The organism is Belliella alkalica (assembly GCF_022549785.1).
Classification (GTDB): Bacteria; Bacteroidota; Bacteroidia; order Cytophagales; family Cyclobacteriaceae; genus Belliella; species Belliella alkalica.
This window is the reverse complement of the sequence record NZ_JAKZGO010000013.1, coordinates 57,672-115,342: the sequence shown is the minus strand read 5'-3', so window position 1 is coordinate 115,342 and position 57,671 is coordinate 57,672. Positions and strand designations below refer to the sequence as shown.

General features: G+C 37.1%; 52 protein-coding genes (2 of these 52 cut by a window edge). 19 read left to right on the top strand and 33 right to left on the bottom strand.

The window, feature by feature from the left end:
- From MM213_RS15040 to MM213_RS15000, 9 genes are all read right to left on the bottom strand, one after another.
- Nucleotides 1–463, bottom strand: partial view of a hypothetical protein gene (locus MM213_RS15040; RefSeq protein WP_241413585.1) — the 5' portion only. The gene continues 257 nt to the left of window position 1, outside the view; the window shows 463 of its 720 coding nt (coding positions 1–463); the start codon lies at nucleotides 461–463; its stop codon lies off the left edge, out of view.
- 299 nt (nucleotides 464–762) lie between these two features.
- Nucleotides 763–1,227 (bottom strand): DUF4843 domain-containing protein, encoded by a 465-nt coding sequence (locus tag MM213_RS15035; protein ID WP_241413583.1) that lies wholly within the window; start codon nucleotides 1,225–1,227, stop codon nucleotides 763–765.
- An 11-nt stretch (nucleotides 1,228–1,238) separates the two neighbouring features.
- Nucleotides 1,239–2,663, bottom strand: coding sequence for a RagB/SusD family nutrient uptake outer membrane protein (locus MM213_RS15030; RefSeq protein ID WP_241413581.1), 1,425 nt, complete (start codon nucleotides 2,661–2,663; stop codon nucleotides 1,239–1,241).
- 12 nt (nucleotides 2,664–2,675) lie between these two features.
- On the bottom strand, nucleotides 2,676–5,801 hold the full coding sequence (locus MM213_RS15025; protein ID WP_241413579.1) for a SusC/RagA family TonB-linked outer membrane protein: 3,126 nt from the start codon (nucleotides 5,799–5,801) through the stop codon (nucleotides 2,676–2,678).
- A gap of 698 nt (nucleotides 5,802–6,499) precedes the next feature.
- Nucleotides 6,500–8,419, bottom strand: coding sequence for an OmpA family protein (locus MM213_RS15020; protein WP_241413577.1), 1,920 nt, complete (start codon nucleotides 8,417–8,419; stop codon nucleotides 6,500–6,502).
- A gap of 4 nt (nucleotides 8,420–8,423) precedes the next feature.
- Nucleotides 8,424–9,050, bottom strand: coding sequence for a 7-carboxy-7-deazaguanine synthase QueE (locus MM213_RS15015; RefSeq protein ID WP_241413575.1), 627 nt, complete (start codon nucleotides 9,048–9,050; stop codon nucleotides 8,424–8,426).
- Nucleotides 9,051–9,511: 461 nt separating this feature from the next.
- Nucleotides 9,512–9,958 carry a GNAT family N-acetyltransferase gene (locus tag MM213_RS15010; RefSeq protein WP_241413574.1) on the bottom strand — a complete coding sequence of 149 codons (447 nt, stop codon included), beginning with the start codon at nucleotides 9,956–9,958 and terminating at the stop codon, nucleotides 9,512–9,514.
- Nucleotides 9,955–10,416 carry a GNAT family N-acetyltransferase gene (locus tag MM213_RS15005; protein WP_241413573.1) on the bottom strand — a complete coding sequence of 154 codons (462 nt, stop codon included), beginning with the start codon at nucleotides 10,414–10,416 and terminating at the stop codon, nucleotides 9,955–9,957. The genes MM213_RS15010 and MM213_RS15005 overlap by 4 nt, the downstream gene beginning before the upstream one ends.
- A 94-nt stretch (nucleotides 10,417–10,510) precedes the next feature.
- Entirely contained in the window at nucleotides 10,511–11,002 is a 492-nt protein-coding gene (locus MM213_RS15000; protein WP_241413571.1) for a methylated-DNA--[protein]-cysteine S-methyltransferase, read from the bottom strand.
- 424 nt (nucleotides 11,003–11,426) lie between these two features.
- On the opposite strand from MM213_RS15000, the gene MM213_RS14995 reads away from it, so the two are divergent.
- On the top strand, nucleotides 11,427–12,332 hold the full coding sequence (locus tag MM213_RS14995; protein ID WP_241413567.1) for a mechanosensitive ion channel family protein: 906 nt from the start codon (nucleotides 11,427–11,429) through the stop codon (nucleotides 12,330–12,332).
- 147 nt (nucleotides 12,333–12,479) lie between these two features.
- Here MM213_RS14995 and dnaK read toward each other — a convergent pair whose 3' ends face one another.
- The 7 genes from dnaK to moaA form a co-directional block, all read right to left on the bottom strand.
- A complete protein-coding gene (gene dnaK, locus MM213_RS14990) occupies nucleotides 12,480–14,399 on the bottom strand; it encodes a molecular chaperone DnaK (RefSeq protein WP_241413558.1) in 1,920 nt (639 codons plus the stop codon).
- A gap of 224 nt (nucleotides 14,400–14,623) precedes the next feature.
- Nucleotides 14,624–15,070, bottom strand: a complete 447-nt coding sequence (locus tag MM213_RS14985; protein ID WP_241413553.1) for a molybdenum cofactor biosynthesis protein MoaE — start codon at nucleotides 15,068–15,070, stop codon at nucleotides 14,624–14,626.
- 10 nt (nucleotides 15,071–15,080) lie between these two features.
- Nucleotides 15,081–16,163 (bottom strand): HesA/MoeB/ThiF family protein, encoded by a 1,083-nt coding sequence (locus tag MM213_RS14980; RefSeq protein WP_241413552.1) that lies wholly within the window; start codon nucleotides 16,161–16,163, stop codon nucleotides 15,081–15,083.
- Between the two features lie 3 nt (nucleotides 16,164–16,166).
- Nucleotides 16,167–16,400, bottom strand: a complete 234-nt coding sequence (locus MM213_RS14975; protein WP_241413550.1) for a MoaD/ThiS family protein — start codon at nucleotides 16,398–16,400, stop codon at nucleotides 16,167–16,169.
- 12 nt (nucleotides 16,401–16,412) lie between these two features.
- Nucleotides 16,413–17,147, bottom strand: coding sequence for a sulfite exporter TauE/SafE family protein (locus MM213_RS14970; RefSeq protein WP_241413548.1), 735 nt, complete (start codon nucleotides 17,145–17,147; stop codon nucleotides 16,413–16,415).
- A gap of 3 nt (nucleotides 17,148–17,150) precedes the next feature.
- A complete protein-coding gene (locus MM213_RS14965) occupies nucleotides 17,151–18,335 on the bottom strand; it encodes a molybdopterin molybdotransferase MoeA (protein WP_241413546.1) in 1,185 nt (394 codons plus the stop codon).
- 131 nt (nucleotides 18,336–18,466) lie between these two features.
- A complete protein-coding gene (moaA, locus tag MM213_RS14960; protein WP_241413545.1) occupies nucleotides 18,467–19,450 on the bottom strand; it encodes a GTP 3',8-cyclase MoaA in 984 nt (327 codons plus the stop codon).
- A 429-nt stretch (nucleotides 19,451–19,879) separates the two neighbouring features.
- On the opposite strand from moaA, the gene MM213_RS14955 reads away from it, so the two are divergent.
- A complete protein-coding gene (locus MM213_RS14955) occupies nucleotides 19,880–20,689 on the top strand; it encodes an MOSC domain-containing protein (RefSeq protein WP_241413544.1) in 810 nt (269 codons plus the stop codon).
- A gap of 225 nt (nucleotides 20,690–20,914) precedes the next feature.
- On the opposite strand, the gene MM213_RS14950 is transcribed toward MM213_RS14955, so the two are convergent.
- The 7 genes from MM213_RS14950 to truA all read right to left on the bottom strand — a co-directional run bounded on the left by MM213_RS14950 (nucleotide 20,915) and on the right by truA (nucleotide 28,416).
- Nucleotides 20,915–21,691, bottom strand: coding sequence for a DUF6733 family protein (locus MM213_RS14950; protein WP_241413543.1), 777 nt, complete (start codon nucleotides 21,689–21,691; stop codon nucleotides 20,915–20,917).
- A gap of 816 nt (nucleotides 21,692–22,507) precedes the next feature.
- The gene (gene hemE, locus MM213_RS14945) at nucleotides 22,508–23,533 is read right to left on the bottom strand and encodes a uroporphyrinogen decarboxylase (RefSeq protein WP_241413542.1); all 1,026 of its coding nucleotides are present in this window, start codon (nucleotides 23,531–23,533) and stop codon (nucleotides 22,508–22,510) included.
- Nucleotides 23,534–23,910: 377 nt separating this feature from the next.
- Nucleotides 23,911–24,462 carry a hypothetical protein gene (locus tag MM213_RS14940; protein ID WP_241413541.1) on the bottom strand — a complete coding sequence of 184 codons (552 nt, stop codon included), beginning with the start codon at nucleotides 24,460–24,462 and terminating at the stop codon, nucleotides 23,911–23,913.
- Nucleotides 24,463–24,564: 102 nt separating this feature from the next.
- A complete protein-coding gene (locus MM213_RS14935) occupies nucleotides 24,565–25,077 on the bottom strand; it encodes a hypothetical protein (RefSeq protein WP_241413539.1) in 513 nt (170 codons plus the stop codon).
- A gap of 1 nt (nucleotide 25,078) precedes the next feature.
- A complete protein-coding gene (locus tag MM213_RS14930) occupies nucleotides 25,079–25,666 on the bottom strand; it encodes a hypothetical protein (RefSeq protein ID WP_241413538.1) in 588 nt (195 codons plus the stop codon).
- A gap of 180 nt (nucleotides 25,667–25,846) precedes the next feature.
- Nucleotides 25,847–27,619, bottom strand: coding sequence for an ABC transporter ATP-binding protein (locus MM213_RS14925; protein WP_241413537.1), 1,773 nt, complete (start codon nucleotides 27,617–27,619; stop codon nucleotides 25,847–25,849).
- Between the two features lie 11 nt (nucleotides 27,620–27,630).
- Nucleotides 27,631–28,416 carry a tRNA pseudouridine(38-40) synthase TruA gene (gene truA, locus MM213_RS14920; protein WP_241413536.1) on the bottom strand — a complete coding sequence of 262 codons (786 nt, stop codon included), beginning with the start codon at nucleotides 28,414–28,416 and terminating at the stop codon, nucleotides 27,631–27,633.
- 74 nt (nucleotides 28,417–28,490) lie between these two features.
- On the opposite strand from truA, the gene MM213_RS14915 reads away from it, so the two are divergent.
- Nucleotides 28,491–28,970 carry a DUF4293 domain-containing protein gene (locus tag MM213_RS14915; RefSeq protein ID WP_241413535.1) on the top strand — a complete coding sequence of 160 codons (480 nt, stop codon included), beginning with the start codon at nucleotides 28,491–28,493 and terminating at the stop codon, nucleotides 28,968–28,970.
- A gap of 338 nt (nucleotides 28,971–29,308) precedes the next feature.
- Complete coding sequence (locus tag MM213_RS14910) at nucleotides 29,309–30,409, top strand: trans-sulfuration enzyme family protein (protein ID WP_241413534.1); 1,101 nt, start codon at nucleotides 29,309–29,311, stop codon at nucleotides 30,407–30,409.
- Nucleotides 30,410–30,608: 199 nt separating this feature from the next.
- On the opposite strand, the gene MM213_RS14905 is transcribed toward MM213_RS14910, so the two are convergent.
- From MM213_RS14905 to MM213_RS14895, 3 genes are all read right to left on the bottom strand, one after another.
- Entirely contained in the window at nucleotides 30,609–32,147 is a 1,539-nt protein-coding gene (locus MM213_RS14905; RefSeq protein WP_241413532.1) for a YifB family Mg chelatase-like AAA ATPase, read from the bottom strand.
- An 82-nt stretch (nucleotides 32,148–32,229) separates the two neighbouring features.
- Nucleotides 32,230–32,595 carry a hypothetical protein gene (locus MM213_RS14900; RefSeq protein WP_241413530.1) on the bottom strand — a complete coding sequence of 122 codons (366 nt, stop codon included), beginning with the start codon at nucleotides 32,593–32,595 and terminating at the stop codon, nucleotides 32,230–32,232.
- A gap of 37 nt (nucleotides 32,596–32,632) precedes the next feature.
- Nucleotides 32,633–34,465 (bottom strand): ABC transporter ATP-binding protein, encoded by a 1,833-nt coding sequence (locus MM213_RS14895; RefSeq protein ID WP_241413528.1) that lies wholly within the window; start codon nucleotides 34,463–34,465, stop codon nucleotides 32,633–32,635.
- A 347-nt stretch (nucleotides 34,466–34,812) separates the two neighbouring features.
- Here MM213_RS14895 and MM213_RS14890 point away from each other — a divergent pair, with 347 nt between their 5' ends.
- Nucleotides 34,813–35,823 carry a hypothetical protein gene (locus MM213_RS14890; protein WP_241413526.1) on the top strand — a complete coding sequence of 337 codons (1,011 nt, stop codon included), beginning with the start codon at nucleotides 34,813–34,815 and terminating at the stop codon, nucleotides 35,821–35,823.
- 27 nt (nucleotides 35,824–35,850) lie between these two features.
- Nucleotides 35,851–38,421, top strand: coding sequence for a hypothetical protein (locus MM213_RS14885; protein WP_241413524.1), 2,571 nt, complete (start codon nucleotides 35,851–35,853; stop codon nucleotides 38,419–38,421).
- Here the strand turns inward: MM213_RS14885 and MM213_RS14880 are convergent.
- Nucleotides 38,411–40,093 (bottom strand): hypothetical protein, encoded by a 1,683-nt coding sequence (locus MM213_RS14880; RefSeq protein ID WP_241413522.1) that lies wholly within the window; start codon nucleotides 40,091–40,093, stop codon nucleotides 38,411–38,413. The genes MM213_RS14885 and MM213_RS14880 overlap by 11 nt on opposite strands.
- Nucleotides 40,094–40,304: 211 nt before the next feature.
- Between MM213_RS14880 and MM213_RS14875 the strand changes: the two genes are divergently transcribed.
- From MM213_RS14875 to MM213_RS14825, 11 genes are all read left to right on the top strand, one after another.
- Nucleotides 40,305–40,550, top strand: a complete 246-nt coding sequence (locus tag MM213_RS14875; protein ID WP_241275844.1) for a type B 50S ribosomal protein L31 — start codon at nucleotides 40,305–40,307, stop codon at nucleotides 40,548–40,550.
- A 74-nt stretch (nucleotides 40,551–40,624) separates the two neighbouring features.
- Complete coding sequence (locus MM213_RS14870) at nucleotides 40,625–41,824, top strand: GlmU family protein (protein ID WP_241413520.1); 1,200 nt, start codon at nucleotides 40,625–40,627, stop codon at nucleotides 41,822–41,824.
- Nucleotides 41,825–41,834: 10 nt separating this feature from the next.
- Nucleotides 41,835–42,980, top strand: a complete 1,146-nt coding sequence (locus MM213_RS14865; protein WP_241413518.1) for a DNA polymerase III subunit — start codon at nucleotides 41,835–41,837, stop codon at nucleotides 42,978–42,980.
- Nucleotides 42,977–43,408, top strand: a complete 432-nt coding sequence (locus MM213_RS14860; RefSeq protein ID WP_241413516.1) for an ATP-dependent zinc protease family protein — start codon at nucleotides 42,977–42,979, stop codon at nucleotides 43,406–43,408. Before MM213_RS14865 ends, MM213_RS14860 begins: the two co-directional genes overlap by 4 nt.
- Nucleotides 43,409–43,536: 128 nt before the next feature.
- A complete protein-coding gene (gene rimK, locus MM213_RS14855) occupies nucleotides 43,537–44,445 on the top strand; it encodes a 30S ribosomal protein S6--L-glutamate ligase (protein WP_241413514.1) in 909 nt (302 codons plus the stop codon).
- Nucleotides 44,445–45,380, top strand: a complete 936-nt coding sequence (gene hemC / locus MM213_RS14850; protein WP_241413512.1) for a hydroxymethylbilane synthase — start codon at nucleotides 44,445–44,447, stop codon at nucleotides 45,378–45,380. Before rimK ends, hemC begins: the two co-directional genes overlap by 1 nt.
- Nucleotides 45,377–46,213: a peptidylprolyl isomerase gene (locus MM213_RS14845; RefSeq protein WP_241413511.1), complete on the top strand. Its 837-nt coding sequence runs from the start codon at nucleotides 45,377–45,379 to the stop codon at nucleotides 46,211–46,213. The genes hemC and MM213_RS14845 overlap by 4 nt, the downstream gene beginning before the upstream one ends.
- The gene (locus MM213_RS14840) at nucleotides 46,194–47,135 is read left to right on the top strand and encodes an SDR family oxidoreductase (RefSeq protein WP_241413509.1); all 942 of its coding nucleotides are present in this window, start codon (nucleotides 46,194–46,196) and stop codon (nucleotides 47,133–47,135) included. The genes MM213_RS14845 and MM213_RS14840 overlap by 20 nt, the downstream gene beginning before the upstream one ends.
- A gap of 39 nt (nucleotides 47,136–47,174) precedes the next feature.
- The gene (locus tag MM213_RS14835; RefSeq protein WP_241413508.1) at nucleotides 47,175–48,563 is read left to right on the top strand and encodes a sodium-dependent transporter; all 1,389 of its coding nucleotides are present in this window, start codon (nucleotides 47,175–47,177) and stop codon (nucleotides 48,561–48,563) included.
- Nucleotides 48,564–48,691: 128 nt separating this feature from the next.
- Nucleotides 48,692–49,081 (top strand): response regulator, encoded by a 390-nt coding sequence (locus MM213_RS14830; RefSeq protein WP_241413507.1) that lies wholly within the window; start codon nucleotides 48,692–48,694, stop codon nucleotides 49,079–49,081.
- A gap of 75 nt (nucleotides 49,082–49,156) precedes the next feature.
- Nucleotides 49,157–49,741 carry a porin family protein gene (locus MM213_RS14825; protein ID WP_241413506.1) on the top strand — a complete coding sequence of 195 codons (585 nt, stop codon included), beginning with the start codon at nucleotides 49,157–49,159 and terminating at the stop codon, nucleotides 49,739–49,741.
- Nucleotides 49,742–50,041: 300 nt separating this feature from the next.
- Here MM213_RS14825 and MM213_RS14820 read toward each other — a convergent pair whose 3' ends face one another.
- The 5 genes from MM213_RS14820 to cysS form a co-directional block, all read right to left on the bottom strand.
- Nucleotides 50,042–51,181, bottom strand: a complete 1,140-nt coding sequence (locus MM213_RS14820) for a galactokinase (protein ID WP_241413505.1) — start codon at nucleotides 51,179–51,181, stop codon at nucleotides 50,042–50,044.
- An 11-nt stretch (nucleotides 51,182–51,192) separates the two neighbouring features.
- A complete protein-coding gene (locus tag MM213_RS14815; protein WP_241413504.1) occupies nucleotides 51,193–52,266 on the bottom strand; it encodes an aldose epimerase family protein in 1,074 nt (357 codons plus the stop codon).
- Between the two features lie 121 nt (nucleotides 52,267–52,387).
- Nucleotides 52,388–53,410 carry a LacI family DNA-binding transcriptional regulator gene (locus tag MM213_RS14810; RefSeq protein ID WP_241413502.1) on the bottom strand — a complete coding sequence of 341 codons (1,023 nt, stop codon included), beginning with the start codon at nucleotides 53,408–53,410 and terminating at the stop codon, nucleotides 52,388–52,390.
- 19 nt (nucleotides 53,411–53,429) lie between these two features.
- On the bottom strand, nucleotides 53,430–54,410 hold the full coding sequence (locus tag MM213_RS14805; protein WP_241413501.1) for a M28 family peptidase: 981 nt from the start codon (nucleotides 54,408–54,410) through the stop codon (nucleotides 53,430–53,432).
- Nucleotides 54,400–55,896 carry a cysteine--tRNA ligase gene (gene cysS / locus MM213_RS14800; protein ID WP_241413499.1) on the bottom strand — a complete coding sequence of 499 codons (1,497 nt, stop codon included), beginning with the start codon at nucleotides 55,894–55,896 and terminating at the stop codon, nucleotides 54,400–54,402. Before cysS ends, MM213_RS14805 begins: the two co-directional genes overlap by 11 nt.
- A 240-nt stretch (nucleotides 55,897–56,136) precedes the next feature.
- Here cysS and MM213_RS14795 point away from each other — a divergent pair, with 240 nt between their 5' ends.
- Together MM213_RS14795 and MM213_RS14790 are read left to right on the top strand one after the other, a co-directional pair.
- Nucleotides 56,137–56,349: a hypothetical protein gene (locus MM213_RS14795; protein ID WP_241413497.1), complete on the top strand. Its 213-nt coding sequence runs from the start codon at nucleotides 56,137–56,139 to the stop codon at nucleotides 56,347–56,349.
- Entirely contained in the window at nucleotides 56,339–56,677 is a 339-nt protein-coding gene (locus tag MM213_RS14790; RefSeq protein ID WP_241413495.1) for a type II toxin-antitoxin system RelE/ParE family toxin, read from the top strand. Before MM213_RS14795 ends, MM213_RS14790 begins: the two co-directional genes overlap by 11 nt.
- Nucleotides 56,678–56,730: 53 nt before the next feature.
- On the opposite strand, the gene purH is transcribed toward MM213_RS14790, so the two are convergent.
- Nucleotides 56,731–57,671, bottom strand: partial view of a bifunctional phosphoribosylaminoimidazolecarboxamide formyltransferase/IMP cyclohydrolase gene (purH, locus tag MM213_RS14785; protein WP_241413493.1) — the 3' portion only. The gene runs 586 nt beyond the window's last position; 941 of the gene's 1,527 nt are visible here — the last part of the coding sequence; its start codon lies beyond the right edge, outside the window; the stop codon is at nucleotides 56,731–56,733.

Sequence of the window (57,671 nt, the reverse complement as noted above, 5' to 3'; positions counted from 1 at the left end):
CCTCTTCTTTAATCAAAGTAAGACCATCATTATCAAATAAAACTTCATACAAAAATGTTTCTGATTTCCCTTTTTCAAAATTATCAGCAGATAATTTGCGGAAAAATTTATCACCATCAGTGCCGTTTATTATAACCTCTTGAATAAAGTCAAGATCTAAAGCAAGTGGACTTCCATCAATAGTTTTTTTTATATTGAGCTCTTTCTTGTAAGCGTTTACATTAAGAAGAACAGGGCCAGATAAATCACCTTTAGTAAACTTAATTTTACCTTCTTGAAAATCATCAAATATATACATAGATCCTGTTACTGTATTGAGATAATCATCAACAGATCTACCAAGAAAAAGTGTTTCTGGTATACTAGCATCCCACTGATCTTGACTATATGAGAAAAAGGGAATTGAAAATAATGCGAGTAAAATGATCGTTTTTTTCATGTGTTTATTAATATTTATTTTCAAATGTCATGCCAATTGATCGAAATAGACTATGGGACGCAATGAATTACCTTACCCCTTCTTAAGAACCTCCCTCGTGAGCATTTAACATGTTTAAAGTTCCTATATGAAAGGACATTAATTCTATCATTTTCACTATACTATATCAAGATATCATATGAATAAGTCCACTGTAATCAAAAGAGTCTAACTTAAACCTCCTAGAAATGGCATGATATCGCTGTAAAATTAAATCTATTTTGGACTATACGAAAAAATGGACTCCCCAGTTGGGAAGTCCATTCATTTATAAACAATGTGACTTAAGGTCTAATGCTGATTCTTACCCTTTTGTGATTTTCAGAAGGTTTGATAACATCATTACCAACCAATTCCAAAACAAGTAACCTTGTAGTTCCAGCAGGTATCGCTGTACCTAAGATTTCTACTTGGGCTGAGCCAAAACTCGAGTTCGCCGGAATTACAAAAGAACCATTAGAACCTAAGTTGTAATGAACCCCAGCCTCAGCTGTAGTAAGCTCACTATCAACTCTAAAGGTGATAGTTTGATCAGAAGAAAATTGCGGAGCGATCAAATTAACCTGCTCAGAAATCACCCCTGCACCAGCATTCGTCAGCCTTGTAAAGTTTGCATTACTCACAGGAGAATTAAATTCTACTAAAGGATCACCTTTAAATATTCTCGTTTGATCTATATCCTCAATACAGCTTACTGACAAAGCAAGTAAAGCTACGAAGAAGGAAAATTGAATTAATATTCTTTTCATAATTTTCAAGATTAGTAACCAAAGTTGTTGATAAGGTTTGGATTAATATTCAAATCACCAGAAGGAAGTGGCGCAAGGATTCTACGATCATTGAACTCTATCACTTCACCAATTAGGTCAGAAGCCGTTTTGTCAATATCTCTACCATATCTCTTCAAGTCAAAGAATCTATGACCTTCACCCAACAATTCAAGCCTTCTTTCTGTAAGAATTTCTTCAAGCAAATCTGCACCTGTCGTAGTAATTACCAAAGCTGCATCATTTAGATTTCTTCTTTTCAAAGTCTGTAAAGCTGCTTGAGCTGCAGGTATTTGATTCAAGTGATATCTAGCTTCAGCCAAGTTTAAGTACATTTCAGACATTCTGAAAATTGGGATATTATCAGTATTAGGTTGACCTGTATTACCTTGGAATTTATGCATCTCGATAGTACCTACAGCGTTTGCCCGACCTACGATAGTTTGTGGTTTTAAGATGCCATTTCTTACATCGCTTGGATTTGCAGTAATAAGATTTCTTACAGCTAAACTAGGTGTAAAATCTCCATTACCTACATAATCTGGATGAAGAGTAGTTGGTCCACTTATATAAATAGATTGAAGAGACTCATTAGGACCCTGATTTTCATTATTTTGAAACTCCAAATACCAAAGTGCCTCAGGATGGATTGCAGTAGCCCAATCACTTGCATAAGCTGCAGGTGTAGATAATCTTGCAATACCTGAACTAATTGCATCTTCAGCATACTGAGCAGCCAAAGACCAATTACCTCTATATAAAGCTATTCTTGACCCTAAAGCAGCTGCACTTGCCTTTGTAAACCTAGCTTTAGTACCAGTCGTAGCTAATAAACCAATAGCCCTTTCGATATCCGCTAGCATAAAATCATAAACTTCATCTATTGATGCTCTTGCTGGAAATGTCACATCTGCAATATCAAGAACAGCAGAGGTAATCAAAGGAACACCACCTCTATTTTGATCTGCTATTACATTAGTAGGCATGTAAGCATAAATATTCATCAAATAAAAGTAGGATAAAGCTCTCAACGCATAAGCTTCGCCAACAACTGCTGGAGGCAATACATCTGCACCTTCAATAACAACATTCAATCTCAACATGGTGGAATAATTACCCCATGCACCCATGTGAGCATTCAAAGTGTTGTTAAATTGAGCACCAAAAGTACCTCTATTAATGTTTCTAGTGAAATTGTCTGCCATTATTTCTGGCATTACAAACCAAGCACTTCCAAGTCTTGCATTACTCTGATAATCATCGTAACAATTAATCAAAAGACCAGTAAGTACGTCAGCTGAAGCTAGCGCTCCTTCAACCGAAATTGATTGCTTAGGCTCTGTATCAAGCAGGTCACTACATGCACTTGCAGCAAATAAAGATCCTGCAAGCAATGCTATATATTTAATTTTTTTCATTTTCATCTTAAATTAGAATGTTAATTGAACACCTACAGTATAGTTTTTACTTGGAGGGAAAATACCTGTAGTAGATCCACCTGTAAATTCCACATCTAAACCAGTAAACTTATCTAACGTCCAAAGATTAATACCTTGCGCATAAATTCTAGCTCTAGAAACAGCATATCTAGACAAGAACCTTGCTGGTACTTCATAAGCTAGTGTAGCCTGCTTCAACCTGATATATGAAAGGTCTTGGAGTGTTCTATGTGTACCTATACCAACTCCTCCAACTTCAGCTGCAGAATTTGGTCTTGGCATACTTACAATATCTCCTGGTTCTCTCCATACAATATCCAACAATCTTGAATACAAGTTAAGTCTAGTTTCGTATGGGTTATAAGCAAAACCACCCGTACCATCCTGACCAATTTTACCGTAATCATATTGGAAAAGTACTTCTAAAGAGAATCCTTTATAAGAGAAGTTATGTGTCCAACCACCAAAGAAGTCAGAGTTAGTATTTCCTAAAATAACACGATCATCATTTTCGTCACCAATAGTTGATCCGTTGGTTGGCTGATAAGTAATATTACCATTTCTATCATAGAACATTGGTCTACCAGTAGCTGGGTTTACCCCTGCATATCTTGGCGCATAATAAAGGTTTAGAGGATGACCTACTTGAAGCGCAGTACCTATATTTTCTTGACCTTCAAAAAGAGAAAGTAGTTTTTGATCTTGGAATGCAATGTTGAATGCTGTATTCCACTTAAATCCACCTGAATTAATTATAACAGCATTTAATGCCACTTCAATACCACGGTTTTCTAATTCACCTACGTTTTCAGAAATTGAACCATAGCCCGATGTATTTGGAAGAGATCTGTCTAAAAGTAAATCTGTAGAAAGTCTTTTATAAGCATCAACGGAACCAGAGATTCTACCTTCCAAAAAGGCGAAATCAACACCAAAGTTTGTTGTGATTTGAGTTTCCCAAGAAAGCATATTGTTTGCTAGACCTGAGATTGTAAGACCTGGAGTGTTCAGGTAATTACCTGCACCTGCAGAACTAACAAGTCCTCTAGAAGCAAAATTACTAATCCTGTTGTTACCAGCTGTACCATAACTAGCTCTGATTTTCAAATCATCCAAGAAAGAAGACCCTTTCAAGAATTCTTCTTCAGAAAGTACATATGATGCTCCGATAGAAGGAAATAAACCCCATCTTTTATCAAAACCAAATCTTGATGAGCCATCATATCTTAGAGTACCATTAACGAAGAACTTGTTATCAAAAGCGTACTTCACATTTGTGAAAACACCTGCATTTTTCCACTCAGTAAAGAATCCGCCTGCACCAGTTGGCTCAGCAGCAGACTGAATCGTACGGAATTGTGGAGTTGGGAATCCCTGAGCACTAACAGAGAACGCTTCATTTGCTTCTGATCTATATTCAGCACCAAGCATTACGTCAATTCTATTTTTAGGATTGATTTGGTGGGAATAGTTCAACTGCTGCGTAGTAATGAAGTTTGTATTTGTCTGGTATTGCGCAAATGCTGAACCTGCATTATTTCTACCTCCAAAGGTTCTTGGATCAGTATATCTGTTTTCTTGAATAGCTCTGTAATCTAAACCATAGAAAGTTCTGAACCTCAATTTATCTGTGATTTTATAGTTAAGTGCTATATTACCATTCAATTGATTCGTTCTGTTATTTCTTTCATTGAAAGCCAATGATTTTAATGGATTTTCCTGAAGAATACCTGCTAAAGGCTCTCTAAAGTCATCTCTTTCATTTGAATTGTAGAATGGATTGAAAGGAAGAATCAAGAGACCTGCAAAAGTGGGGTTCTCAAATTGAGATCCACCAGTAACAGTTGCATTTTGAAGAATTGTACTAGCATTAAGCTGAGTTTCAATCGTTACTTTCTTGTTAAGATCATGATCAATGTTGAATCTGATATTTGCTCTTTCAAAATCAAACTGTCTAATTTGACCTTCTTGCTTATTGTAACCACCTGAAATATAAAATCTAGTGTTATCGGATCCACCTCTAGCACTTAATTCATAATTTCTGATTCTACCAGTTTGTTGGAAGATCTCATTCTGCCAATCGTAAGTCTCTAGACCATCTATAAAAGCCATCAATTCAGACTCAGGAATGTTAGCCAAGGCTTGTACACCAGCCACTGTATTTAAGTTACCCACTTGACCTAAAACCGGCCAATCACTAGCCGTAAGGCCATTCAATGCATCTCTTCTTGCAACACCTTCATTAGTAAGAGCTGCTGTAGTCGGGAATCTCTGTCTGTTATTTCTAAATGCTAAAAGTCTGTAGTTAATAAACTCTTGAGAATTCATCATTTCTACTTGACGAATTGGAGTAACCCAACCTGTATAGGTATTGAAATTAACCTGTGTTTTACCTTTTTTACCTCTTTTGGTAGTGATGATAACAACACCATTTGCAGCTTGAGAACCATAAATAGATGCCGCTGCATCTTTTAGGATTTCCATTGTCTCGATATCATTTGGGTTGATAGAGGCAAGTGGGTTGGTAGATACGTTGGAAGCATTATCAGCATTATTGAACTGAACACCATCTACAATGTAAAGAGGATCATTACCAGCATTGATAGAACCCTGGCCACGGATCCTCACTCTCAATGCACCACCTGGGATACCACTAGCGTTTTGAACTAAAACTCCAGCAGCTCTTCCTTGAAGTGCTCTATCGAATGATTGTAAAGGAAGGTTTTGGATTGATTCACCACCAACAGAAGAAACGGCTCCTGTTATTTCTCTTTTTGTCTGGGTTCCATAACCAGTCACTATAACCTCATTTAAGGAGGTCATATCTGAAGACATAGTCAAATCAATGATTGACCTAGTGCCTATATTGATTTCTTGAGGTGAATAACCAAGAAAACTAAAAGATAAAACACTACTACTTTCAGGAACATTCAAAGAATATTTCCCATCTAAATCAGTGGCGGTACCAACTGTTGTACCCTTCACTATCACGGTAACACCTGGAATCGGCTGATTATCATCTGATGAAATCACCGTCCCAGTGACTACGCGACCTTGTGCAAATGCAGCAGCACTTACAAAAAGGAACGCAAGCCCTAGAAGTAAAACTTTCTTCATACTATTATTTTTTGGTTTAACGATACTCCAATTTTATCTATAAACTTGATATAATCCTAAGATTTTAAAAAAATTTACATGAACTGCATACGAATCACACAATCGGTTCATTTAGAATTAAACCATTCAGCAAACTTTTATTCTGTAATTTATATATAAATTAAATTATTAGTAAAAATAAAGTTTGTGTTTATTAAATAATCAAAAGATAATTTTTTTTTAACTTATCTTAACAAATCAATCAAAAAGTATTTTTGGGGCTATAATTCATTGATTATCTAACAACATGATATATATAATTATATATATAATTATAATGTTATTTTTATATTTAATGTATTTATAAAGATATTAAATTGAATTATTTACATAATAAATCACTAAATAAAATGTTCTCTAAAACAATACTAAAGTGCATTATTATAATATTTTACAGTATATTTAAGTTGTATTCAATAAAATATCGATATTAAAAATACTATTTTTTCAATAGCGTGAAATAATTTCAAATCAATCTAATCTAAAATTGATAGAAGGTTGTTTTGATAACTTAAAAAACCAAGAAAGTTTTTTAAATATCATTTAAAAACGACCTATTTTTTCTAAAAAACTGATAATTGAAAAATAATAATTTCAAAAACTACTCAAACTGAACAAAATCTCATAAGAATATCAAGAACAGGCTCAAAACATGTCTGTCACAGAATAGAGATTGTAATCCTTCGGTTGAGAGCTCTATTTAAACTGCTGTCATTGGGAGCAACTGGTTTGTCAGATCCTAAACCTTCTGTGTAAAGCCTACTTTCGTTAACACCTTTTTTAATCAAAAACTGCTTGACACTATTCGCTCTTCGTGAGCTTAACCCTTTGTTATATGACTCCGAACCTACATTATCGGTATGGCCTATTATATTAATGTTGACATTTGGGTTTTCGTCCATGAATAAAATCAACCTATTCAAAGAGGTGCTGGATTCAGGCTTCAATTCATCCTTATCAAAATCGAAGAAAATATTCTCGAAGGTAAACTCCTCTCCTGCTGCTACAGGTGTAAGTTCTACATTTAAGTTTTCCTGATTCTGCAAACTGTCCCTGTCAACATTGTATATTTTGGGAATAAAACCTTTTTTCTCTACGTAAAGCCCTGATGCACTTTTTTTGGGATAAAGCATTGTAAAATCCCCTGTTCTTCCATCTGACTGGAATTGGTACATTGTGCTATCAGTGGCCAAATCTACCAATGACAATTTGGCTTCAACAGGCTCTCCTGTGTTTTTGTTCAAAACCTTACCTGCTGTTACCATTAGCTTTTCCCCCAAATCTATCTGCTCTGGAAACCTGAATTTATAAAGAAACGATCGCTCCTGATTTCCATCATTCAAAATAGTCTCCGTGTAATATGCGAAATCTCTTTGGGCAGTAATAAAAAGTGCAAGTTGATCTTGATGGTCATTGATTGGATATCCAAGATTGACTGGTTTCCCAAATTCGCCCCCTTCTACCCTGGATATAAACAAGTCAATCCCTCCAAAACCCAAATGCCCATCTGAGGCAAAAAACAAGATTTCATTATTAAAGTATATAAATGGAGACACCTCGTCTTTTGGTGTATTCACTTTAGACCCAAGATTTTTTGCCTCAGACCAAGACCCATCCCCCATTCTTAAGGAGTACCAAATATCCTTACCTCCAAAACCTCCTCTTCTATTGGAAGAGAAAAAGAGAATTCTTCCATCTGCGGATAGTGAAGGCTGCGAGTCCCAAACCCTTGAATTTACACTTTTACCCATATTGGAAGGCTTCTGCCATTCATCGTTTACTTTGTATGAAATATATAAATCACAATCCCCAAAGGAATCTGGAGTCTGGCAAGAAGTAAAAATCAAGATTTTCCCGTCTGCTGAGATGGTGCAAGTACCTTCATTATATGCTGAGTTGATGCTCGAAGCAATGCCTCTTGGCTCACCCCATCTGGCAGAATCTTCATCGAAATAAGACACAAAAATATCTTCATGCTCACTATTTGTGACTCCATCTCTTTTGGTGAAAAGCATTTTTTTACTATCCGCAGTGAGTACTGGGAAATATTGAAGTGTAAATTGATTGAGTGGTTCTGCAAGTTTTTCTTTTTTGATATCATAAACCTCCTGAATGCCGATTCTGATAAAATCAATCTGTTGCTCCATCTCTTTGAACGGACGGGTCGATTTGAATTCGGTAGGCATCAAGGCTTTGGTATTATCAAACTCCTGAATAGCGGAATTGTATCCGCCAATCTTGAGAAAGCAATGGGTTTTGAGCCAGGCAATTTCACCAAGAAGACCTGCGGGTGCTTTGACATTTCTCGCCAAACCCCGATCGACAATCTCCAAGGCTTCCTCCGGCAATCCTTTTGTCAATAGAATTCTACCCCATTTCAGATACGACTCCAAAAAATTAGCTTCTCTGCTGATTGAGGCTTTGTATTTGGCTATGGCTTCATCGTACATTCTCTTTTGGACAAACTCATCACCCTCTTGATGAAGTTTGATAGCCCGATTGTCTATAATAGTATAAGTCTGGCTAAAACTTGAAAAAGAGAAAAACAAAAAGAGTATGAATAGATGAACTTGCCTCATGGATTTATGGTATATCCATAAATTTATGTGTTTGTAGCGATATATTCCAATTTGGATGTGACTTTACGTAATCAATAATCTGATTTGTGAAGACATTGGCTTTGCTCCACTCAGGTTGAAGAAGTAATTTACAATCTCTATTAACGAGAGAAGCATGTTTTTCGGCAAATTCAAAATCTGATTTGTGAAAAACAACTACTTTCAATTCATTCGCAACAGCATAAATACTTTGATGTGGGGCTTTGAATTTTTTTGGTGAAAAACAAACCCAATCAAAATCTCCTGAAAAAGGATGTGCTCCTGAAGTCTCAATGTGAGTAATAAACCCTTCTCCCTTCAAAAGTGTCGTCAAAGGATTTAAGTTATACATCAAAGGCTCTCCGCCTGTGATTACTACTTTTCTACAAGGAAAGGCCTTTGCTTGGGCTACAATATCTTCGATTGATAAAACAGGCCACTTTTCACTTTCCCAAGAATCTTTGACATCACACCAAACACAACCAACATCACAACCACCTAATCTTATAAAATACGCAGGATGTCCTGAAAAAGTCCCTTCTCCTTGAATTGTATAAAAAGCTTCCATAATTGGAAGCATATTCCCCGCTGCTACTCCTTGTTTTTTGTCCATTTTAATTTTTGATAAAGCGGGTAATCGAACCGCTGTGTAAAACTCTTACCGATTTTCGGACTGCAAAGGTAGCTTTTATTTTAACATTAGAAAAATTATGCTTGAAACAGATCAATTTGGAAAACAGTCTAAGGTCATTCGATAACAGCTGATTAATTTAAACTTCAAACAATATTATTAAATGGCTACTAGTATGAAAAGAGAAGTTCAATTAAACGAAGAATCAAAACCTGACACTAGACACTAATGTGTAAACCAAATTCAGGCAAGATCAATTTGTCCGCAGACAATCGCTGACAGTCAACGGTAGGCTCAAAGCAATCTAATATACCTCTTTGTTTTACAACTGATGTATATGCAGGCACAATTTTTTAATCCATCCTAATTTGATGCTCAATACCTTAACAGCAAGAATTTTGAAATTCATATTCATCTATTTCTATCAAGAATCCATTGCCACTTCAACCTAACACTTTCTCCATCACGATCCTATACTCCTCTATCCCATCCTTTTTGACAAGATCTACAATCATAAACCCCATATTCAAACCAAAACGAATCATATTGACTAGCCTGTTTCTTGTTTTGAAATAGATTTTGAGATAGCCTTGATCTGAAGCCCAAAGCTCTTGTGCCTCTGCCAGTTTTGTGGCAACCCCCATTTTTCTATAAGGCTCTAAAACTCCTCCCATCCATGAATAAAAAACATGTGGTAAATCTCGTTCATAACCTACTTTGAAACCAACCTGTCGATCATCAACCTCAGCAATCAAAATCAAATGAGGTGTACCTTTTAGCCTATCTTCATAGACCTTTTTATCATATGGCCGAAAAAACTCTGGGATTCGATGGCTTAAAGCAACAACTTCCTCTATAGTCCCCTGCCTGACCCTAATCACACCCCTCATAAGTCTAGTTCCATTTTGATATCACAACGAAGATATTTCCCACATTCTGGCGGCATTTCAGAAAACCCTAAACTCCTATAAAGCCCAAGTGCTGGCGCCAACTTGGTATTGCTGTAAAGAACCAACTTCTTACCTCCCAAAACTCTAGCTTTTTCCACAATTGCACTTGCTAATGCCTTTCCTATCCCCTTTCCTTGAAACTCTGGTATGACAGCCATTTTGATCATTTCAAAAACGCCAGCCTCTACAAATTTCAGCCCTACTGTCCCGACGATCCTTTCTTCAGCTTTTGCCAAAAGTATTTCCCCACCATGGTTAATGATAGAAGAATTTGGGTTTTGCAATTGTTCTAAATCGAATGGCTCTAGGGAAAAATATTGTTGAACCCAAGCCTGATTGATTTTCTGAAAATCAGCCTGGTACTCTGCCATGTAAGGAATAATGGATATTGACTGCATGAATGACTAAGCGTTTTGAGTCAAATATAAAAAAAACTTCGTAAAGGATGATTACCACCCAAAGCGAAGCTTTTTCTATTCAAAAGAACAACTGCTAGTTTGAGAACCCCAAAACTGATTGCTTCCCTACTTTGTCCTTATTTTCCAACTCCAACAATTCTGACTTTCTCCAAAGTCCTCCGGCATAACCTGTAAGCTGACCATTCTTGCCAACTACTCGATGGCAAGGGAGCATCATTAATATTGGATTTGAACCTATAGCGGTACCCACAGCTCTTATTGCATTTGGGTTTCCTAGGCTATGTGCTATTTGCTCGTAAGTTTTTGTGTTTCCAAAAGGGATCTTGTTAATTTCAAGCCACACTTTCCTTTGAAAATCTGTACCTCCGAGTGCTACGGGAATGTCAAATGTCTTTTGCTTCCCTTGAAAATATAAGCCTAACTGAATCCTGACATCCATCAATACCCCATCTAGGAAGGTATCGGTTTCAGGTTCTTCGGTAAATTGTAAAGAGATCAAATAACCGTCAAATACTTCTGCTTTGACATTGCCCAAGGGCGTCTCCATCACTGCATACTCTCTCATATCTACTGTCTTTTTTAAGGTTAATACTCAATGATCAATAAATATTCTCACGCCAATAATGTAATAACGAAATATAAATGGTTTTGTCTTGTGATTTAACTATTATTTTGGATTTTGACAAAAATTAAGAATTAAAGAACAGTAGAGAAATAACTAATTGCTGATTGAATGATACACAGAGTGGGATTTTAAAAACATTTCATCCAAAACATAATTAAAAAATAGTTTGAAAAACAACAGCTATTAAGAAACTTTGGCAAAAAAAAACACCTTAATCAAATTTTGAAGTATTTTTCATCTTGACTTTACTCTTATAAGTTTTAGAAGAATAAATAACAGTCGAAGAAAGTTTTTTATTCTTCGATAAAAAAGATAAAATTGAATGGTTAATTTTGTAATTGCATAGTATTACATTTTTATAAATATGGAAGAATGGATTAATTATCTTGATAGCATTGTGGAGCATGATCTGAGATGGAATACTTACAAGACCATTTTAATCATTCTAGTTTTATGGTTGCTAAAAAAGGGGGCATTCAAACTCCTGGGTGCAAAAAGAGAAGCTACTGAACTAAAGAAATTCTATCACTGGAGAAAAACCATACAGTATACTATCGTTTTTATAGGTTTTTTGTTGATCGGAAATATCTGGATTAGTAATTTCCAATCTATTACCACTTTCTTAGGGTTGCTTTCCGCTGGAATTGCCATCGCTTTGAAGGATATTTTTGTAAATATAGCTGGCTGGATGTTTATCCTTTGGCGTCGTCCATTTGACATAGGAGACAGAATACAGATAGGTGATTTCAAAGGTGATGTCGTAGATACTAGGGTTTTTCAATTTAGTATTCTGGAAGTGGGTAATTGGGTAGATGCCGAACAAAGCACTGGACGTATAATTCATGTGCCAAATGGAATGGTGTTTTCAGCTCCGCAGGCAAACTATAGTCAGGGGTTTGATTACATATGGAATGAACAGCAGCTAAATATCAGTCTAGACTCTGATTATAAACGTGCTAAATTGATACTCAATGAGATGCTTGACGAGATTTTCAAAAAAGAGTACAAAGGAATTCAAATTGCCTTAAAGAGGGCGCATAAGGAACATTTCATTTCTTTCACTCAATATACACCTACTGTCTATGCGAAAATACATGAAAAAGGCATACAGCTATCTCTAAGGTATTTGTGTAATCCAAGAAAAAGAAGATTTTTTGAACATATGATTACTGAAAACATTCTTGACAGATTCCGTGAAGAAATAAATGTCAAAATAGTTTACCCAACTACTTCAGTTATTTTAGAGAATGCTAAAATAAGAGAGAAGTAAGTCAGTTTTGTGAAGAATAAATTTCTTTTGCAATTATTCTTCCAGCAAACAAAAACATTCTATATAATTCATTCTCAAAAGCCCTAAATAAAAAAAGGCAACCGTATCGAGTACGGATGCCTTTTCATTATATTAAATGATTAAGAATTATTTTTTATCCTCAGATACTTCTTCGTAATCTACATCAGAAACACCGTCACCAGCTTCAGCTGACCCTCCAGCATTTGCTTCTGGTCCTGATTGAGGACCTTCTGCTCCGCCGGTAGCATTGTACATTTCCTGAGAAGCAGCTTCCCAAGCTTTGTTCAAGCCTTCCATTGCAGCGTCAATACCTGACAAATCCTGAGACTGATGCGCTGTTTTCAAAGTTTCCAATGCTGCGGATATATTCGCTTTATTGCCATCTGACAACTTGTCTCCATATTCTTTCAACTGTTTTTCAGTTTGGAAGATCAAGCTATCTGCTCCATTTAGCTTTTCGATTTTTTCTTTTTCAGCTTTATCTCCGGCAGCATTTGCTTCTGCTTCTTTTTTCATTCTTTCGATATCATCCTGTGACAATCCTGAAGAAGCTTCAATTTTGATTTTTTGCTCTTTTCCAGTGCCTTTGTCTTTTGCAGACACATTAAGGATACCATTTGCATCGATATCGAAAGTCACTTCGATTTGAGGAACTCCTCTTTGTGCTGGTGGAATATCGCTCAACTGGAATCTACCGATAGATCTGTTATCCTTGGCCAAAGGTCTCTCTCCTTGCAATACGTGGATATCTACAGCAGGCTGATTATCTGCAGCTGTTGAGAACACTTCTGATTTCTTAGAAGGAATAGTTGTGTTAGCCTCGATCAATTTGGTGAATACTCCACCCATGGTTTCGATACCAAGAGATAGAGGGGTCACGTCTAGCAACAACACATCCTTAACCTCACCAGTCAATACACCGCCTTGAATAGCAGCACCGATAGCTACTACCTCATCAGGATTTACACCTTTTGAAGGTTTTTTGCCAAAGAATTTCTCTACTTCTTCCTGGATTTTAGGGATTCTAGTAGAACCTCCCACCAATATTACTTCATCGATATCAGAGGCAGAAAGACCAGCATCTTTCAAAGCTTTGATACAAGGATCCATAGATCTCTTCACCAAAGATTCAGAAAGTTGCTCAAATTTTGCTCTACTCAACGTTCTCACCAAGTGCTTTGGGCCTGTTTGTGTAGCAGTGATATAAGGCAAGTTGATCTCAGTTGAAGAAGAACTTGACAATTCTATTTTAGCTTTTTCAGCAGCTTCTTTCAATCTCTGAAGTGCCATTGGATCTTGAACTAAGTCAATTTGCTCTTCTGATTTGAACTCGTCTGCAAGCCAATTGATGATCACTTGATCAAAGTCATCACCACCTAGATGAACATCACCGTTGGTAGATTTCACTTCGAATACACCATCACCCAATTCCAAGATAGACACGTCGAACGTACCACCACCAAGGTCATACACTGCGATTTTCATATCTTGGTTTTTCTTGTCCATACCATAAGCCAATGCGGCAGCAGTAGGCTCGTTGATAATTCTCTTTACTTCTAGACCTGCGATTTGTCCTGCTTCTTTGGTTGCCTGACGCTCTGCATCGTTGAAGTATGCAGGTACGGTGATCACTGCTTCTGTTACTTCTTGACCCAAGAAGTCTTCTGCTGTACTCTTCATTTTCTGAAGAATCATTGCCGAAAGTTCCTGTGGTGTGTAAGATCTGTCTCCGATTTTGACGGCAACAGTATCGTTAGAACCTTGTTCTACTTTGTAAGAAGCATGTTTTTTATCTTCTGAAACTTCAGAAAACTTCTTACCCATAAATCTTTTTACAGATGAAATAGTATTTGCTGGGTTTGTGATTGCCTGACGTTTTGCAGGATCTCCTACTTTTCTCTCACCATTACCATTGTCTAAGAATGCCACAATAGATGGCGTGGTTCTTCTTCCCTCACTGTTTTGGATGACCACTGGCTCGTTCCCTTCCATTACAGCAACACAAGAGTTAGTAGTACCCAAGTCTATACCTATGATTTTTCCCATGATTTTATATTTTTATTTTTTGATTGTTCAATTTTTAAAACTATAAATCACCTATTGACAAGGGTTGTGCCAAGGGAAATACTGTGAAAATTTACGTCAGAATGTCAGTAATTGGTGACATTTTATTTTCCAAAACCTGACAATTTCTTTCCAAAAAATACTTTTCATGTCATAAAGTATTGCTTTCAAGGGATACTTTAGCTGAATTTCGCCAATGACAAACTTCAAGTGTTTTCTTTCCAAACTGAGGTATCATTGCTAACCAATTCTTTCCCCCATATCGGCAATTCATTCTTGATCCTTTCCACTAGTTCTTCACAAGCCGAAATGGCCGCTTTTCTATGTTTGGATGAAGTGAACACAAATAGGCAGATTTCTCCTACCTTAACTTCACCTAAGCTATGATAGATGTGCATGCATGTCAAAGGATACTTCTCAAAAACTGCTTCCCTGATTTCGAATGCCTGCTGAAGAGCCATTTCTTCATAGGCGGTGTATGCGATGGCAGTGACTTTTCCACCTTCTTTTGCGTCAGCTCTTACTTGACCTAGAAATATACTGTGACCACCGATTTCATGATTGGTAGCATGATTAGCAATAGATTTGGCGATTTTCTCAGGAGAAATTGCTCCTTCTACAAATATGTTTTTTGGTTTTCTAGTCTTTTCCATTTTATTTTTTTTAAAGATTGAGATCAAAGGAGTTGATTCCTCCAGAGATTGATCTAATGTATTTATCGGGGTATTTTTCTTGAAGTAATTTTGATGCCTTCATACTTCTTATTCCTGTTTGACAAAACAAAAGGATTGTATTGGTTCTTGCCAATTCAGAATTTTTCAAATGAATCTGATTCATGGGAACACGAATAAAAGGAATATCCTCCAGTTCAGGCTCTTCATGAGGTTGTCTAAGATCAACCAAAACAGTATCTCCAAATTCCTCCATCAAAGGGATTACATCTTCCCAATTAATCTGAGAAGACAACCCACAAAAATCTTGGTAATCCATTTGCATTAAATCATTTGCTGATTTGGGTCTGGAAATTTCACTTTGTGGGTCTTTCGTAAGCTCAATTTTATATTCAGAATGATTGAGAAAATTATAGTAAAGCATCTTTCCATCTAATATTTCCCCAAACCCAGACACAAGCTTGATTGCTTCAGACGCCATCATACAACCAATGATACCAGGAAAAACCCCCAAAACTCCAGCTTCATTGCAATTTGGCACTTCGTGGGCTGATGGTGGTATTGGATAGATATCCCTATAATTTACTGACTGAATACCACTAGTGTTGAAAACTGCCACTTGTCCTTCATTCTGATATAAGGCACCAAACACCAATGGCTTGCCAAGCAAAACGCAAGCATCATTTACCAAATAGCGGGTTGGGAAATTATCCGAACCATCCACAACTAGATCATAATCATGGAGATACTCAGTAACATTCTCTCTATTCAAGTATTCAGGAATTGAGACAAGCTCGATATCATTATACTTTCCACGAAGGATCTGAACTGCTGCCTCAGCTTTGTTTTTGCCTAAATCATGTTGACCAAAAAGTACTTGGCGACTAAGATTGGACTCAGACACTAGATCTCCATCCACGATTCCTATTTTACCAAAACCTACTGAAGCAAGGTAGAGTAATACAGGACAACCTAACCCACCTGCTCCCACTACCAGAACTTTTGCGTCCTGAAGCTTTTGCTGGGATTTCTGCCCAAAACCTTTCAAATTATAATGCCTATCAAATCTATCCATAAATCACCCCCCCGAAAAAGGTGGCAGAAGTGCAATTTCAGCTCCCTCAGGAATCTTGTCCGAATCTGTAGAAAGCTTCTTGTTGACAGCTATCGCAAATTTCAAATCCTTCAACTGAGGATAAATTGTATTAATTTCACTTTTTAAAGAGGCTATATTGTCTGATTTTTCTATCATAAACTCACTTTCCCCAATTTCTTCCGAAATCTTCCCAAATACTTTAACAATCAATTTCATTTCTTTTAAATCTTAATTTAACAATAATTTGACTGATGCGAATATAAGGACAGCGCAGAGCAGATATCGCAGTGCTGAATTGCTGAATTTTTTTGCTCCAAAATACCCACCAAGCAATCCTCCTGCTATCGTAATTGGTATTAGAAACCAAAACTCACTTGGAAGATCGAAACTCAACGCCCCAGAACCCACAAAACCAGCTATTGAGTTCAAAAATATAAACAATGAAGACAAAACCGCCGTTTGCTTCACATTTGCCCACTCAAGAACTAAGACAATCGGTGTAAGTAAAACTCCCCCTCCAATTCCTACCAAGCCAGAAAGTAAGCCTATCAATACCCCAAGCAATGGCGCCATCCATATTTTTCTTTCTACGACAACTTTTTTTGATTCAGGAAAAACCATCAAGAATCTCAATGCAGGAAACAGCAAAATCACTCCGAGTATTTTTCGGTAAATATCAGTATCCAATAAGATAGTCCCTCCTAGATATGCTGCAGGAATAGAAAAAACAATCAAGGAAAAAAACAAATCTTTTTGCAAAGACTCCTCCTTTCTGAAATTCAGAAAGGAAATCAACGATACAAATATGTTTAATAGCAAAGCCGAAGGCCTTATATCTTCTGGTAGAAAACCCATCAAGGTCAATATCATCAAGTAACTGCTAGCTCCTCCATGACCTACTGAAGCGTATAAAAAAGCTGCGATCGGTAGTAGGCACAACAATAAGACTGTCCACAAATCCATTATTTAGAAAGGGTAATAGTTGTATAAACCATCATTTACATCCTGAGCATCCCTACTTGGGATTTCCACCAAACCTGTTGCTTTATTGAATGATACGAGATTAAATGATTCCTGACCATTTAAGACACGAACCATATTGTTTTTCAATTCACACTTCAGAAAAAATGTCAATGAAGAGTCCGTTTTGTATTCTTGGACCAACGGAAATTTGAAATCAGAATCATAAGCATATTCATCTCCAGAAAAACGATTGAGAAAAGGTCTGACGTAAACCTGAAAACAAGAAAGTGAAGATGATGGATTACCTGGTAGTGCAAAGATAAACTTGGACCCCAAGACACCTGCGTAAAATGGCTTTCCTGGCTTCTGGGCAACTTTATAAAACAATTCCTCTATTCCTAAATTTTGTAAAGCAGGTCTGACAAAATCAAAATCACCAACAGAAATCCCACCACTGAGGATCAAAACATCAACTTTTTCTATAAGCTTTTTGATTGACGCTTCGACTTCAAAAGCTTCATCTTTTACTTTTTCGACAAATTCCACTTGGATTCCCAACTTCATCAATGCAGCGCATAACATAGGCCCATTTGCATCATATATCTGACCATCCTGAAGCTCTAATTCAGAAGTTACAACTTCATCTCCAGTCAAAATCACCCCCACTTTAGGCTTTCTAAACACTTTAACATCTTGAACCCCTAGAGAAGCAAGCAAAGCTATTGTTCCAAATGAAATTTTATCTCCACGCCCTAAAATCTCATCGTCTGCTTTACACTGTGCGCCTACTACCCTTACAAAATCACCTTTATTCACCAAACTTGGATCTATTGAAAAGCGATTTCCATTGACTCTAACAATCTCCTGTTTGACCACTGTATCCGCGCCTGAAGGAATTGGAGCCCCGGTAAATATCCTAACTGCCGTCCCTGTCTTTATAGCTTCTTTTGTCGTAGAGCCCGCTTTGACCATAGCAGAAATCTCCATTTCAGATTGAAGTTCATCAAAACACAATGCGTAGCCATCCATAGCTGAATTGTCGAAAGAAGGAACTGATATAGGGGAAAAAACCGCTTCTGCACAAAAGCAATCTACTGCATCAACAATTGGTATCGTAATCATTTCTCTTTGAATAGCAAGTGATTTCAAAATACTCTTTGCTATGTCAACGGTGATCATTTTATTCATATGAAAGTGGTGCGTATTTTTATCTTAAAGAAATGTGATTTATGTAGAAAGCTTAAATTTGGAAATCACTTGGTATATTACATGTTTGACTTCATTTTCATTCATTAATAGGATTTGATCTGCTAAATAATTTATCCACCTATACTAATCATGCTTCTATTTTTTAGATTCTCAATATTAATCTCAGACAAAGAATTGGACTTCATTTGTCCTCCCAATTTCTCTGCCTTTTGCCATACATTTTTGTGAATCAAAGATTTGATATCTTGACCAGACCTCAACGCAGTCAGCAGGTCCATTTCACCTTTTGAAAAGAGACAATTTTTCATTTTACCATCTGCCGTCAACCGCATCCTGTTGCATCCAGCACAAAAAGGGGCTGTCATGGTACTGATAATTGCAAAACTGCCCAGGTGTCCTTTAATTCCAAATGGCTCGCTTGTATCATGAAGTTCTTTCTCTTTTGGAAATATTTCATACTCAGAGGACACCATTTCAAGCAGATTTTTTTTCGACATTACGATATCTTTTTCCCATTTATTTCCCTCAAAAGGCATAAATTCTATAAACCTGACCTCAATCGATTCATCTTTAGTCAAAGCAATAAAGTCTAAGATCTCGTCATCATTGGTTCCCTTCATGACCACTATATTTAGCTTAACTTTCAATCCTGCTTCCAGAGCTAGACTGATGTTCTTATACACCAAATCAAACTTATCTCTTTTTGTCAATTTGATGAATTTGTCAGCTCTTAAGGTATCTAAACTAACATTGATACTTTTGACTCCTGCTGTTACAATCTGAGGAATGTATCTATGGAGCAATGTTGCATTGGTCGTCAAAGTAAGAGAAATTGGGAGCTTCGACAATCTCTTCAAAATATCATCAAAGTCAGACCTAGCCATTGGTTCCCCGCCAGTCAATCTGATTTTATCAACTCCAAGATCAACAAACACCTTAGCTATCTGCTCGATTTCTGAAGCCTGCATCAAATTATCCTTAGGCATAAAGGGGTAATCTTCATTAGGCATGCAATACTTGCAACGGAGATTACAAACATCAGTCAATGAAATTCTTAAATAATTATGTTTCCTTTGGAATTGATCAATGATCATATTTTATTGTTTTCAAACTTGAATAAGCTTCAAGTGGAATAGAATGTTTTATGGAGTTAATTTTTTTTCGGGTTGACAGAGTGTAAGTCGAATATAGATATTATTTACTTTGAATAAAATTATTCCAATGCAACCTTTTTCTTAAAATCTGTATCTTAGTAGTATGATTCGGGATAATTTGGCAAAACGTAGAAAAGAAAGAAAAAGATGGGCATTGGTCTTTCTCGTTTGCTTGGCCACTGTCTTATTTTTTTCTTACGAACCTTCAGAGCACAATTTCCTAAGCACACTAATAAATCCAATCGAATTTTTGAAAGTAGAACAGGAAAATCAATTTTATCAATTCATCACCAAATTCTTTTCATTTGAGATACCTGAAAAATTCAAAAGGTTGTATCTTGACTTTTGATTTCAATCAACTGTCACCAAATGCACTTAAAAGACATCTACATTTACCCTATCAAATCCTTGGGTGGGATAAGATTAACTGAAGCAATTTTAGAAGAAAAAGGGCTGCAATACGACCGAAGATGGATGCTGATAGACAAAGACGGAAAATTTTTGTCCCAAAGAACCATCCCGAAACTAGCTTTACTGCAAGTAAGCATCTCTAAAGACAAGCTGCAAATCACGCACAAAAAAGAACCAAATATCAGTATTTCCTTTCCATTAGATGCCAAAACTAACAAGTTGAAAAACGTCAGTATATGGGAGGATGTGGTAGAAGGGCAGGTTGTAGATGAACATGTCAGCGACTGGTTCAGCGAACAATTGTCCATGGCTTGCGAACTTGTAATCATGCCAGAAAGCACAAAGAGAAAGCTAAAGGAAAAATATGCTGTCAATGGAGAATCTGTCAGTTTTGCAGATGGGATGCCCTACCTTTTGATTGGGCAATCTTCATTGGACGACCTTAATAAAAAACTGGAACGCCCGGTGCCCATGGATCGGTTTAGACCAAACTTGGTATTTGAAGGAGGAGAAGCATTTGAAGAAGACAAATGGGATCAAATTCAAGTCGGAACCGCCCTATTCAAAATTACAAAACCTTGTGCCAGGTGTGTGATGGTGACCGTAGATCAAGAAAATGCGAATAAAAGCAAGGAACCTTTAAAAACCTTGGCAAGCTATCGGACTGTAGATGGCAAAGTTATGTTTGGTCAAAACATGCTGCTACTAAAAGGTGAAAAAATAGCTGTTGGGGATGAAGTGAAGGTGGCTAATGGAAGAAATAGTTAAAGTTTTATAAGAGTATCCGCAATTTTGCACCTTGGTTAAAATGTAACTATGTAAGTTGCGGATACTCGTAGGCAGACAACAGTTTACTGTCAACAGAACCACAAATCGTTCATCCGACATTGTATTGTTTGGCTACGTGCAAGAAAGCGGATACACATATACTTATATCAAAAAAGCCATCCGAAATCAATCGGATGGCTTATATTTTTTTTCCAACTTAAAGAGTTAGAAACTATATCCTACAGTCAACTTAAAGAAAGATGGTTGTCTGTAACCGCTTTTTGTCAATTGCGCATCGCTTCTCAAATCAGCACCTGATGTGAATCTTGCAAAAGCACCTCCATTTGGATCAGCAAACTGTACATATGGACCTAGAGCTACATAGAAATCGTAAGCTGCATCAGAAGGAGCATTATTTCCTCCTGTGTATCTCAATTGCTCTAAGTGTAATCCAGCAGAGAAAAACGGAGATAATTTGTAACCAGCATTAGCCCAGTAATGAAGATAATTGTTGGTTGAAGGATTTCCATGATCAAAGCCATGGTAGTATCCGATATAAATCTCACCTTCAGTTTTTGCTTTATCCAAACCAATAGTCAAGTTAGGCACTATACCTTCTCCTAGAACTGGAGTACCTAAACCTGATGTCAAGCTACCGCTTAGCAAACCAATCTGTGGATTGATATTGATTCCATCAGCTACGTCGAAATTCATACCAACACCAAACTCAGTCCAGTTACCCCAAGCACCACCACCAAGACCTGCATCATTGTTACCACCTGACCAGAGAATTCCATAAAATGTAAATGCGGTTTTTTCACTTAAACTATAAGAACCAGCAAAGAAAGGATAAAATCCAAAAAAGATATCAGAGTTCAAGGTAACATCCATGCTAAATCTGCTATCCTCTTCCTGAGCGAGTACTGGAGCTGATACCAATACCAAGCAAAGCGCAATCAATGCTGAAGCCTTTGCCAAAACTTTTGTAAATCTGTTTTTCATTTTTTTTTAATAGGTTATGTTAGAAATAGGTTTGAAAAATACCCTTATAAATCACTAAATATGTTCTATACTGATATTATGGTTTCAAATTTAACTATGATTTTATAAAAGACAACATTTATCAGTTTTTTTAATCAAAAAAATAACGATAACACAGAAAATTTACAGAAAGTATAAGAAAAACAGATGAAAATTACGTAGTAAATATTGAGTAGCCTTCAAAACCCAGTGATTTAAGATTAAAAATCAACCCTAAAAAACGTCTTCAACAAAAAAATTCATGAAAGTCATATAAAAACAGAACCCATTTTTGACATATTTCAACGAAAAACAAAAAAACCACTCCAGGTCTGGAGTGGTTTTTTTGTTTTTACCATTTATAACATACAATACCCCAAGATGACGCTACTACATCCTGAAATTATTTGATACGCTTTATAATCACAATCGCCATTTGAATTCGATCCGAATTAATTCGCCGAACTTATATTCACTCAGAAAGAGACATAACCATACCCATCTTCAATGTTCGACCCCTTTAGGGTTGTTGGGCAGAGATGTAATCTCTTTCTACCCCCCGGTTGCACCGAGGGCTACTCAAGGTTGAAGCCTTTTAGTCTTCTGCTACATCCTGAAATTACTTGACACTATTTATTATCACAATCGTCATTTGAACTCGGGCATAAATATTTCGCCGAAATTGTCTTCCGACAGTAAGAGGCTTATATCTATTTATATCGCGAAGCTTATATCATTATCTATCCTTATTAATCTCAAAACCTTATGTCTTACATCTAGGTTTTAGAATCTGAATAATTACCTATAACCTTTTACAGTCTCAATAAAGACTTTGACCATTTCTGGATCTATATCTGGATAGACACCATGGCCCAAATTGGCAATGTGTCTGCCACCTTTAAATTGGTCAAGCATCAATTTCGTAGCTGCCTCAACTTCTTTTGGTGTACCATAGAGTGCCGCAGGATCAAGATTTCCTTGAAGTGTTTTATGATCCCCGATCATTCTTCTTGATTCTGCAATCCCCATATTCCAATCCAACCCAATAGTCTCACAGTTCAACTTCCCCATCTGCTCCCTTGCAAAGAACGCTCCTTTGGCGAAAACCGTCTTTGGAACTTCATCTATTGCATCGCAAATCTGCGAAATATATTTCAGCGAAAATTCGTCATAATGGTTAGGCGGAAGGATACCTGCCCAGCTATCAAACAACTGAATCAGATTGACACCAGCAGCAATTTGGGCTTTGAGGTAATTGATCGTACTATCCGTGATCATTTGGAGCAATTGATGGGACAATTCAGGCTCCGTATAAAGCATAGCCCTTGCTTTTGAAAAAGTCTTACTTCCAGAACCTTCGATCATGTATGCGAATATTGTCCATGGAGCACCTGCAAAGCCTATCAATGGAACTCTTCCATTCAATGCTTTCTTGGTAATCTTGATAGCTTCAATGACATAGCTCAAATCATCAACCCCATCTGCAATCCTTAGTTTTGTCAAATCGGCTGCTGAACTAACGACATTTGGAAACCACGGCCCCCTTTTTTCTACCATTTCATAAGGCAAACCCATTGCTTCAGGAATCACCAAAATATCTGAAAAAATAATTGCGGCATCCACACCGAGAAGATCAACAGGCTGAATCGTAACTTCAGCAGCCAGCTCGGGAGTTTGCGCTAACTCAATAAATCCGCTGACGCTATTTCTGACAGCTCTATATTCAGGAAGTATTCTGCCCGCTTGTCTCATTAGCCACACGGGAGTTCTTTCAACAGTTTCGCCTTTTGCGGCTCTTATTAGTAAGTCGTTTTTCAATTGCATGATGCAAAGATAAGAGTAGGAAATTTTATTTCGTGATATACGAGGATAAATTCAAAATGGACTCTAAGAAATATGATTTTCGGAGACGACACTCGCATATGGATTTTCTTGTTTATTATGCGGATAAGCGTTAAAAGTTGTAAGGCAATTAGTTATCAGTATATCAATTGATTTGAAAACGTATACGGATATGGTTTGATAACTTCATTGCTAGCAAATAAGCACATAATTTTTTAAGTAAAATAAAATTTAATCAGTAAACAAAAAAGGAGAAGCTAACCTCTCCTTTTTTGAAATAGATCCTAGATCTAATCACTTTATAGAAGACTGTTCTTAAACAATTAATTATTGTTTCTACAACAATCCTTATTTTAAAACTAATCTCTCGGATTGAGTTTTACAACATCAGTTTCTGATTTACCCATCAACTCCATAACAGCATCATAATTTGTCAAATCTAACCTAGCATTTTCAGATACCAAAACGGCTGGAAAAATGACCACCCTAAAGACTTGATTTCTAGTAAATTCGTTGGTAAGTAAACCTAGATTAAACGTACCATCAACAAAGAACCTTACCAAAGAACGGGTAAACTCATAATTATACGTGAAAATCCCTTCGGAAAATTCGTAATTCGTCTGCGGCAGTGCCCTCCACAAATCTTCCCCATCTATCTCAGCCCAAAGCAAGAATACCAAGATTTTATCACCTGTCTCTATTGGTGGGTTTATTGTATAAAAATCAGATGAAAAATTATTTGCTGAAGTAAAATTCACTCCCCCAATCTCCAAAACTTCACCGATAATATTTGTTCCATCTAACCCATCTCGGCCATCTCGGCCGTCAAAACCTGGAGGTCCCGGAGGTCCTTCACATGCAAAAAAGGCTAGCAAGCCTATCATCAATACTCCTTTAAGTAAATTTTTCATATGGGAATGATTTTTAGTAAATATTAATTTATTGACGTAAATGTTTTGCGTATAGTTGCTCCACCTAGTCCATAATTTGTCAGAACACCAAAACTGTACCAATTATTTTTCTATAATCCCTATCACGTGAACCTCTTCTGACGAAAGAATTTTATCTATAAAAACTGTTGGAGAAAGCTCACCTGCTTGGTTAGCAAAATCTACTATCTGTTTTTTGACTTTACTTGGACCTGGCATCACAAATCTATGAGCATTAATTTTTGCCAAGACACCCTTCTCTCCATGAAACTCCCTTTCTTCAAAATCAGGAATTTTCGTATCAATATCCACCCCAACAAAAACTTCCATTGTATCCAACTTTCCTGCAGGCTCGACATAGTAAATTGTATAAAGAGGCAAATTTGAATCTTTGGCTATTCTGCTTACTTTTTCAAATGCATTAACCAATCCCTCATCTTGAGGTGTTCCTTTATAATAAACCCCATTGATTTTCAAATCTACGGGTGACAACATTTCCAATTCTATTTCATTGAAACCACCCAATTGGCTGAAAACAAAAAGACCTACCAACACTAGAATTACTGCGAAAACAACTCCGATTATCCACTTTTTCATCTTAGAACAAATACCTAATCCCCAATGCTCCTTGAAGCTTAATGTGACCAAATCTATCCAAAAGCTCAACAAACAACCCAATCTCTGCAAATACACTGATAGGCAAATCATCGAAATAATATTCCCCTCCACCAAAAATCTCTGGACCAAAGTCAATATTTCTTCTTGAATCTCTCAGAATAGGTCCTTGAGGAAACGAGGAGGAATCAGTGTAACTATAATCGACTCTAGTACTTCTTAATTGGATACCTGCTCCAGCGTAAGCCAAAAAATAACCTATGTCAATACCCAAATCATCGGTAATATCTTCGTGATATGCGCCTCTCACATTGAATGCATAGGATGCACCTGTGCTTTGTCCCGCATAAAATGCATTTGAACTTGGCCTATTTCTATCAAAGGCTCTTTGATAATATTGATTGCTATTTATCCCTGCTCTTCCAAACATTGCCTCAACAGCTATATTGTCGTCAATGAATTTCTTAAAAGTGATTGACAATGGCTCTCCTAGCCTCAATCCAACTCCATCTTCTTGGGCATTTACAAAAATTGGTGCAAACAATAAGGCTAAAATCAGTAACTTTTTCACGTTTTTTATTTTTATTTGGTTTAGTAATTGAATTTCTAACGGAAGCATACAATATGCTGTTGCTTTCAATTTTGATTTTTAAAATTGTACAAAGTACTATGTACCAAGTACCAAGGCACAGTAATCAAAAGCCACTTGTGTGTAAGCCAATTTTTCAATATTTGAATCTTTCAATCCCTTTTAAATTGCGAGAGACTTCATCTGCATTTTGTGCAAATTGGCGTAATAACCTTCCAGTTCGAGTAAAGATTCATGAGTTCCCACTTCTTTGATTTCACCTTGGTGCAATACGATAATTTTATCTGCTCTCTGAATAGTTGACAACCTATGCGCTATGACGATAGATGTCCTTCCTGTCATCATCTTGTCTATTGCTTTTTGGATCAACAATTCCGTTTCCGTATCCACTGAAGAAGTTGCTTCGTCCAAGATGATGATCTCAGGATTGTAGACCATCGCTCTTACAAAAGATATCAATTGCCTTTGTCCTACAGACAAAGTCGCACCTCTTTCCATTACATTGTAGTCCAAACCACCAGGTAGTCGCTCGATAAATTTCTTTGCCCCTACTAATTTGGCTGCATGCATTACCTCTTCCCTGCTTATATCTGGATTCCCTAAAGTGATATTATAATAAATCGTATCTGAAAACAAAAACACATCTTGTAATACCACACCAATATGCTTCCTCAAAGTACCAAGCTCAAATTCCTTAATATCTGTCCCATCAATTTGGATTGAGCCTTTGTTGATTTCATAAAACCTACTGATCAGATTAATAATGGAAGATTTCCCTGCACCTGTCGCTCCTACCAAAGCTACTGTCTCTCCATGGTTCACCTCAAAATTGATGTTCTTTAAGACATATTCTTCATCATTGTAAGCAAACCATACATCTTTAAGCTTGATAATTCCTTTTATTTTGTCTGGTTTGAACGATCCTTCATTTGCAATATTTTCATCACTGTCCAATAACTTAAAAATCCTAGATGAACTTACTACACCCATCTGAAGGGTATTAAATCTATCCGCAATCATCCTGATCGGTCTAAAAAACAGCTGAAGGTACATGATAAATGAAATCAACACACCTACTTGTATTTCAAGGTCAAACACTCCAGTAGCCCCATACCATACTACTAAACCTATTCCAAAAGCCTGAATTATTTCCGCCACAGGAAAATAAATTGAATAATACAATACAGACCTCACATGTGCTTTTTTATGATCTTTATTGATTGCCTTGAATTTATCATATTCTCTTTTTTCCCTGTTGAAAATCTGCACGATGTTCATCCCTGTGATATGCTCTTGGAGAAATGAATTGAGGTTCGATACAGCATTCCTAACATCGTTGAAGGCAACTTTTATTTTTTCCTTAAAAACATAGGTTGAAATAATCAAAAATGGCAAAGTACATAAACTGACCAGTGTCAACTTCCAGTCAATGTAAAACATCACACCCAAAATCGTAACCAATTGAAGTAAATCTCCCACAATAGCAGCCAAACCCTCACTAAACACATCCGCCAATGTCTCTATATCTGACACATTCCTTGTAACTAACCTTCCTATTGGCGTATTGTCAAAAAACTTAAGCCTCATTTTCAATAAATGTCTGTAAAGCTTGATTCTAATATCCCGAATGATCACCTGCCCTATCCAGCCCGAAAGGTATGTGTGCACAAACTGTACAAAAGCTTGAAGTACCATCAACCCTACCAGAAGGTATATGATCTGAACCAAGCCTGCTTTGTCACCTAGAGCAACATAATCATCGATTGCGATCTGAATAAAATATGGTCTAGTAGGTGCTAAAACTGCCAAAGCTAAAGTCAAAAAAATCAAAAGATAAAACTTACCTCGATAAGGTTGAATAAACTCATAGAGCTTCTTCAAGACTTTGGTGTCGAGGATTTCACCACTTTTTACATTTTCTTGTTCTAAACTCAAGTTGAAATTATTTAAATGAAAATACGCTCAGGATAAGTAACCTTGCATAAATACAAGCCTTTTGCCGGGGCAGAAGAGCCCGCTTGGTTTCTGTCTTTACTATCCAAAATGTTCTGAAAATCTACTTTTGACAGCTTATTTTCACCTACATCAGTCAATGTCCCTACAATTGCCCTCACCATTCCCCTCAAAAACCTATTGGCAGTTATATGAAATAACAATTCCTGTCCATTTTGTTCCCAAAAGGCTTCTTTTATTTTACAGCCAAAATGCTTCACATCGGTTTTGACCTTACTAAAACACTCAAAATCATAATGAGGCACAAGCAATGCTGCAGCTTCATTCATTTTCACAAAATCCAAGGGCCGAAAATAATGCCATGACAACTCATCTTCAAATGGCGTTTTCCTTTGGGTGATTTTATATACGTAACTCCTCCACTGCGCATCAAACCTACTATGTGCCTCTGGCAACACTTTTTTCAAGGAATAAATAGCTATATCACGTGGAAGTAATGAATTTATTTTCTTGAGAAAATCAAATTCATCCAAATCACCTTCAAAATCGAAATGAGCAAACTGTTGGGATGCATGGACACCTGTATCGGTTCTGCCAGATCCCACAATAGATAATGGCGTTCTCAGCAAAATCGAAATTGCTTTGTCAATTGTTTCCTGAACAGAAACTGCATTATTCTGAAATTGCCATCCGTGGTAATTTGTGCCTTTGTAGGCTATCTCAATAAAGTATCTTTTCGCATTTATAGTCACGCCCGCAAAGATACTAAACCCATTCAAAATTAAACACCAAAATAACTAATCCTTGCGATTCATTAAATTACATCTTTTCTTTGTTAAAATTTATACAAAAAATGATACAAAGAATCCAAACCGTATTTCTATTCTTAGTGGCAGTAGCCATGATCTTGGTGGTGCTTTTCCCTATTTGGCAACAAGTCAACCCTGATCAAACAATGATGCTCACCCTTACTGCTTGGAACTTAGAGAAAATCGACATCCAAACCCAACAAGTCATTGAATCAGAAGGGAAATTTTTTATCGGAATATTGGCAATCATTGCTGCTGGACTAGCTCTTTTCAGCCTTAGCCAATACAAAAACAGGACTCGACAGATGTTTTTGAACATGATCAATTCCTTGGTGATGGTCGTCACTTTGGCATTGATAATTTGGACTAGCCATCAAGCAAACGCAGATTTCAGACCGGAAGTCAACGGAGCTTTTGTGTTGGGTTTCTGGGCGATTTTTGGAGGCATGATCATGAATTTACTTTCTAATAGATTTATCAGAAAAGACGAAATGCTCGTAAGGTCAGTTGACAGAATCAGGTAATGCAACTAGTAGGTTCTGATACTTTAAAGTTTTTTTGGGTATCGTATTAGAATGTCAGAACTAATGAAAGCCCACAGGCTTGATTATAAATTTAATAGATCCTTGATGGGAAATCTAGAGTTTTTAGATTTCCCATCAGCTTACAAATTTGCCACCTCCAGAAAATAGTTGATACTTTTTTTATACTTAACCTCTGGTTTTATAGGCAAGTCATCTGTGTCTCCCATCTCTAGCTTCTCGTTTCTACGTCTCACTTTTCGAATCTTTATTGTCTGCTGCTACATTTTATTTATCTTTATTTTTAATTGACAGTTACAGATCATCCACAACTCCTTTTTATGAAATTTGAAACAATCGCAATACACGCAGGGACCAAAATAACAGACACACACAGACCTGCCGTACAACCAATCACACTAGCCACTACATTTGAGCATCATGAGGATTCTGTAATCTATTCGAGATCGTCCAACCCAAACAGGAACGCACTTGAAAATGTCTTAGCAAAATTGGAGCATGGAGAAGTCGCTGCTGCTTTCTCTTCAGGAAATGCCGCGGGGATGTCTGTCTTCCAGGCTTTAGAACCTGGTTCGCACATAGTTGCACCGGACGATATGTACCATGGCTTGAGAAATCAGTTGTTAGGGATTTTTGCTGGTATATTGGATGTGGATTTTGTGGACATGACCAATCCACAAAATGTCAAGAATGCCGTTAAAAAAGAAACAAAGCTAATATGGGTGGAAACCCCTTCGAATCCCTTATTAAAAATATCAGATATCAAATCTATCTGCGAAATAGCCAAAGAAAAAAACATCACCGTTGTTTGTGACAACACTTTTGCCACCCCTGCATTTCAAAACCCGATTTTATTGGGGGCAGATATCGTCATGCACAGCACCACAAAGTATCTTGGCGGACATAGTGACATCATGGGTGGTGCGCTTGTTGGGAAAACTCAAAATGAATTTTGGGATAAAATCAGGAATGTACAAATTTCTGGAGGAGCAGTACCCTCTCCTTTTGACTGCTATATGCTTACAAGAAGTATCAAAACACTTCCATATAGGATGAAAGGCCACGCAGAACATGCTGGAATCATTGCTACTTACCTCGAAAATCATCCCAATGTCGAAAAAGTATATTATCCTGGACTGAAAGGACATGACGGATTTTCAATTGCCAAAGGTCAGATGACTGGGTTTGGAGGAATGCTTTCTTTTTTAGTCAAGGGTGATGCTGTAAAAGCAGATAGAGTAATCTCACGGCTTCAGTTTTTCACAAACGCAACAAGCCTAGGAGGTGTTGAAAGCCTAATTGAAAGAAGAGCAGCCTCTGAAGGTGCTGATACAAAAACCCCTCAAAATCTTATCAGAGTATCGGTCGGACTCGAACATTTAGATGATCTTTTGGATGACCTTAATGTCGCTTTAGAATAAAAAAAGGCTGTCAGCCAGGACAGCCTTTAAAAATTAAATTATAAGGCCTAAGTGAAACCTTATTTATCAGGTGATGGAAACAACTTTAACTTTTTTGTTTAAGTAAAAATATCGAAAGTAATTTTTATAAACAAAAGTATTTACCAAGTTAGACCCAAATTCAAAGATATTTCATAATTAATAATAGGAATATTAATATTTAACCCGCCCAACCCTCTCTATCTAGGCTTCTATATTGTATAGCTTCTGCGAGATGTTCAACTTTGATTTCATCACATAGTGCCAAATCAGCGATTGTCCTTGCGACTTTCAATATTCGATCATAGGCTCTTGCTGACAGCCCTAATCTTTCCATAGCAGTCTTCAAAAGCGCTTTACCTGCTTCTGATATCTGACAGACTTCCTTCACCAAATGTGAGGGCATCATAGCATTACAATAAATTTCTGGAGTTTGAGCAAAACGAATCACTTGCTTCTCCCTTCCTTTAATGACTCTTTCTCGAATTGATTTGCTTGATTCAGCCTTTCTTGTCGATGTCATTTCGTCAAATTTCACAGGAGTAACCTCCACATGCAAATCTATTCTATCTAGTAAAGGGCCACTTATTTTATTCAAATATCTCTGAACAATCCCTGGACCACAGACACATTCCTTTTCAGGGTGATTGTAATAACCACACGGACAAGGATTCATACTTGCTATCAGCATAAAATTTGCCGGATAATCCACAGACACCTTTGCTCTCGAAATAGTAACTTTCCTTTCTTCCAAAGGCTGCCTCATCACTTCCAAAACTGTCCTTTTGAATTCTGGTAACTCATCCAAAAACAGAACACCATTATGTGAAAGGGAAATTTCACCTGGTTGAGGATTCCCTCCACCTCCAACTAGCGCTACATCAGAAATGGTATGATGTGGTGATCGAAATGGCCTTTGGGAAATCAAGGATGCGTTTCTACCTAACTTTCCTGCAACAGAATGGATCTTTGTAGTTTCTAAAGCCTCCTGCAATGAAAGTGGCGGCAATATAGAAGGCAAACGCTTAGCTAACATTGTTTTACCAGCACCTGGCGGGCCTATCATGATTACGTTGTGCCCCCCAGTCGCAGCGATCTCCATCGCCCTTTTGATGTTTTCTTGACCTTGTACATCGGTAAAATCAAATTCATAATGTTCCAATGAATTATAAAAAATATCTCTAGTATCAGTCACTAATGGCTCTATGGGCAATTCACCTTCAAGAAATTTGATGGCTTCTTCTACAGAATCTACTCCAATGATATCCAAACTATTTACTATAGAGGCTTCAGCAGCATTTTCTTTTGGCAAGATAAACCCTTTAAACCCTTGCTTTCGAGCTTCAATTGCTATTGGTAAAACTCCCTTCACAGGCCTGAGCTTTCCATCTAAAGCCAGCTCTCCCATAATCACATACTGCTCAAGCTCAGGGAAAACCACTTGCTCTGAAGCTTTCAGAATCCCCATTGCTATGGGCAAATCATAGGATGATCCTTCTTTTCGGATATCGGCCGGTGCCAAATTGATGACTACTTTTTGTCGAGGCATTCTATATCCAAAGTATTTCAATGCTGACTCTACCCTTTGCTGACTTTCTTTCACAGCACTATCGGGTAAACCCACCATAAAAAAACTTGTTCCTTGTCCTACATTTACTTCTATGGTGATAAGCTTTGCAGCTACACCTGATACAGCACTACCAAAAGTTTTTGCTACCATAATTCAAACATGACTTCATCAAAAAAGGAAACCTAAAAGATTTCCTAATATAATTAAAAACAGCTGCAATTCAATCAAACGTTTACTTAAAATTCTGCCTTGGCCTGATTCCAGAATTTTCTCTTTCTTCCTCAGCATGCTCTATCTTTTTCTCCAAATTCTTTAACTTCACACCTTGTTCTAGGTCATAAAGCTTAGCTTTTAATTCATTTTTCTCAAGTTCCTTTTTCGCTAGATCTCTCTCAACTCCTTTCACCACCATGGAAGATGTACCCCAAGTCGCTAAAAACAGGATCAAACCAATTAATAAAAATGTCACAACAGTACCTGAATGTAGCTCAGTAACCCCAAACAAGCCTTTGGTGCTTTCAAAGGCCAAGAAATAAACAAGACTAATTGCAAAAAACAGTGCAAGTAGCAACTGCATGATGTTATTAAATTTTTTCATAAATATCTTTTTTTTTCAGATTCCGACTTTAAATATACTAAACAGACTGCATTGTGGAAAGTTTCTTGTAAATACCTTCTTCCAACATCAACGCTTGATGTGTTCCTCTCTGTACAATTTCGCCTCTTTCAATTACCAATATCTCATCTGCATGCTGAATAGTGCTCAATCGATGCGCTATCACCAAAGTCGTCCTATTGGACATAAGTTTTGTCAATGCTTCCTGTACCAACAGTTCCGATTCCGAATCCAAAGCTGATGTAGCTTCATCTAGTATCAAAATCGGAGGGTTTTTCAATACCGCTCGCGCAATACTTAACCTTTGTCTTTGACCTCCTGATAGTTTCGATCCTCTTTCTCCAATCGAAGTGTAGTAACCATTTTCCAAATGAACAATAAACTCATGGGCATTGGCAATCTTGGCTGCTTCTATTACTTTTTCCTCCGATACTCCCTCAAGACCAAAAGCAATGTTATTAAATACGGTATCATTAAACAAAATAGATTCTTGTGTAACGATTCCCATCAAAGATCTCAAATTGGTCAATTCGATTTCCTTCAAATCAATTCCATCAATAGTCACTTTTCCTTTGGTAGGATCATAAAATCTTGGGACAAGATCTGCAATTGTAGATTTACCGCCTCCAGAAGGCCCTACCAATGCGATAGTTTTCCCCTTCTGCAACTTGAAATTAATCTCTTTTAGAACATCTTCTTTTTCATATCCAAAGAAAACATCCTTGAATAAAACTTCTTTTTCGAAAGCGTTTATTTCTTTCGGGTGAGCGACATTCTGTATCTGACTTTTTGTATCAACCACTTTGAAAATCCGCTCTGCAGATGCTAATCCCCTTTGGATAACACTCGCCGCCCTAGATATTTCTTTGGCTGGATTCAAAACTTGTGTAAAAATGATGATGTATGTAATAAAATCACTCGCACTCAGGTCTGAATTGTTATTCAACACCAAGGCTCCACCATAAACCAAAATCCCAGCGACAACAGAAACTCCCATAAACTGGGAAATTGGAGAAGCAAGCTCGTTCTTTTTTGCCATTGACACATTTACATCAGAGTAATAATCTGTCTCTTGGTCAAATTTATCTGTAATATATTTTCTTGCTCCAAAAGCTTTGATTACACGCATCCCACCTATCGTCTCATCCAAAATATTGACAATTCTCCCCAAAGACTCTTGGCTTTCTATTGCCTTCTTTTTAAGCCTTTTGGTAATTCCTCCGATAATTGCCCCAGAAATTGGGATCACCAATATAGTGAAGAGGGTTAGTTTGACAGACATAAAAAACAATACGGAAAAATATAAAATAATCGTCGCAGGCTCTCTAAACACTACCCTAAGTGACTGAACTACACTATTTTCCACCTCCTGAATGTCATTTGTCATCTTTGACATCAAGTCACCTTTTCTCTCATTTGAAAAATATCCAATATGCATTTTGGTTACTTTTTGAAAAATATCCATCCTCATTTTTTTGATCACCTCAGCTCTTACTTTCGCCAAAACTACTCCAGAAAGGTAAGTGAAGAGGTTTGCCAAAAATACCGAAATCACGATAATTATACAGACGTAGACTAGAGTCCCAAATTTGCCATATTGTTCAGACACTTGAAGAAAATAATAATTGAACAAATGCAAAAAGTAATCTATGGTTAAAGAAAACTCTGGCTTTTCAAAGTATTTTGAAACATCGACTGGCCCATTTTGCTCGAAAATGACATCAAAAAGAGGCTTGAGCAATGTGAAATTCAAAAGTCCAAAAATGATTGCCAGGAGCGTATATACTACATAAATGGGTATAAACCTCCTAAATGGTCGGGCGTAGGAAAGTATTCTAAAATAAGTATTCATGCAAGCGAATGGGATTTCAAGGTCGCAAGTTAATTAATTTTGTATACTCTTTGGGTGTATTGTAGTTTCTTGATTTCCAACAGCAGTATTCTCCAACAAAAATCCAAGTGAATGAAAAGACTATTTCATATAAATTTCCATCTGTGAAAATTCCATCTAGTCAAAAAAACTGATAGGATTACAATTTATATTTTGCCTTCATTTCGAAAAAGGCAAATGTATTTATATCAAAGAAAATTCTAACAGGGCTTACCCTCTTCATTAGTTTATTAATTGAAAGTAATTTTATCTATCCATAACTACTATTCTATATGGATAAAGTGTAATTTTGGATAAGTTTTTAATAGATGAAAATTTTGATCAATTACATCATCCGCAATTTCATATTGTTGTCCTTTCTCGCTTCTGTGTTCTTTTCTTGCAAAGATCCTGTGCCACATGATGTGGATTTTTACTACTGGAAAAGTGAGTTCAAAATAGAAAAGTCCGAAAAAGAAACTTTTGGATCACTCAACTCCAAAAAACTATACGTCAGACTGTTTGATGTTGACAAGGAAGGGAGTAGTCCAAACCCGAAGGGCGTTATAGATTCATTCCGTACAGATGCACTTGATGCGGAGTACATCCCTGTAGTATTTATAACCAACCGCGTATTTTCAGGTCTAACTGAAGTAGAAAACCAACAATTAGCTAAGGATGTTTGGTCTCTTATCAACAAGCTGATTTCTACCAATAGCCAAGCTCAATTCCGAGAAATTCAAATTGATTGCGACTGGACTTCAAGTACAAAAGATTCCTTTTTCTCATTTCTTAGTACCTTAAAAACAGTCTCCCAAAAGGAAGTTACCAGTACATTGCGACTTCATCAGGTCAAGTATAAGGAATCAACGGGCGTTCCTCCTGTGGATAAAGTGTACCTAATGGCTTATGCGACCTCAGACCCAATAGAAGATTCTGATTTAAACTCCATATTAGATATTGAGCTTCTTAAAGACTATTTGCAAACCATCAACGAATATCCACTAAAATTTGACATTGCTTTGCCCTTGTACTCGTGGGGAATAATTAGCAATCATCTTGGGAAAAAGAAGCTGATCAATGGCGTTAGTCATGAACATTTGGAAAGTCATGAGTATTTGAAATTGAACGCTAATACTTATGAGGTGCTCGAAGATGTGTTTTTACGCGGAATTTGGTTGAATAAAGGATTTCTAATTAAAGTAGAAACCATCACCCCAGAATTACTAAAGGAAACCAAAAACTATCTATCAAATAAAATCAACCATCCTTATCACATAGTGTACTATCATCTTGACAGTATATTCACCCAGAGATTTTCCATGGATGACTTAAAGTAATTGGCATTTGATCATAAAAATAGAATCATGAAAAAAATATTTTTGTTTGCTCTTTTATTTGCATTCAGCCATTTGTCTGGTGCAACCCCGCCAAAAGCACCTGTTTCATTTTGCGCAGGAGGATGGGGAGAAGATTACTTCTATTACAATCTATTTTTGCAAGAAACAATGGGGGAAACCCAGTATGAACCATTTCTGCTCACTTATGAAACTGCTTTTTATTCGAGGAATGAAAAGCAAAACCCTTCTGAAATTACTTTATTGAACGAAAACATAGAGGAATGGCAAAAGCATCTCGATATACCTTATGAAAGCGCACATTATTTAGTGTTCAAATCTTCACGTGAAGACATCAACTCTTTGCTTCAGGGAAAAACAATCAGTACATCTTTGCTTGATTTTATTGATGAACCTTTCATCAGAAAACACAAGCAAGCATTACGCTACATTGCTTATGCAAAATACCTAGAGCCCTATATGGCTGTAAAAAGTACAGGATACAATTATTGGGGAAATGGCCCTGAAAAAAATGTAACGGAACTCGATTACCAAACAGTCATCAATGTTCTCGAACGTAGCTGGCAAGCCGAAACTGACAAAGATCTGAAGCTACGATATGGCTATCAATTGGTGCGATTTGCACATTACAACTTGCGATTTGCGGAAGCTCTAGCTTATTTCGACACGCACATAGAAAGTCTAAATCATCGACCTATTATGTACTACTACGCTTTGGATCAAAAAGGCGGCGCAGAACGTGGCTTGGGAAATCATGTACAGGCTTTGAATGATTTTTTCCAGTTTTTTACCCACACCAAAAACAAAAAAACGCAAGCTTATAGCTCAATGAGGATTACGTCCGACTTGGATTTTGAGAAATTATTGAATTCTGCCAAAAGCATTCAAGAGAAAAACGATCTGTATTTATTGCTTGGATATAAGGATTTCAACAACCCGTTGGCCGCATTTGACAAAATCATCCTAAACGACCCAAACGCACCTCAAGCGAAAGTACTTATGGCTCGTGCCATCAACCAATTGGAACGCTCCTTTTTCCCTACAGAATATTACTGTCAATATGACAAACCAAACTGTTTGGAAAGTGCAAGCGATCTTAGAATCCCTCTCACCACAAACCCTCGATCCAAAACATTTCTAGACCAAACGCTAGAAGCATCCTTGAAGCAAACGAAAAGTAAAGATATTGAGGATACTGATTTTTGGCATCTTACTTCTGCTTGGATTTACTTTATCCAAAAAAACAGCGATGCTTCCAAGGCTCAACTTGACTTAGTCAAACAAGCTAAGTACAAAACCCAAAAAAACAAACTTGAGATGCTTTTACATATCACAGAACAACCTGTAATAAGTAGTGATTTTGAAGAAGTTTTGGTGAATCGGTACAATATATTCCCTAACCCGCAAGGTAATGAAAGAGAATCCTATTCTCCCTCTACAAATGATTTTATCATAGATGTGCTAGCAAACCGATACCTTCTTCAAAAAGACTATGCCAAAGCATTTCTATTACAAAACTCTATCTTAAGCTTAGAATACAACCCTGATTTAGAGCACATAGAAGCGATAGAAGAATTTTATCATAAAGAAGAAAAAAATGTACTTGAGCAATATTTGATGTCATCAATTACACCCAAACACTATGATTATGATACCAGAAAATATGTCTTAGATAAATCTTTTGACTTACCAGTATACATTGCTTTTGTGAAAGGCAATACGCTGCTCCGTGAAGGAAAGGCTAGAGATGCTAAAGAACAATTTGATCTAGTACCTGAAGACTATGCAAGATTCAAAGGTGATTTCAACCCTACGACTCAGCAATTCGACCTTCTTCATAAAGCATTTTATGACGGCTACTCCAATGTACCTGCAAGTATTTTTGGATACAATCGAATAGAGTGTTTTGAGTGCCCCGAAGATCTCATGATCGGTGAAGCAGACAAAGTAATAGAAGTAGATTATCTTGAAAACTTCCACTTTATCAAGCCATTGATGAACAAAAGGGAGCTTGCAGAAGCTGTGATCAGTTTAGAAAAAGAAGCAAGAAAGAAAGGCAAAAAAGCTGCTCAAGCCAATTACTTGCTGGGTAATTTCTATTACAACACAACTACTATTGGTTACTATCGTCACATACTTGCATTTGATGCTTCTAATGGAAATGGTAGTAAATACAGCAACTATCTAAGTTGGGGAGGGCAATACATCGCCCAAGAACCAACATATCCATTGTACTTCAAAAATTATGGGTTCAAAGCATGGTTTCCGGACAATTTCAACTTGCCTTTGGAGTATTTGGACAAAGCTCTGAAACTTGCCAAGGAAGATGAATTGAAAGCACAAATACTCTTTGCTGCTGCAAAATGCGAACAGGGTATATTTTATAGCACACAAGAAGATGAAGATCTGAACAGTTTGAAATCATTAAGCTATCAAGATCGACAAAACAAACGTGTGGAAATAAAAAACACACGATACAGGGAATATTTCAACAAACTAAAATCTTACAATCATACAGCGTTTTATGAAGATGTAAAGACCTATTGCAAGTATTTTGAATTCTACACAACTAGTAATTAAAATCCTGTCTCACAATATTCATCCTAACACCTAATTGTGTAAAGTTATTGATCTCTGGAGAATCGAGATTTTGCGCCGTTCTTCTCCTGTAGCTGTGGCTCAAATCGAGAAAGAGATTATGCTTAAGCATATATGTTGCATTGAGTGTCGCCATCGCTACTCTGTTTTCTACTCCTTGTCCTATCACATGCCCAAATAATCCTAGGCCTGTATTTGTGACGAGTCTATTCTTGAGCAAATCACCTCCGAAATTAATTTCTTCACTTGGGTCAACACCAAAAAACTGATAAAAACCTGTAGCATTCAATGACAATCTTGGAAGAGGCTGATATCTCACGATAGTGACAAACTCTCTGAAATTGGCACCTCTTGGATGTGTCAATGGAGTTCTATAATTATTGAATGCCTGATTTTCAAATTTCTCTTGATAAGTATATGGTCTTGCTTGATTGAATTCCAGCTGAAGGTCTAGATTGGGGATTTTGAAGACATTTATATACTTGTAACCTGCTTGTATGGCATGTTTGTTTCTGCTCGAATTTTTCCCATCTATACCAAAAAACTCATTGAATACAAATTCATCCAATGCAAACTGACCATAAAGCTGCATTCCAGGAGTAAAATTCCATTTGCCATCAAATCCCAGCATTACCTTGTCAGGAGTACCAAGCTGATGCTCTACCCATCTGTAAAAAATAACTGGATTGAGATAATTCCAATCAAACCTATTAGCCATCACAGATTCGAAAACTCCAATATTCAATTTCTTCCCCAAATTGATTCCTAATCTATGGTGAGAAAACCATTTTTGGGGATATCTGCCATCCGTAGGCCTGCCCCTGTTGTAGATCACATCTGCAGTCATCTGAGACCATATATTAGTCAGGTTGAATTTCCAGATTTTCGTATTCAACTTAAAAAAAACATATGGATTTGAGAAGTCCGACAAAATCATCGACCGATATCCTTCCCCAATAAAATTTCTATCATGCCCAAATTGGGCTTCTATGCTTTTACTTATGTTGAAAGTAAGATGTCCCATCGCAGAAAAGTAGCCATAGCCTTCATCACCATACTCTTTCCAAAAACCTTCCCCAGGCACTGCCCCATTGTTTTCGGCATAAGCACCTACCCATGAAGGGAATACAGTCTGAGTGGTGGTGAGGTAGGTATAGAAACCGATTTTCCTGTCTATGCTACCCCTTAGTTCAATCCCCCGAGTATTTCTGAACCTAAATTCATCCTGATTTGTCTCCCTACCTCCTGCCAAGTACAAAACAGGATTGATGTGAACGTCAAAAACAGAATCCCTGTAATGAAAGAAATCTGATTGCTTTCTGTATAATTTCCCCAAAAATGGCTTGGTTGAATTCCCAGATTCCGGCAAAGAAAATTCCCAGTTATCATTTCTTAGATAGTTTATATTAAAATTGTCAACGCTATTTCCTGGAGAAACGGAGTCGGTCAAATAATCATTTAAAAAAGAAGCGACTTGATCCCTTCTGTAAGGCTTGACACCAGTATGAAAAACTGGATTCATCTCCCCTTTTAGGATTTCATAGCGTTCTATGATATGATAGTAATCTCTATTGAAAGGAGCATAAGCACCTTGTCCAAAAGCACTCAAGAGAAATACAGATAATAATAAAGACAGTAAAAAAAACTTTTTCATAAGGTGGATTTAAAGCTTAACTTTGTAAAACTATAAAAAGCCGTCAAATAATATCGGTCTCTAATGCCTTTTTTACAGATCAAAGACCAATAAATTTAGATTTTCATGTAAAGAAGGAAATAAATTACATGATTTGATTTGGATGGTTTTTCAAAAAAGAATAACTTTGCGCTCTATTTGAAAAGAAGCATCTAAGAAAAATAACAATACAATGAGAAAAGATATTCATCCTAACTACAGAGAAGTGGTATTTTATGACACTTCAAGCGAGTATAAGTTCATAACAAAATCTACTATCGAGACTTCTGAGACTATTCAGTGGGAAGATGGAAAAGAGTATCCTCTTTTCAAGATTGAAGTAAGCTCAAACTCTCACCCTTTCTATACTGGCAAGAAAATGCTATTGGATACAGCTGGTAGAGTTGAGAAATTCAACAGAAGATACGCGAAGAAATAATCTTCATTACTCTTATATGAGTTTTAAAAGTCTCTGGGAAATTGTTTTCCGAGAGACTTTTTTATTTTTGTGGCATGGACAATATTATTTTATTCGACGACGCCGCTATACGCGGTTCTCTTTTACCATTTACCTTTACAAGGCCAATAGCCGATATTAGAGTTGGAATACTAAAGATCAGCGAAAAATGGGAGAAATATTCAAGCCTGAAGCCTGGATTTATCACTCAAGACTATCTGAGTAAGAAATTCGGGCATGAAGACGGTAGTGCCATAATGATAAATGGTGCTGCATGTCCAACCAAAGACCTTTGGGATGCTATCCTATCCCTGACACCAAACCAAGCACTTTGGTCTAATCAGACATTGCTTGCTACGAAAACCGAGGATCCTACGGGATTCAACCATGAAACCGTAAAGGAAAAAACTAAAGTGGAATTTGAAGGTCCCTTTACCCTGATCCAAAAAACTTGGAATATATTTGAATTCAATGCCCAAGAAATCATAAAAGACTTCACTTTAATCACCTCAGGAAGAAAATCAATTGGAGTAAGTGACCCAAACACAATTATCTATAACGAAAGCCAAATCTTCGTTGAGGAAGGAGCAAAAATAAAAGCGGCTGTGCTCAATGCTGAAAACGGACCAATATACATAGGGAAAAACTCAGAAATCCAAGAAGGTGCATTGATCAGAGGACCATTTGCATTGTGTGAAAGCTCCACTGTAAACATGGGCGCCAAAATGCGGGGAGACACTACGGTAGGCCCACATTCCAAGATCGGAGGTGAAGTATCAAATTCAGTGATTTTTGGCTATAGCAATAAAGGCCATGATGGGTTTATGGGGAATTCTGTATTGGGAGAATGGTGCAATCTAGGTGCGGATACCAACACATCAAATTTAAAAAACAACTATGCATCGGTTAAGGTTTGGGATTATATAAAGGGCGGATTTTCCAACACAGGTTTGCAATTTTGTGGCTTAATGATGGGAGATCATTCCAAATCAGGCATTAATACAATGTTTAATACAGGTACTGTGATTGGAGTCGGTGCAAATGTTTTTGGGGATGGCTACCCGCGTAATTTCATACCTTCTTTTTCTTGGGGAGGAGCTTCAGGCTTCAGTACGTTTCAATTCAGAAAATTTGAAGAAGTTGCCATTGCTGTCATGAAAAGAAGAGGGTTAAATTTTGATGATATAGAAAAAGAAATAATTCAAAAGGTTTTTGAATTAACAAAGCATTACCGAATTTGGGACAAAACAATTTAAGGGGATAAATATGCTATTTTCATCCATTCCAGGACTCCAAGAAGTAAAAGAAAGAATAATTCAAGCTGTACAAAACAATCACTTGGCGCATGCTTTATTATTTCATGGACCAGAAGGATCAGCCAACCTCCAAATGGCCTTAGCACTTTCTACGTATTTACATTGCGAAAACCCAAGTGATACTGATGCTTGTGGTCAATGCCCCTCGTGCCACAAAATGGAGAAATTGATTCATCCAGACATGAATTTTGTAGTGCCTGCTCCTGGAGAAGAGAAAGATGACGATGATAAAAAAAAGAAAGTCGATTTTATAGCTTCTTTTAGGAATTTTGCATTGACAACAGGCTATGGAAACATATCTGATTGGATTTACCATAACAACATTGACAAAAAGCAGCTAAATATTTCAAGAGGAACCGCAAGAAATATCCTAAAAACCATTTCATTGAAATCATTTGAAGGTGGTTATAAGATCATGTTGATCTGGGGGGCAGAGTATATGAACACCCAGGCTGCCAACTCTCTTTTGAAAGTATTAGAAGAGCCTCCTGAAAAAACATTATTCCTTTTGCTCACTACCCAGCCAGAGCAATTATTAACCACGATTCTGTCCAGAACCCAAAAAGTGATGATCAGGGCGTTTACTGATGAGGAGATCAAAGAGCATCTAGTACTGGAAGGGATGTGTTCGAAAGAAGCTTCAGAACAAATCGCACCACTTGCTGATGGAAATATGCGTGAGGCTTATAGATTGGTAGATCAAGTTCAAGATGAAAACACATCACAAATCAGAGATTGGTATAGATTGTGCTTCACTTTGAAGATTGGAGAAATCCTACAGCTCGCAGAAATCTTTGCACAAAAAGATAAAGAAGCTCAAAAATCACTATTGTTAAGCGGTCTGAATGTGCTCAGAGAAGTGATATTAAGTAAATCCCAACTTACAGGCTTGATGCGTAGTGTGCCTCAAGACAGAGGTTTCATTGAAAACCTTGGAATCCATGTACTTGATGAGGAAAAGATAGCAAACATGTACATTAAAATGAATCAAGCCCATTATCACTTGGAACGAAACGCTAGCGCAAAAATTCTATTCACTGATTTGTCATTTCAGCTAGCCAGAATTATGCGTAAAAAAACAAATGCACAACCATGAAAAAAATAATTGGAAGAAGGGAAAGAATCACCTTACCAGATTGGAAACTAAAGATGATTCCTGCCAAAGTTGATACTGGTGCATATACTAATTCTATACATTGTACTTTTTTGGAAGAAAAAGAAATAGATGGTGAAATGGTACTGAACTACAAAGTATTGGCTACTGACAATAGAAAATACAAAGACATTATTCACCAAACAAAAGACTACACGCAAAAAAAGGTCAAGAATTCTTTTGGACAAGCTGAAATAAGATATAAAGTAAGTACAAAAGTGGTTATGTTTGACGAAGAGTTCGAAGCTGAATTTACACTAACCGATCGGTCTAAAATGAGAAATCCAATACTTTTGGGTAGAAAAATGCTTCAAGGACGATTTTTAGTAGATGTTTCTCAAGTTAACCTATCTCAAAAGTCAAACCAATGAAAAAATTGATGTTAAAGTAATCATATAGCACTTTAATAAAATTACTACATAATATCTGACTGCGAATATTTCCTAAAAAATCGCCCTGATGGTAAAGACAGGGCTCTACCAATAAAAAAATTAGACAGATGAAAATCGCCATACTATCAAGAAACTCACACCTATATTCTACCAAGAGGTTACATGAAGCGATTTTAGCTGCAGGTCATGAAGCTGTGATTATAGATCATTCACTTTGTGATATAATCATTGAACAAGAAGGACCTTCCATCATTTACAAGGGAGAAAAAGTCATAGGTGTTGATGCCATAATCCCAAGAATCGGTGCATCTGTGACTTTCTACGGCACAGCAGTAGTTCGACAATTTGAACTAATGGGCACATTCTCAGCCGTAGAATCACAGGCTATCGTAAGAAGCCGAGACAAGCTGAGAAGCCTTCAAATCCTCTCAAAAGCTGGATTGGGAATGCCTAAAACAGCTTTCACCAATTTCTCTAAAGGTGGTGAAAAAACCTTGATTGAACATGTCGGTGGTGCGCCTTTGATCATCAAACTTTTGGAAGGGACGCAAGGGCTTGGTGTGGTATTGGCAGAGACGAAAAAAGCCGGTCAATCAGTAATTGAGGCATTTCATGGCTTGAAGGCACGTATTATTGTTCAAGAATTCATCAAAGAAGCCAAAGGAGCAGATATTCGCGCATTTATCGTAAATGGCAGAGTAGTCGGCGCTATGAAACGACAAGGTGCCGAAGGAGAGTTCCGATCCAACCTTCATAGAGGTGGAAAAGCGACGATCATCAAACTTTCTAGAGCCGAAAAAGCGGCTGCTCTTGGAGCTGCAAAAGCTCTAGGACTAGATATAGCTGGAGTAGATATGCTGCAGTCGTCCAGAGGACCTCTTATCCTTGAAGTAAACAGCTCTCCTGGATTGGAAGGAATCGAAAAAGCTACAGGGATCAACATCGCTGGTGAGATTATCAAGTTCGTAGAAGAATCTGTGTCCAAAAAAGTTCCAAAAAGAAAAATCAAAGAATAATGCAAAATATTAAAATTGGTACTCGTGGGAGCAAACTTGCACTTTGGCAGGCTTATCACGTAGCAGATTTATTAAAAGCCAAAGGTATCTCAAGTGAAATCGTAATCATCGACACCAAAGGAGATAAAATACTTGATGTATCCATTGCGAAAATTGGAAGTAAGGGCGTATTCACAGAAGAATTGGAAGATCAGCTTGCCAGTGGCGCAGTAGATATTGCCGTCCATAGCGCAAAAGATATGCAATCATCACTTCCTGATGGTTTCGAAATCATCGCATTTACCGAAAGGGAGGAAGTCAACGACATTATCCTAAGCCACAAATCTGATATTGATTACAAAGACAGTGACAAACCTTTGATATTAGGGACTTCCTCTACTAGAAGAGTGGCTACATTAAGGCATTACTACCCACATATCCAAACAGTAGAGGTTAGGGGGAATTTACAAACAAGGATTTCCAAAATGGAATCTGGACTATGTGACGCCCTTTTATTGGCTTATGCGGGCGCTCACAGGATGGGGTATGATGAGTTAATTATACACAAACTTTCCTTGGATGAATTTACGCCTGCTGTAGGTCAAGGTAGCGTAGCTATTGAAGCATCCACCAATTTAGATGAAGGAATCAGATCCCAAATTATTGAAGCCACACACCATGAGGCTACTGGGTACAGATTGACTGCAGAAAGGTCATACTTGAGAGTGTTAGAAGGAGGGTGTAGTATACCCGTATTTGCCTTGGCTACTTGTACTGACACCTCACTTACACTAAAAGGCGGGATCGTCAGTCTTGATGGGGTAAATAGGATAATACATAAAGTCGAAGGCACATTACAGGAAGCAGAAATGCTAGGAAAATTACTTGCAGAAAAAGTATTGAACTCTGGAGGTGATAAAATATTAAAAGAGATTAAAGCAACACTGAACAAATGAAAATTACCCTAAGATTAATTACTATCCTGAGCATGGTTTCTTTTATAAGCTGCTCTGTAGAAAAAGACCATCTGGTCAAGATAGAGACCAGACATGGAGAAATGTACGCTTTACTTTTTGATGATACACCAAAACACAAAAACAATTTTATAAAACTTGCAGAAAGTGGAAGGTTTGATTCGACGCAATTCCATAGAATCATCGAAAACTTTATGATTCAGGGTGGAGATGTTTTTGGAAAAGAAAAATTACCTCAAGAAGAATGGTACACGATTCCTGCCGAGATTAATACAAAATACATTCACAAAAAAGGGATGATTGCTGCTGCAAGATTAGGAGATAATGCTAATCCAGAAAAAGCTTCAAGTGGATCTCAGTTCTATATAGTACAGGGCAAAGTTTATTCGAAACCTGAATTGGTAACTGATATGCGTCAGTTGGGCCAAAAATTCAATCAATTTATTGGATTGGAAAGCAACAAGGAACTGAGAAAAGAATATCTAAGACTGTACGAAGCAAAGGAGTTTGATTCTCTAAACTTCATAATGCTACAAACTAAGGAACAGCTTGAGGGATTTTACAATGTAAGTCTAGATAAGAAAATGACCCCTCAACAAATTGAAGCCTATACATCTGAAGGAGGTACCCCACATTTGGATAACGAATACACAGTATTTGGACAAATCATCAAAGGAATCGAAGTAATGGAAGCTATCGCTCAAGAAAAAACTGCTGCATTAGATAAACCCATAGAGCCGGTGTACATGAAAGTGAGTATTTCCCAAATGAATAAAAAGAAAATTACCAAGGAGTATGGTTATGACTTTGAGTAACTTCAATAAGAAAAAAGTATTGGTTACTGGCGCAAATGGCCTTTTGGGGCAAAAAATTGTCAAACAGATTATTACTGAAAAAAACCTTGAAGTAATCCCTACTGGACTTGGCAAAAGTAGATTACCCGAAGATTTGGAAATCACAAATTGGGTTACACTTGATATACTAAATAGAGACCAAGTAATTACTCAAATCGGTATAATAAAACCCAATTTCATCATTCATACAGCAGCAATGACTAACGTTGACCAATGTGAGAGTGACAAAGAAGCTTGCAAAGCACTTAATATAGATGCTGTAAAGCATTTAGTAGAAGCAAGTAAAATTTACAATTGCCACTTAATCCATCTATCCACAGATTTTATATTTGATGGAAATAATGGACCATATTCAGAGGAAGCAATACCCAATCCTATAAATTTTTATGGTTGGACTAAATTGGAAGCTGAAAAAATCATACAACAATCAAAGATCAATTGGGCAATTGTAAGAACAGTATTGGTCTATGGAATAGCCAATGATATGAGTCGATCAAACATCATACTTTGGGTAAAAGATTCATTGGAGAAAGGGAAAGATCTGCAATTGGTAAACGATCAAATAAGGACACCTACTTTAGCCGAAGATCTGGCAGCAGGATGCATATTGATTGTAGAAAAGAGAGCAAATGGAATCTATAATATTTCAGGAAAAGATGTATTGACACCCTATGAGATGGGGATTGCAACAGCAGAATATTTTGGGTTAGACAAAACAAAAATTAAGGAAACAAACTCTCTTTCCTTTACCCAAGATGCCAAAAGACCCATGAAAACAGGATTTGTCATAGAAAAAGCAGTAACTGACTTGGGCTATTCCCCGAAAAGTTTTATGGATGGAATTGGTATTTTGGCAAAACAACTTAAATTAGCCAATTATTAACAATTCAATAATCTAACAAAAACTAATTATTCGAAAGGTATGGCAGTTAATACTGACACTGAAGGCAGAGGTCAATGGGGCTCAAGTCTAGGTTTTATAATGGCAGCAGCAGGTTCAGCTGTGGGTTTAGGTAACATTTGGAGATTCCCTTATCTAACAGGTGAAAATGGTGGAGGCGCTTTTGTCTTTGTGTATGCCATCTGTGTGCTATTAATTGGACTTCCTTTGTTATTAAACGAGATAGCTCTAGGCAGAAAGTCTGGAAAAAATCCAATCGGTGCAATTAGGGAAACTGGCGGAAATAAATTTTGGCAGTTGGCCGGAGTTCTTTGTATTTTGGTTTGTTTCTGCGTATTGAGTTATTACTCAGTAATTGCAGGCTGGACAATTGGCTATATTTTTACAGAATTGATCAATATCCCAATTGATTTTGAAGAGTTCCAAGATACTCCGATGTACGTAATCCCATTGTGTTTTATCTTCATTTTGATGACAATCGGTGTTGTTTTGGGTGGTATTTCTGGAGGAATCGAAAAGGCAGCGAAGTTTTTGATGCCAGTTCTTTTCATAATAATCATATTTATAGCAGGAAGAGCAGTTACGCTTGAAGGGGCTAGCGCAGGTATTGAGTATTATTTGTATCCTGATTTTTCAAAAATCACCACAAAAGTTATTCTTCAAGCCCTTGGCCAAGCATTCTTCTCGATGTCAGTAGGATGGGGTTTGATGATTACATTTGGATCATACTTACCTCGTAAAAGTAACATCGTTGCTTCTTCTGGATGGATTGCTGGTATGGACAGCATGGTAGCCTTATTGGGAGGTTTGATGGTTTTCCCTGCGTTGTTTGCGTTATTACCTGGAAAAGACCCTGCAGGTGGCCCTGCTTTGGTATTTGAAGTTCTCCCATTGGTTTTTGACGCTATGCCGGGTGGTAACTTTATAGGAGCTATGTTCTTCCTTCTTTTGTTGGTTGCAGCCCTTACATCGAGTATTTCAATGCTTGAGGTGCCTGTTTCATATTTTATAGATGAAAAAAAATGGAGTAGAAAAAAAGCCGCTTGGACAATTGGAATTGCGGCAATGGCACTTTCAGTACCTTCAGCACTTTCTTCTATTGAAGGAAACTATTTTAACTCCTTAACATTAAACTTCTTAGGAAATACTCAAATAGGTTTTTTCAGCATCATGGACTTCTTGTTTGGAACATTTGCAGTAGTTGTAATATGTATGATGCTAGCTTTATATACAGGTTGGGCTAAAAAAATCAGCGATTTTGCAGACGAACTATCAGAAGGCTCCCCTGCATTCAAAGGAATTTTGAGGAAATCTTGGATATTCTTCATCAAGTGGGTTTGTCCTATCGTTATCGGTTTGGTATTACTTGATTTGATTGGTGTATTTGGTACTCCTCAAGAAGGTGGATAATTCAACATTAATCTAAGTTCAAGCGGGCATTTTGAAAATTTCAGAATGCCCGCTTTATTTTTATATATAAACATATGTTTTTTAAATAATTTTTATTGATCTTAGGAGCAGTCACCCAGATATGTATTATGAAAGTCCTCATTGTTGATGATGATGCCGTAAATAGATTTATATTACAAAAGTTGTTCGAGAAAAAAAATAACGTGGTTCTGACAGCCAATAATGGACTGGAAGCTCTTTCAATACTTGTAAATGAAAAGGACTTCGATATTGTGATTACTGATATCATGATGCCAGAGATGGATGGAATTGAACTATTGGCTGAAATAAAATTAAATGATGTAATTAGCAAGATTCCAATAATTGGTTTCACAGCAGGCGATATTGAATATTTCAGAAAAATAAATCCCATAACTTTTGACAAGTTACTTGCCAAACCAATGAATTATGTAGATTTATACAACATAGCTTGTAAATTTGTAGAGAACAATTTGAACCAATTAAACTATTCTGACTGAACAGCACGTTATCACTATCTAACAATCCTTTTATTTTGTAGATAAGAGGTTGTCATTTTATTAAACAATTGTCCTATGAAAAATCTCATTCTGCTACTGACTACTTTCTTGTTGGTGAATTCACTTCATGCTCAAGAATTTTCTATAGGCCCGAAATTTGGAGTTTCTCAATCTACCATAAAAGTAAATGGAGATGGATTCCAATCTGGAGATGATAAATTAGGCTATCATGTGGGAGCTTTTATAAGAATGGGCGGCGCATCAATATTTGTTCAGCCTGAGTTTCTTTACACAAATACTGGTGGGTTTATAATTGATGAAAACAACAATGCTACCGTAGAAACAAACTTCAATAGATTAGACATCCCAATGATGGTTGGATTCAAACTCGCTAAATTTTTTAGGATCCAAGCGGGACCAATTGCGAGTATTATACTTGACCAAAACTTTGGAGAAAACCCTATAGCAGCAACACAAAACATAGACTATAGAAGCTCTACTATTGGATATCAGGCAGGGATAGGTTTGGATATAGGTAATCTAATATTGGACGCCAAATACGAGAGTTCTTTAGGGAAAATAGCCAGTAGTGTGGCGGGGTTTCAGACAGACCAGAGACAAAATCAACTTGTGTTATCTGCCGGTTTTAGATTATTCTAAAATAAATCACTAAAAAAAGGCTGTCCAAAACTTCAAGTTCAGGACAGCCTTTTCAATTTTTAAATGATAAATCTTAGACTATATATATCCGGCTTTTACACCAGTAGCCATATATAATATTTTTGAAGTTCACTTCAATCAACTGTGGCCGAAATACTGTAGAAGAAGAGGATTATTCGCATAGTTATGATTGGTATATTTACCTACAGATCTCATTGCAGACAATCACATCATAGCTTTTGAATCAATTAACAATTGATACTTTCCCCAAGATTTTTATCTCAACAAATCACTTTTCATTTAGAGTAATCCAGTACCTTGTTCAGGAGAGACTATAAAGAATTTGGGTGATTTATTGAATTTCTCCTGATAAGCTTCTACAACTTCGGCTTGAAGCTGCGCGACAAAATCCTCGTGTACAATGTTAATCGTACACCCTCCAAATCCACCTCCCATCATCCTACTTCCCAATACTTCTGGGATCTTTCTAGTAAAGTCGACCAAAAAATCCAGTTCTTCACAACTTACCTCATAAAGTTTACTCAAACCGTCATGAGATTGATAGACTTTTTTTCCAAAGCCATCCAAATCCCCTTTTGAAAGAAACTCACAAGAATCCAATACCCTTTGATTTTCTTCGACAACAAAGCGACATCTCTTATATACAGTCTCAGACAAACTCAATTGATCCAATAAGTCTAAACTTATATCTCTCAAATCTTGAACATCAGCTTGAATTTTTTGCGCAGCATTCACACCTTCTTCACATTCCAATCTCCTCTTATTGTAAGCGCTATCAGCGAGTGAGTGTTTCACTTGGGTATCTATAAGCAAGATTTTATATTTCCCCAAATCAATCGGAAAATAATCAAAATCCAAAGTTCTACAGTCCAAACGAATCGCATGGTCCTTTTTCCCCATCACAGAAGCAAACTGATCCATAATTCCACATTGCACACCAGCAAACGTATGCTCTGCTTTTTGGGCATAATGTACGATAGACCTTTTAGAAATCCCTAACCCAAACAGTTCCGACAATGCAAAACCAACTGCACATTCTAGTGCTGCAGAAGAGGATAAGCCAGCTCCTACAGGAATATCCCCACCAAACACCATATCAAAGCCTTTGACAACATACCCTGCTTGTTGCAGTTGTGATACCACACCCATAATATATGTCGCCCAATGTCCTTTTTTTGGGGGAAAAGAATCTATATCGAACGAATACTCTTCCTCCAAATCTACAGAGTAAACCCTTCCCTTTTTGGTATCATTTTCTGCTATTGCTACGACCATTTTTTTGTCAATAGCTGCTGGCAATACATAACCACCATTATAATCTGTGTGCTCTCCGATCAAATTGATTCTTCCTGGTGAGTAAACAAGTAATGGCTCTTGGTTAAACAATTCTATAAAAGTGTTTTTGATTGATTGATGCATAATTGATCGATTTATTGGGCGGAAAACTTAAAAGTAGATGTGGAATGAAAGATTTCTCCTTGCTTTAATACAACAGAAGGAAAGCTTTCTTGGTTGATGCTGTCGGGAAAATGCTGTGTTTCCAAGCAGATAGCACAATGTTGATTGTAAGCTACTCCATCTTTTCCAAATATAGAACCATCCAAATAATTAGAAGTGTATACTTGAACTCCCGGCTCAGTGGTGGACAGCTCCAATAATCTCCCACTTTTTGGATCATATAATTTTGCACATTTCTCTTGTATATCAAATACAAACGAATGGTCTATTCCATTGCCATACTTGATTTGTTCGTTTTCCCGATCTATTGCTTTACCAATTTTTTTTCCTTCCACAAAATCAAAAGGGGTGTCCCTAACATTTTTCAATTCCCCTGTAGGCAAACTATTTTCATCCATTGGAAGAAAATTATTTGCCACTATCTGCAAATCATGATCCAAAATACTGCTGGAAAAGTCCCCACTCAAATTAAAATAGGAGTGATTTGTAGGATTGAGAATAGTAGTTTTATCAGAGATTCCATGATATTCAATTGTGAGCTCCCCATTAGGATTGATCAAATATGTCACTTTGAAGTCAATTGCGCCAGGATAACCACCTTCACCATCCGGACTAAACAAAGTAAACGCCACACCAAATGAATCTTCTTTATTGAATGGCTCTGCTTCCCATAATTTCCTGTCCCAGCCTTCCTTACCTCCATGCAGATGAACTTTTCCATTATTTGGCTCGAGTAGATATTTTTTACCATCCAATACAAATTGATTTCCCTTTATCCTCCCTCCTATTCTACCTACTGTAGACCCTATATAGCAATAGTTTTCTAGATACTCTTTTTTCTGATAACCATCAAAATCATCGAAACCGAGTACGATATCGGCCATCTTTCCATTTCTATCAGGAATGAATAGATGAGTAAGGGTAGCTCCATAATCCATGATTGAAGCTTTTATTACCCCAGGGATTTCAAGTGTATAAAGATTTACATCTTCACCATTCAGAGTCTTTCCAAATGGTTGGGCAGTGATTGCAGGTTTGATAAGCATTATTGTTTAATAGGTTTGGAGGATAAAAATAAAGGCTGAAAATCTAATTACCCAATTCTAAAGCAAATTGATTGATAATTATTGATTTTCAGCCTCAAAAAGACTTCATAATCTTGATTTTTTATTTTTTCAAGGTTGAATTTCTCGCGATCAAGGTCGTCCCAAGTACAAAAGACTTAGGCTCTTCAGAGACTATGTCATCTAACTGGTCCAAAAGATGATTTGCAGCAATCTGTCCCATTTCATATCCTGGTTGGGAAACAGTAGTCAGGGAAGGCTCTACTACTGCAGAGGTTGGATTGTTGGTAAATCCAGCCAACGCTATCTCCTGAGGAATTTTGATTCCTTTTTCTTTTAAAATCAACATCACATCTACAGCAACAGGGTCTATCATGGCGAAAATAGCATCCGCTCTATCCTCTTCTTCCAAAATCTTATAAGCAATCTGTCTATTTGACTCTTGATTAAGATCAGATACATATACACGACTTTCTTTCTCTGAAATCCCATATTCTGACAAAGCCTTCAGATACCCCTCCTTTCTTTTTTTACTAATATATAAGTCTTGCGGACCAGAAATAAACGCGATTTTGCGGCAGCCCTGCTCCAACAAATGATGGGTCACTTGATATGCTCCATGCGCATCATCAACAGTGACTCTCGAAACAGGAATCTCTTCAGTGACACGATCAAACATGATAAATGGAATCTCGCGATCGTAAAGATCTTGCAAATGCTGGTAACTCTTGGTTTCTCTGCTTAGAGAAATCAATAAGCCATCTACCTGACTAGCTACCAATACTCTAATATTAGAGATTTCTTGTACATATGATTCATTTGATTGACAAATCATCACATTATACCCTCTTTTATATGCTGTATCTTGAATTCCGGAAATATTACTGGAAAAAAAGTGAGAGGTCAACTCTGGCACGATGACACCAAGGACTTTACTCCTACTAATCCTTAAACTTTGGGCCAATAAGTTTGGTTGGTAATTCATACTTTTGGCCATTTCCACAATACGTTTTTTTGTATCTGGATGCAGCTCTGGGGAGTCTTTCAATGCCCTGGAAACTGTGGAGACAGAAACATTGAGCTTCTTGGCAATCTCCTTCATGGTTACCTGATGGCCTCTTTTCATTGACTATAGTTTAGTTAAATTACTCCTGATAAATTGTAAATAAGACAGTATGTCCAACAGCCTTCAAAGTCCTTCTGTCTATCAAATCCATATTGTCATCATGCGTATGATGATACCTCCCAAAACCTATTTCAGGAGAGAACTCAATAATATCAATCATCGGTATCCCAGCATTTTTATTGACAAAGTAATGGTCGTCAGTGATTTCTCCTGCATCTTTGAGGATGAAGTAGTCCGAATATCCCAATTCTATTCCATAATTCCATACCTTGTTGACTATGTTTCTTGCAAAGTACATAGAATATCCCTCTCTATAGAATCTAGCTCCTTTTCCACCTACCATATCCAGAAGGATCCCATAATAGGCTTTGTAACCACTTTGATGTGGAGATTTAGACCAATATTGTGACCCTAGACACCACCAAATCTGAGAATTATCTCTCCTAGTAGCATGCTCAGGTTCGCCATCATCTTCTCCATCAAATAGAATAAAATCCACTCCTACATCGGCTTTCAATTCAGAAGTAGATAAAATTCTAGCCAACTCTAATGCTACTCCAACACCTGACCCACCGTCATTCGCTCCGTCTATTGGTTCGTCTATTCTCTGCGTATCTTTATCTGCAATTCTTCGTGTGTCCCAATGTGCCGAAATCATGATTCTCTTTTGAGCAGTTGGATTATACGAGGCTATGATATTTGTCAAATCCCAAGTAAGTCCATCATATGTTTTTGCTTGGAATTCCTGTGTTTGCACATCCAATCCAAACTCTTCAAATTTTGATATTATCCATTCTTTTGTCTGCTCATGGCTAGAAGTCATTGGGACTCTAGGTCCAAAATCAACCTGCTTTTGAATATAATAAAACGCTGAGTCTGCATTGAATTCAGGAACATCTTTATAGACATTTTGTTCGGCTTCTTGTTTCGAAGTTGTCTTCGAGTCACATGCCCATACAGTTACGACCAGAAATAGGACGAACAATATTTTACTCTTCATAAGCCCAGTCTATTTTATCTTTCATGTCTTTGACAATAATCCCCATTTCTTTTAATGCACCTCTTATCTCGTCAACTTTACTATAATTCTTCGCCAATTTCGCGTCAGCATAAATTTTTAGCAACACGTTTAGCAAGCCTTCTTGATGATCTGGCTTTTCTTCTTTAAGACCCAATATCTCTTCGACAAATACAACAAATGTATTAATCATTTTCTCAAAAACTTCCTTTCCCAAATGTGAAGCATTCAATTGCCCTGTATAAATGGAGTTAATTTTCTTGAGAAGATTGAACAAATGACCGATCGCCTGTGCAGTATTGAAATCATCATCCATAGCCCTGTAGGCATTCGTGATAATCTGCTCTACCTGCTGAGCTTGTTTTTCATCAATTTCTTCATTTTGGTCCACTTCAAAAACCAAACCTTTTGCAATTCTCAATCCATTGATGATCTTTTTGTAGCCTTTTTGAGCCGCTCTGAGTGCATCATTAGAGAAATCCAAGGTTGACCTGTAATGTGCCGTCAAGATAAAGTAACGAATGGTCATTGGGCTATAAGCCTGTTCCAACAGATCATGCTCACCTGTAAACAACTCTTGAAGGGTAATAAAGTTCCCCAAAGACTTGCCCATTTTTTGGCCATTGATCGTGATCATATTGTTGTGCATCCAATATTTGGCTGGGTCTTGATGGTTGCAAGCATTTCCCTGTGCAATCTCACATTCATGATGTGGAAACATCAAATCCATTCCTCCGCCGTGAATATCGAATTGCTTTCCAAGGTACTTGGAACTCATCGCTGTACATTCCAAATGCCAACCTGGAAATCCCACTCCCCAAGGAGACTCCCATTTCATCAAATGTTCTGGAGCAGCATTCTTCCACAAGGCAAAATCTACCGCATTTCTTTTTTCAGACTGTCCATCAAGATCTCTACTTCCCGAAATCAACTCCTCCAATACCCTGCCTGACAATTTTCCATACTTCTGCGTTTCGTTGTATTTCAAAACATCAAAATACACAGAACCATTTACTTCATAGGCAAGTCCTTCCTGCATGATTGCCTGTACTAATGCGATCTGCTCAGGGATATGTCCGGTGGCTCTTGGTTCTATGCTAGGCTTGATGGTATTCAAAGCCAACATATCCCTATGGTATGAATCTGTATATTGCTGAGCGACTTCCATTGGCTCCAGCTGTTCGAGTTTTGCTTTTTTTGCGATTTTATCTTCACCTTCGTCAGCATCACCTTGCAAGTGACCTACATCAGTAATGTTTCTGACATACCGTACTTTCATGCCCAGATGAGTCAAGTATCTGTTGACTGTATCAAAAGTGATTGCGGGTCTTCCGTGTCCTAAATGAGCATCACCATAGACAGTAGGCCCACATACATACATCCCTACAAAGGGTGGACTTAATGGTTCAAAAATCTCCTTTGTCCTAGAAAGGGTATTATATATTTTAAGTTGGGAATTTTGTTTCATAATTATCATCTTGCTTACGATCCTAAAATCGGACCAAATAAATCAAGTTATTGAATAAGCCTGCAAATTAGGATATAGATTCCAAACTAGATTAAAATCTAACGTATTTTTAACATAGTCCATAACATATGCAATCAATTTATATAAATTATTATTGTGATTTGAACCGAACAATTTTGATCAATGTTTCCAAAATAAAATGAAAAGTATATCTTTAGACATAAAAATCTCTAGTCAAATATGAAACGAGTTACAATTTATACAACTGATGAAAATTTTAGTCACTTTATTGAATTGGCAAAGAATTTAGAATATGTAAAAAAAATTGAGACAGATGAAAACTCTGACGAAATTATTCTTGCTAATATAGAAGCAGGATTGAAGGAAATTGCTTTATACAAAAAAGGAAAACTTAAATTAACTTCTGCAAAAGATTTTCTTAATGAAATTTGATGTTGAATTATCCGAAAACTTCAAAAAAGAAGCAAAAAAGCTTCTAAAGAAATACCCATCTTTAAAAAATGAACTGGCTAAACTTTTTAAAGAGTTAGAAACTAATCCAAAATTAGGCACATCTCTTGGAGATGGTATTTTCAAAATACGGATTGCAATAGGATCAAAAAACAAAGGGAAATCTGGAGGAGCGAGAGTCTTATCTTTTGTCCAAGTAATCTCAGATAAGGTTTTGCTTTTTTCAATTTATTCTAAGGGTGAAATCAACAATATAACCGATAAACAAATACGAAATTTAATCAAAGAGCATAAAGAACAAAAGGCCTGAACATTAATTTGTCCAGACCTTTTTGATTCAATTACATTTATTTTTTAGCTCAATCAATGCTTGAAATGCCTCACACCTGTCATCACCATACTCATGCCGTGTACATCACAGAAATCCACAGAATCCTGATCTTTAATAGATCCGCCTGGCTGAACTACTGCTGAAATCCCTTCTTTTGAGGCTATTTCTACGCAGTCAGGGAATGGGAAAAAAGCATCTGAAGCCATTACCGCACCTTTCAGTTCGAACCCGAAGGATTTGGCTTTTTCAATCGCTTGCCTCAAAGCATCTACACGAGAGGTCTGACCAACACCTGATGCAAATAATTGATTGCTGTTGCTCAGGATAATCGTGTTTGACTTGGTATGCTTACATATTTTTGCAGCGAACACCAATGCATCTTGCTCCTCTTCTGAAGGAGACACTTTGGTGACAACTTTAAAATCCGCCTTTGTTTCAGTTTGCAAATCTTTATCTTGCTCAATTATACCATTGAGCAAGGTTTTGATTTGTTTTGTGCCTTCTATCTGGATTTTTTGCTTTAATAAAATTCTGTTTTTCTTTCCTTTCAACAAAGCCAAAGCATCCTCATCAAATGAAGGAGCTATCAGGACTTCGAAGAAAAGGCTATGCATTTCTTCAGCTGCTGCCAAATCAACATTTTTGTTGGTAATCAATACTCCTCCAAATGCAGAAGTAGTATCAGCTGCAAAAGCCTTTTGATACGCTTCTTTCACAGAATCAGCAAGTGCTACTCCGCAAGCATTGGTATGCTTCAAAATCGCAAAAGCCGTCTCTTCTTTGAATTCAGCAATCAAAGCTACCGCTGCATCCACATCCACAAGGTTATTGTAAGACAATTCCTTGCCATTCAACTGATCGAACAACTCCTCCAAATCCCCATAAAAATGTGCTGCTTGATGCGGATTTTCTCCATATCTCAATGCTTTTGCTTTGATTTCGGATACTTTCAGAGCCGGAATAGCTTCTGTTC

Coding starts and splice junctions, on each gene's coding strand:
- MM213_RS15035 (WP_241413583.1), bottom strand. CDS start 1,227: ATGAAAAGAATATTAATTCAATTTTCCTTCTTCGTAGCTTTACTTGCT.
- MM213_RS15030 (WP_241413581.1), bottom strand. CDS start 2,663: ATGAAAAAAATTAAATATATAGCATTGCTTGCAGGATCTTTATTTGCT.
- MM213_RS15025 (WP_241413579.1), bottom strand. CDS start 5,801: ATGAAGAAAGTTTTACTTCTAGGGCTTGCGTTCCTTTTTGTAAGTGCT.
- MM213_RS15020 (WP_241413577.1), bottom strand. CDS start 8,419: ATGAGGCAAGTTCATCTATTCATACTCTTTTTGTTTTTCTCTTTTTCA.
- MM213_RS15015 (WP_241413575.1), bottom strand. CDS start 9,050: ATGGACAAAAAACAAGGAGTAGCAGCGGGGAATATGCTTCCAATTATG.
- MM213_RS15010 (WP_241413574.1), bottom strand. CDS start 9,958: ATGAGGGGTGTGATTAGGGTCAGGCAGGGGACTATAGAGGAAGTTGTT.
- MM213_RS15005 (WP_241413573.1), bottom strand. CDS start 10,416: ATGCAGTCAATATCCATTATTCCTTACATGGCAGAGTACCAGGCTGAT.
- MM213_RS15000 (WP_241413571.1), bottom strand. CDS start 11,002: ATGAGAGAGTATGCAGTGATGGAGACGCCCTTGGGCAATGTCAAAGCA.
- MM213_RS14995 (WP_241413567.1), top strand. CDS start 11,427: ATGGAAGAATGGATTAATTATCTTGATAGCATTGTGGAGCATGATCTG.
- dnaK (WP_241413558.1), bottom strand. CDS start 14,399: ATGGGAAAAATCATAGGTATAGACTTGGGTACTACTAACTCTTGTGTT.
- MM213_RS14985 (WP_241413553.1), bottom strand. CDS start 15,070: ATGGAAAAGACTAGAAAACCAAAAAACATATTTGTAGAAGGAGCAATT.
- MM213_RS14980 (WP_241413552.1), bottom strand. CDS start 16,163: ATGGATAGATTTGATAGGCATTATAATTTGAAAGGTTTTGGGCAGAAA.
- MM213_RS14975 (WP_241413550.1), bottom strand. CDS start 16,400: ATGAAATTGATTGTTAAAGTATTTGGGAAGATTTCGGAAGAAATTGGG.
- MM213_RS14970 (WP_241413548.1), bottom strand. CDS start 17,147: ATGGATTTGTGGACAGTCTTATTGTTGTGCCTACTACCGATCGCAGCT.
- MM213_RS14965 (WP_241413546.1), bottom strand. CDS start 18,335: ATGAATAAAATGATCACCGTTGACATAGCAAAGAGTATTTTGAAATCA.
- moaA (WP_241413545.1), bottom strand. CDS start 19,450: ATGATCATTGATCAATTCCAAAGGAAACATAATTATTTAAGAATTTCA.
- MM213_RS14955 (WP_241413544.1), top strand. CDS start 19,880: ATGCACTTAAAAGACATCTACATTTACCCTATCAAATCCTTGGGTGGG.
- MM213_RS14950 (WP_241413543.1), bottom strand. CDS start 21,691: ATGAAAAACAGATTTACAAAAGTTTTGGCAAAGGCTTCAGCATTGATT.
- hemE (WP_241413542.1), bottom strand. CDS start 23,533: ATGCAATTGAAAAACGACTTACTAATAAGAGCCGCAAAAGGCGAAACT.
- MM213_RS14940 (WP_241413541.1), bottom strand. CDS start 24,462: ATGAAAAATTTACTTAAAGGAGTATTGATGATAGGCTTGCTAGCCTTT.
- MM213_RS14935 (WP_241413539.1), bottom strand. CDS start 25,077: ATGAAAAAGTGGATAATCGGAGTTGTTTTCGCAGTAATTCTAGTGTTG.
- MM213_RS14915 (WP_241413535.1), top strand. CDS start 28,491: ATGATACAAAGAATCCAAACCGTATTTCTATTCTTAGTGGCAGTAGCC.
- MM213_RS14910 (WP_241413534.1), top strand. CDS start 29,309: ATGAAATTTGAAACAATCGCAATACACGCAGGGACCAAAATAACAGAC.
- MM213_RS14905 (WP_241413532.1), bottom strand. CDS start 32,147: ATGGTAGCAAAAACTTTTGGTAGTGCTGTATCAGGTGTAGCTGCAAAG.
- MM213_RS14900 (WP_241413530.1), bottom strand. CDS start 32,595: ATGAAAAAATTTAATAACATCATGCAGTTGCTACTTGCACTGTTTTTT.
- MM213_RS14895 (WP_241413528.1), bottom strand. CDS start 34,465: ATGAATACTTATTTTAGAATACTTTCCTACGCCCGACCATTTAGGAGG.
- MM213_RS14890 (WP_241413526.1), top strand. CDS start 34,813: ATGAAAATTTTGATCAATTACATCATCCGCAATTTCATATTGTTGTCC.
- MM213_RS14885 (WP_241413524.1), top strand. CDS start 35,851: ATGAAAAAAATATTTTTGTTTGCTCTTTTATTTGCATTCAGCCATTTG.
- MM213_RS14880 (WP_241413522.1), bottom strand. CDS start 40,093: ATGAAAAAGTTTTTTTTACTGTCTTTATTATTATCTGTATTTCTCTTG.
- MM213_RS14875 (WP_241275844.1), top strand. CDS start 40,305: ATGAGAAAAGATATTCATCCTAACTACAGAGAAGTGGTATTTTATGAC.
- MM213_RS14870 (WP_241413520.1), top strand. CDS start 40,625: ATGGACAATATTATTTTATTCGACGACGCCGCTATACGCGGTTCTCTT.
- MM213_RS14865 (WP_241413518.1), top strand. CDS start 41,835: ATGCTATTTTCATCCATTCCAGGACTCCAAGAAGTAAAAGAAAGAATA.
- MM213_RS14860 (WP_241413516.1), top strand. CDS start 42,977: ATGAAAAAAATAATTGGAAGAAGGGAAAGAATCACCTTACCAGATTGG.
- rimK (WP_241413514.1), top strand. CDS start 43,537: ATGAAAATCGCCATACTATCAAGAAACTCACACCTATATTCTACCAAG.
- hemC (WP_241413512.1), top strand. CDS start 44,445: ATGCAAAATATTAAAATTGGTACTCGTGGGAGCAAACTTGCACTTTGG.
- MM213_RS14845 (WP_241413511.1), top strand. CDS start 45,377: ATGAAAATTACCCTAAGATTAATTACTATCCTGAGCATGGTTTCTTTT.
- MM213_RS14840 (WP_241413509.1), top strand. CDS start 46,194: ATGGTTATGACTTTGAGTAACTTCAATAAGAAAAAAGTATTGGTTACT.
- MM213_RS14835 (WP_241413508.1), top strand. CDS start 47,175: ATGGCAGTTAATACTGACACTGAAGGCAGAGGTCAATGGGGCTCAAGT.
- MM213_RS14830 (WP_241413507.1), top strand. CDS start 48,692: ATGAAAGTCCTCATTGTTGATGATGATGCCGTAAATAGATTTATATTA.
- MM213_RS14825 (WP_241413506.1), top strand. CDS start 49,157: ATGAAAAATCTCATTCTGCTACTGACTACTTTCTTGTTGGTGAATTCA.
- MM213_RS14820 (WP_241413505.1), bottom strand. CDS start 51,181: ATGCATCAATCAATCAAAAACACTTTTATAGAATTGTTTAACCAAGAG.
- MM213_RS14815 (WP_241413504.1), bottom strand. CDS start 52,266: ATGCTTATCAAACCTGCAATCACTGCCCAACCATTTGGAAAGACTCTG.
- MM213_RS14810 (WP_241413502.1), bottom strand. CDS start 53,410: ATGAAAAGAGGCCATCAGGTAACCATGAAGGAGATTGCCAAGAAGCTC.
- MM213_RS14805 (WP_241413501.1), bottom strand. CDS start 54,410: ATGAAGAGTAAAATATTGTTCGTCCTATTTCTGGTCGTAACTGTATGG.
- cysS (WP_241413499.1), bottom strand. CDS start 55,896: ATGAAACAAAATTCCCAACTTAAAATATATAATACCCTTTCTAGGACA.
- MM213_RS14795 (WP_241413497.1), top strand. CDS start 56,137: ATGAAACGAGTTACAATTTATACAACTGATGAAAATTTTAGTCACTTT.
- MM213_RS14790 (WP_241413495.1), top strand. CDS start 56,339: ATGAAATTTGATGTTGAATTATCCGAAAACTTCAAAAAAGAAGCAAAA.